Source organism: Pseudorhodoferax sp. Leaf265 (genome assembly GCF_001422365.1).
Classification (GTDB): Bacteria; Pseudomonadota; Gammaproteobacteria; order Burkholderiales; family Burkholderiaceae_C; genus Pseudorhodoferax.
The window spans coordinates 169,975-226,170 of the sequence record NZ_LMMT01000037.1; the positions used below are offsets into that span (position 1 = coordinate 169,975).

General features: G+C 69.9%; 51 protein-coding genes and 1 pseudogene (2 of these 52 cut by a window edge). 36 read left to right on the forward strand and 16 right to left on the reverse strand.

The features are described from left to right. The 7 genes from mmsA to ASF45_RS26285 form a co-directional block, all read left to right on the forward strand. Positions 1-1,520 carry the 3' portion of a multiple monosaccharide ABC transporter ATP-binding protein gene (gene mmsA, locus ASF45_RS26255; protein WP_056670466.1) on the forward strand. 28 nt of this gene lie to the left of the window's left edge, so the window shows 1,520 of its 1,548 coding nt (coding positions 29-1,548); its start codon lies beyond the left edge, outside the window; its stop codon occupies positions 1,518-1,520. A 50-nt stretch (positions 1,521-1,570) separates the two neighbouring features. Beyond that, positions 1,571-2,740, forward strand: coding sequence for a multiple monosaccharide ABC transporter permease (gene mmsB / locus ASF45_RS26260; protein WP_304440573.1), 1,170 nt, complete (start codon positions 1,571-1,573; stop codon positions 2,738-2,740). Further along, a complete protein-coding gene (locus ASF45_RS26265) occupies positions 2,737-4,239 on the forward strand; it encodes a sugar ABC transporter ATP-binding protein (protein WP_056670469.1) in 1,503 nt (500 codons plus the stop codon). Before mmsB ends, ASF45_RS26265 begins: the two co-directional genes overlap by 4 nt. 358 nt (positions 4,240-4,597) lie before the next feature. Further along, positions 4,598-5,602 (forward strand): ABC transporter permease, encoded by a 1,005-nt coding sequence (locus ASF45_RS26270; RefSeq protein WP_235581043.1) that lies wholly within the window; start codon positions 4,598-4,600, stop codon positions 5,600-5,602. Then, on the forward strand, positions 5,599-6,606 hold the full coding sequence (gene yjfF, locus ASF45_RS26275) for a galactofuranose ABC transporter, permease protein YjfF (protein WP_056670479.1): 1,008 nt from the start codon (positions 5,599-5,601) through the stop codon (positions 6,604-6,606). Before ASF45_RS26270 ends, yjfF begins: the two co-directional genes overlap by 4 nt. A gap of 7 nt (positions 6,607-6,613) precedes the next feature. Next, positions 6,614-8,353 (forward strand): IlvD/Edd family dehydratase, encoded by a 1,740-nt coding sequence (locus ASF45_RS26280; RefSeq protein WP_369802171.1) that lies wholly within the window; start codon positions 6,614-6,616, stop codon positions 8,351-8,353. Positions 8,354-8,366: 13 nt separating this feature from the next. Beyond that, positions 8,367-9,287 carry a dihydrodipicolinate synthase family protein gene (locus ASF45_RS26285; protein ID WP_056670485.1) on the forward strand — a complete coding sequence of 307 codons (921 nt, stop codon included), beginning with the start codon at positions 8,367-8,369 and terminating at the stop codon, positions 9,285-9,287. Here ASF45_RS26285 and ASF45_RS26290 read toward each other — a convergent pair. The 8 genes from ASF45_RS26290 to andAc are packed head-to-tail and all read right to left on the reverse strand — an operon-like array spanning position 9,284 to position 16,030. Beyond that, on the reverse strand, positions 9,284-10,003 hold the full coding sequence (locus ASF45_RS26290; protein ID WP_056670488.1) for an ABC transporter ATP-binding protein: 720 nt from the start codon (positions 10,001-10,003) through the stop codon (positions 9,284-9,286). The genes ASF45_RS26285 and ASF45_RS26290 overlap by 4 nt on opposite strands. Next, positions 10,003-10,764, reverse strand: a complete 762-nt coding sequence (locus ASF45_RS26295; RefSeq protein ID WP_056670491.1) for an ABC transporter ATP-binding protein — start codon at positions 10,762-10,764, stop codon at positions 10,003-10,005. Before ASF45_RS26295 ends, ASF45_RS26290 begins: the two co-directional genes overlap by 1 nt. Beyond that, the gene (locus ASF45_RS26300) at positions 10,761-11,729 is read right to left on the reverse strand and encodes a branched-chain amino acid ABC transporter permease (protein ID WP_056670494.1); all 969 of its coding nucleotides are present in this window, start codon (positions 11,727-11,729) and stop codon (positions 10,761-10,763) included. The genes ASF45_RS26295 and ASF45_RS26300 overlap by 4 nt, the downstream gene beginning before the upstream one ends. Positions 11,730-11,736: 7 nt before the next feature. Further along, on the reverse strand, positions 11,737-12,630 hold the full coding sequence (locus tag ASF45_RS26305) for a branched-chain amino acid ABC transporter permease (RefSeq protein ID WP_056670932.1): 894 nt from the start codon (positions 12,628-12,630) through the stop codon (positions 11,737-11,739). 36 nt (positions 12,631-12,666) lie between these two features. Continuing rightward, positions 12,667-13,857 (reverse strand): ABC transporter substrate-binding protein, encoded by a 1,191-nt coding sequence (locus tag ASF45_RS26310; protein ID WP_156473187.1) that lies wholly within the window; start codon positions 13,855-13,857, stop codon positions 12,667-12,669. Positions 13,858-13,880: 23 nt separating this feature from the next. Next, positions 13,881-14,225 carry a non-heme iron oxygenase ferredoxin subunit gene (locus ASF45_RS26315; protein WP_056670500.1) on the reverse strand — a complete coding sequence of 115 codons (345 nt, stop codon included), beginning with the start codon at positions 14,223-14,225 and terminating at the stop codon, positions 13,881-13,883. 1 nt (position 14,226) lies between these two features. Beyond that, positions 14,227-14,733 carry an anthranilate 1,2-dioxygenase small subunit AndAd gene (gene andAd, locus ASF45_RS26320; RefSeq protein ID WP_056670934.1) on the reverse strand — a complete coding sequence of 169 codons (507 nt, stop codon included), beginning with the start codon at positions 14,731-14,733 and terminating at the stop codon, positions 14,227-14,229. 10 nt (positions 14,734-14,743) lie between these two features. Next, positions 14,744-16,030, reverse strand: a complete 1,287-nt coding sequence (gene andAc / locus ASF45_RS26325; protein WP_056670503.1) for an anthranilate 1,2-dioxygenase large subunit AndAc — start codon at positions 16,028-16,030, stop codon at positions 14,744-14,746. Positions 16,031-16,200: 170 nt separating this feature from the next. Between andAc and andR the strand changes: the two genes are divergently transcribed. Continuing rightward, positions 16,201-17,199: an anthranilate 1,2-dioxygenase regulatory protein AndR gene (gene andR, locus ASF45_RS26330; protein ID WP_063887788.1), complete on the forward strand. Its 999-nt coding sequence runs from the start codon at positions 16,201-16,203 to the stop codon at positions 17,197-17,199. Positions 17,200-17,208: 9 nt separating this feature from the next. On the opposite strand, the gene ASF45_RS26335 is transcribed toward andR, so the two are convergent. Continuing rightward, complete coding sequence (locus tag ASF45_RS26335) at positions 17,209-17,940, reverse strand: Crp/Fnr family transcriptional regulator (protein ID WP_063887789.1); 732 nt, start codon at positions 17,938-17,940, stop codon at positions 17,209-17,211. Between the two features lie 110 nt (positions 17,941-18,050). Between ASF45_RS26335 and ASF45_RS26340 the strand changes: the two genes are divergently transcribed. The 7 genes from ASF45_RS26340 to ASF45_RS26370 all read left to right on the forward strand — a co-directional run bounded on the left by ASF45_RS26340 (position 18,051) and on the right by ASF45_RS26370 (position 27,422). Then, complete coding sequence (locus ASF45_RS26340; RefSeq protein WP_056670507.1) at positions 18,051-19,106, forward strand: porin; 1,056 nt, start codon at positions 18,051-18,053, stop codon at positions 19,104-19,106. 15 nt (positions 19,107-19,121) lie between these two features. Then, positions 19,122-21,236 carry an acetate--CoA ligase family protein gene (locus tag ASF45_RS26345; RefSeq protein ID WP_056670512.1) on the forward strand — a complete coding sequence of 705 codons (2,115 nt, stop codon included), beginning with the start codon at positions 19,122-19,124 and terminating at the stop codon, positions 21,234-21,236. After that, complete coding sequence (locus tag ASF45_RS26350; protein ID WP_056670513.1) at positions 21,233-22,222, forward strand: tripartite tricarboxylate transporter substrate binding protein; 990 nt, start codon at positions 21,233-21,235, stop codon at positions 22,220-22,222. Before ASF45_RS26345 ends, ASF45_RS26350 begins: the two co-directional genes overlap by 4 nt. 25 nt (positions 22,223-22,247) lie before the next feature. Next, positions 22,248-23,627: a DUF1254 domain-containing protein gene (locus tag ASF45_RS26355; protein WP_056670518.1), complete on the forward strand. Its 1,380-nt coding sequence runs from the start codon at positions 22,248-22,250 to the stop codon at positions 23,625-23,627. Positions 23,628-23,821: 194 nt separating this feature from the next. Further along, a complete protein-coding gene (locus ASF45_RS26360) occupies positions 23,822-25,162 on the forward strand; it encodes a DUF1254 domain-containing protein (RefSeq protein ID WP_056670522.1) in 1,341 nt (446 codons plus the stop codon). After that, positions 25,159-26,412 (forward strand): alkyl sulfatase dimerization domain-containing protein, encoded by a 1,254-nt coding sequence (locus ASF45_RS26365; protein WP_056670524.1) that lies wholly within the window; start codon positions 25,159-25,161, stop codon positions 26,410-26,412. Before ASF45_RS26360 ends, ASF45_RS26365 begins: the two co-directional genes overlap by 4 nt. 23 nt (positions 26,413-26,435) lie before the next feature. After that, positions 26,436-27,422 (forward strand): tripartite tricarboxylate transporter substrate binding protein, encoded by a 987-nt coding sequence (locus ASF45_RS26370; RefSeq protein ID WP_156473188.1) that lies wholly within the window; start codon positions 26,436-26,438, stop codon positions 27,420-27,422. A 3-nt stretch (positions 27,423-27,425) separates the two neighbouring features. Here the strand turns inward: ASF45_RS26370 and ASF45_RS26375 are convergent, their stop codons facing one another. Continuing rightward, positions 27,426-28,382, reverse strand: a complete 957-nt coding sequence (locus ASF45_RS26375) for a PDR/VanB family oxidoreductase (protein WP_056670527.1) — start codon at positions 28,380-28,382, stop codon at positions 27,426-27,428. A 1-nt stretch (position 28,383) separates the two neighbouring features. Continuing rightward, complete coding sequence (locus tag ASF45_RS26380; RefSeq protein ID WP_056670530.1) at positions 28,384-29,436, reverse strand: aromatic ring-hydroxylating dioxygenase subunit alpha; 1,053 nt, start codon at positions 29,434-29,436, stop codon at positions 28,384-28,386. 94 nt (positions 29,437-29,530) lie between these two features. On the opposite strand from ASF45_RS26380, the gene ASF45_RS26385 reads away from it, so the two are divergent. The 10 genes from ASF45_RS26385 to ASF45_RS26430 all read left to right on the forward strand — a co-directional run bounded on the left by ASF45_RS26385 (position 29,531) and on the right by ASF45_RS26430 (position 39,669). After that, positions 29,531-30,373: a GntR family transcriptional regulator gene (locus ASF45_RS26385; RefSeq protein WP_063887791.1), complete on the forward strand. Its 843-nt coding sequence runs from the start codon at positions 29,531-29,533 to the stop codon at positions 30,371-30,373. Between the two features lie 72 nt (positions 30,374-30,445). Continuing rightward, positions 30,446-31,630, forward strand: coding sequence for an ABC transporter substrate-binding protein (locus ASF45_RS26390; RefSeq protein WP_056670942.1), 1,185 nt, complete (start codon positions 30,446-30,448; stop codon positions 31,628-31,630). Positions 31,631-31,687: 57 nt separating this feature from the next. Next, on the forward strand, positions 31,688-32,563 hold the full coding sequence (locus ASF45_RS26395) for a branched-chain amino acid ABC transporter permease (RefSeq protein WP_056670533.1): 876 nt from the start codon (positions 31,688-31,690) through the stop codon (positions 32,561-32,563). After that, positions 32,560-33,531 carry a branched-chain amino acid ABC transporter permease gene (locus ASF45_RS26400; protein WP_056670536.1) on the forward strand — a complete coding sequence of 324 codons (972 nt, stop codon included), beginning with the start codon at positions 32,560-32,562 and terminating at the stop codon, positions 33,529-33,531. Before ASF45_RS26395 ends, ASF45_RS26400 begins: the two co-directional genes overlap by 4 nt. Continuing rightward, positions 33,528-34,379: an ABC transporter ATP-binding protein gene (locus ASF45_RS26405; RefSeq protein ID WP_082551287.1), complete on the forward strand. Its 852-nt coding sequence runs from the start codon at positions 33,528-33,530 to the stop codon at positions 34,377-34,379. The genes ASF45_RS26400 and ASF45_RS26405 overlap by 4 nt, the downstream gene beginning before the upstream one ends. Beyond that, positions 34,372-35,097, forward strand: a complete 726-nt coding sequence (locus ASF45_RS26410; RefSeq protein ID WP_056670539.1) for an ABC transporter ATP-binding protein — start codon at positions 34,372-34,374, stop codon at positions 35,095-35,097. The genes ASF45_RS26405 and ASF45_RS26410 overlap by 8 nt, the downstream gene beginning before the upstream one ends. A 128-nt stretch (positions 35,098-35,225) precedes the next feature. Then, a complete protein-coding gene (locus ASF45_RS26415; RefSeq protein ID WP_056670542.1) occupies positions 35,226-37,013 on the forward strand; it encodes a tannase/feruloyl esterase family alpha/beta hydrolase in 1,788 nt (595 codons plus the stop codon). A 96-nt stretch (positions 37,014-37,109) separates the two neighbouring features. Then, a complete protein-coding gene (locus tag ASF45_RS26420) occupies positions 37,110-38,081 on the forward strand; it encodes a tripartite tricarboxylate transporter substrate binding protein (RefSeq protein ID WP_056670545.1) in 972 nt (323 codons plus the stop codon). Further along, positions 38,078-38,566: a GNAT family N-acetyltransferase gene (locus ASF45_RS26425; RefSeq protein ID WP_056670548.1), complete on the forward strand. Its 489-nt coding sequence runs from the start codon at positions 38,078-38,080 to the stop codon at positions 38,564-38,566. Before ASF45_RS26420 ends, ASF45_RS26425 begins: the two co-directional genes overlap by 4 nt. Beyond that, positions 38,563-39,669 (forward strand): DUF418 domain-containing protein, encoded by a 1,107-nt coding sequence (locus ASF45_RS26430; RefSeq protein WP_056670551.1) that lies wholly within the window; start codon positions 38,563-38,565, stop codon positions 39,667-39,669. Before ASF45_RS26425 ends, ASF45_RS26430 begins: the two co-directional genes overlap by 4 nt. Positions 39,670-39,675: 6 nt before the next feature. Here ASF45_RS26430 and ASF45_RS26435 read toward each other — a convergent pair whose 3' ends face one another. Together ASF45_RS26435 and ASF45_RS26440 are read right to left on the reverse strand one after the other, a co-directional pair. Beyond that, entirely contained in the window at positions 39,676-40,620 is a 945-nt protein-coding gene (locus ASF45_RS26435; RefSeq protein ID WP_056670555.1) for a 2-hydroxyacid dehydrogenase, read from the reverse strand. Positions 40,621-40,665: 45 nt separating this feature from the next. Continuing rightward, positions 40,666-41,586: a LysR family transcriptional regulator gene (locus tag ASF45_RS26440; RefSeq protein WP_056670558.1), complete on the reverse strand. Its 921-nt coding sequence runs from the start codon at positions 41,584-41,586 to the stop codon at positions 40,666-40,668. A gap of 152 nt (positions 41,587-41,738) precedes the next feature. On the opposite strand from ASF45_RS26440, the gene ASF45_RS26445 reads away from it, so the two are divergent. The 7 genes and pseudogenes from ASF45_RS26445 (at position 41,739) to ASF45_RS26470 (ending at position 47,728) form a co-directional block, all read left to right on the forward strand. After that, positions 41,739-42,767 (forward strand): amidohydrolase family protein, encoded by a 1,029-nt coding sequence (locus ASF45_RS26445; RefSeq protein ID WP_056670945.1) that lies wholly within the window; start codon positions 41,739-41,741, stop codon positions 42,765-42,767. A gap of 10 nt (positions 42,768-42,777) precedes the next feature. Continuing rightward, positions 42,778-43,461, forward strand: a complete 684-nt coding sequence (gene ligK / locus ASF45_RS26450) for a 4-carboxy-4-hydroxy-2-oxoadipate aldolase/oxaloacetate decarboxylase (protein ID WP_056670561.1) — start codon at positions 42,778-42,780, stop codon at positions 43,459-43,461. Between the two features lie 15 nt (positions 43,462-43,476). Then, a complete protein-coding gene (locus ASF45_RS26455; RefSeq protein WP_056670565.1) occupies positions 43,477-44,463 on the forward strand; it encodes a tripartite tricarboxylate transporter substrate binding protein in 987 nt (328 codons plus the stop codon). Between the two features lie 10 nt (positions 44,464-44,473). Further along, positions 44,474-45,406, forward strand: coding sequence for an amidohydrolase family protein (locus tag ASF45_RS26460; protein ID WP_056670568.1), 933 nt, complete (start codon positions 44,474-44,476; stop codon positions 45,404-45,406). Between the two features lies 1 nt (position 45,407). Next, positions 45,408-45,728, forward strand: a pseudogene (ligA, locus tag ASF45_RS36685) (protocatechuate 4,5-dioxygenase subunit alpha); the annotation flags it as partial. 147 nt (positions 45,729-45,875) lie between these two features. Next, positions 45,876-46,775: a class III extradiol dioxygenase subunit beta gene (locus ASF45_RS26465; RefSeq protein ID WP_056670947.1), complete on the forward strand. Its 900-nt coding sequence runs from the start codon at positions 45,876-45,878 to the stop codon at positions 46,773-46,775. Positions 46,776-46,777: 2 nt separating this feature from the next. Further along, positions 46,778-47,728: a Gfo/Idh/MocA family oxidoreductase gene (locus ASF45_RS26470; RefSeq protein ID WP_056670571.1), complete on the forward strand. Its 951-nt coding sequence runs from the start codon at positions 46,778-46,780 to the stop codon at positions 47,726-47,728. Between the two features lie 16 nt (positions 47,729-47,744). Here ASF45_RS26470 and ASF45_RS26475 read toward each other — a convergent pair whose 3' ends face one another. Continuing rightward, complete coding sequence (locus tag ASF45_RS26475) at positions 47,745-48,191, reverse strand: helix-turn-helix domain-containing protein (RefSeq protein WP_056670575.1); 447 nt, start codon at positions 48,189-48,191, stop codon at positions 47,745-47,747. 163 nt (positions 48,192-48,354) lie between these two features. On the opposite strand from ASF45_RS26475, the gene ASF45_RS26480 reads away from it, so the two are divergent. The 4 genes from ASF45_RS26480 (at position 48,355) to ASF45_RS26495 (ending at position 52,156) form a co-directional block, all read left to right on the forward strand. Beyond that, positions 48,355-49,359: an aldo/keto reductase gene (locus tag ASF45_RS26480; protein ID WP_056670951.1), complete on the forward strand. Its 1,005-nt coding sequence runs from the start codon at positions 48,355-48,357 to the stop codon at positions 49,357-49,359. A 230-nt stretch (positions 49,360-49,589) separates the two neighbouring features. Next, a complete protein-coding gene (locus ASF45_RS26485) occupies positions 49,590-50,054 on the forward strand; it encodes a Spy/CpxP family protein refolding chaperone (RefSeq protein ID WP_056670578.1) in 465 nt (154 codons plus the stop codon). A gap of 94 nt (positions 50,055-50,148) precedes the next feature. After that, positions 50,149-50,841, forward strand: a complete 693-nt coding sequence (locus ASF45_RS26490) for a response regulator transcription factor (protein ID WP_056670582.1) — start codon at positions 50,149-50,151, stop codon at positions 50,839-50,841. Then, complete coding sequence (locus ASF45_RS26495; protein ID WP_056670585.1) at positions 50,804-52,156, forward strand: HAMP domain-containing sensor histidine kinase; 1,353 nt, start codon at positions 50,804-50,806, stop codon at positions 52,154-52,156. Before ASF45_RS26490 ends, ASF45_RS26495 begins: the two co-directional genes overlap by 38 nt. A gap of 27 nt (positions 52,157-52,183) precedes the next feature. Here the strand turns inward: ASF45_RS26495 and rpoD are convergent, their stop codons facing one another. Beyond that, entirely contained in the window at positions 52,184-54,532 is a 2,349-nt protein-coding gene (gene rpoD, locus ASF45_RS26500) for an RNA polymerase sigma factor RpoD (RefSeq protein WP_056670588.1), read from the reverse strand. Positions 54,533-54,781: 249 nt separating this feature from the next. Continuing rightward, positions 54,782-56,196, reverse strand: partial view of a DNA primase gene (gene dnaG, locus ASF45_RS26505; protein ID WP_056670591.1) — the 3' portion only. The gene runs 430 nt beyond the window's last position; only the last 1,415 of its 1,845 coding nucleotides appear in the window; its start codon lies beyond the right edge, outside the window; the stop codon is at positions 54,782-54,784.

Genomic DNA, 56,196 nt, shown 5'->3' on the forward strand with positions numbered 1-56,196 from the left:
TCCGCAAGACCTTCCCGGGCGTGGTCGCGCTGGACCGGGTCGACCTCGCCATCCGCGAAGGCGAGATCCACGCCATCGTGGGCGAGAACGGCGCGGGCAAGTCCACGCTCATGAAGGTGCTGTCGGGCGTCTACCCGCACGGCGAATACGAGGGCGACATCGTCTACGACGGCGCCGTGCAGCGCTTCGGCGGCATCCACGACAGCGAGGCCGCGGGCGTCATCATCATCCACCAGGAGCTGGCGCTGGTGCCCATGCTCTCGATCACCGAGAACATCTTTTTGGGCAACGAGGTCGCCACGCGCGGTGTGATCGACTGGGTGCAGGCCCATGGCCGCACCCAGGCGCTGCTGGACAAGGTGGGCCTGCGCGAATCGCCGCAGGTGCATGTGGGCGAGCTGGGCATGGGCAAGCAGCAGCTGGTGGAGATCGCCAAGGCGCTGTCCAAGAAGGTGCGCCTGTTGATCCTGGACGAACCCACCGCCAGCCTGAACGAGAACGACAGCGCGGCGCTGCTGGACCTCCTGATCGGCCTGCGCGCGCAGGGCATCACCTGCATCCTGATCTCGCACAAACTCAACGAGATCGCGCGCGTGGCCGATGCGGTCACCATCCTGCGCGACGGCAGCAGCGTGGAGACCATCGATTGCCAGGGCCAGCCCGTCAGCGAGGACCGCGTGATCCGCGGCATGGTGGGCCGCGCGATGGCCGACCGCTACCCGCCGCGCGTCCCGAAGATTGGCGCCATCGGGTTCGAGGTGCGTGGCTGGTCGGCACGCCATCCAGAGCATGCCGACCGCGACTTCCTGAAGGGCCTCCACCTGAACGTGCGCCACGGCGAGGTGGTCGGCATTGCCGGCCTCATGGGTTCGGGCCGCACCGAGTTCGCGATGAGCGTGTTCGGCCGCAGCTGGGGCCGGCAGATCCGCGGCGAGGTGCTGGTGGACGGTACGCCCGTCGACGTGGGCACGGTCGGCAAGGCCATCGCGCATGGCCTGGCCTATGTGACGGAAGACCGCAAGGGCGCGGGCCTGGTGCTGGACGAGAGCATCCAGTTCAACACCTCGCTGGCGAACCTGCCCGGTGTGTCGCGCGGCGGCGTGATCTCGCAGGAGCAGGAACATGCGGTGGCCGAGCGCTACCGAAAGTCCATGCGCATCCGCACCCCCAACGTGCTGCAGAAGACGCTCAACCTCTCGGGCGGCAACCAGCAGAAGGTGGTGCTGGGCAAGTGGCTGTTCACCGAGCCCAAGGTGCTGATCCTGGACGAGCCCACGCGCGGCATCGACGTGGGCGCCAAGTACGAAATCTACGCGCTGATCGCAGAACTGGCGGCGCAGGGCCGCTGCGTGGTCGTGATCTCGTCCGAGATGCCCGAGCTGCTGGGCATCTCCGACCGCATCTACGTGATGAACGAAGGCCGCTTCGTGGCCGAGATGCCCACCGCGCAAGCCTCGCAGGAACGCATCATGGCCGCGATCCTGAAAGCCCACGCGCCCCAACAAGAAGCCTTGACATGACAGAAGAGACATTGCCCGCGCGCGCCGCCCTGGCCGTGCCCCCGCCTTCCATGGGCAGCTTCCTGCGCCACAACTTCCGCGAATACGGCATGTTGCTGAGCCTGGTGGCGATCATGGTGTTCTTCCAGGTCATGACCGACGGCACGCTGATGCAGCCGTTGAACCTGACCAACCTGGTGCTGCAGAACAGCTACATCGTGATCATGGCGCTGGGCATGCTGCTGGTCATCGTGGCCGGCCACATCGACCTGTCGGTCGGCTCGGTCTGCGGCTTCGTCGGCGCCGTGGCGGCCGTGCTGATGGTGCAGTACGACTGGCCGGTGCTGCCGGCCGCGCTGGCCTGTCTGGTCTGCGGCGGACTGATCGGTGCGGCGCAGGGCTGGTTCGTGGCCTATGCGCGCATCCCGTCCTTCATCGTCACGCTGGCCGGCATGCTGGTGTTCAAGGGCCTGGCGCTGGCGGTGCTGGCAGGGCAGTCGGTCGGGCCGTTCCCGGAGGTGTTCCAGGGCCTGAGCAGCGGCTTCATTCCCGACCCGTTCGCCGCACCGCCCACGCCGGGCCAGCAGAGCCTGCGCCTGTTCACGCTGCTGCTGGGCATCGGCGCCGCACTGCTGTTCGCGTGGACCGGCTGGCGCGCACGCCAACGCCAGCGCGCACACGGCATCACGAGCGAGCCGGGTGGTTTCTTCGTGGCCAAGACCCTGGTGTTCGCCGCCATCCTGATCGGCTTCGCGTGGCTGCTGGCCTCGTACCGCGGCCTGCCCAACGTGCTGGTGGTGATGGCGCTGTTGATCCTGCTGTTCGACTTCGTCACGCGGCGCAGCACCATCGGCCGGCGCATCTATGCGCTGGGCGGCAACGAAAAGGCGGCGCGGCTGTCGGGCATCGACACCAGGCGCCTGTCGTTCCTGACCTTCGTGAACATGGGCGTGCTGGCGGCCCTGGCCGGCCTGGTGTTCGCGGCGCGGCTCAACACCGCCACGCCCAAGGCCGGCCTGGGCTTCGAGCTCGACGTGATCGCGGCCTGCTTCATCGGCGGTGCCTCGGCCTCGGGCGGCGTGGGCAAGGTCATGGGCGCCGTGATCGGCGCCTTCATCATGGGCGTGATGAACAACGGCATGTCCATCCTGGGCATCGGCATCGACTACCAGCAGGTCATCAAGGGGCTGGTGCTGCTGGCAGCGGTGTTCATCGACGTCTATCACAAGAACAAGGCATGACAACAAAGCCTGTTCTTGAGCTGTCGGGCATCGGCAAACGCTTCGGCGACGTTGCGGTGCTGGACGACGTGCAGCTGCGCCTGTACCCCGGCGAGATCCATGCGCTGATGGGGCAGAACGGCGCGGGCAAGTCCACGCTGATCAAGGTGCTCACCGGCGTCTTCCCGGCCAGCGCGGGCGAGATCCGGCTGGGCGGCGAACGGGTGCGGCCCGATTCGCCGATTGCCGCGCAGCGCCTGGGCATCAGCACGGTCTACCAGGACGTGAACCTGTGTCCCAACCTGTCGGTGGCCGAAAACATGTTCGCGGGGCGCTACCCGAAACGCGGCCTGCGCATCGATTGGGCAGCCGTGCACGCCCAGGCGCGTGAGCTGCTCGCGCGCATCGGTTTGTCCATCGACGTCACGCGCCTGCTGTCCAGCTACCCGGTGGCAGTGCAGCAGATGGTGGCGATCGCGCGTGCGCTGGGTGTGCAGGCGCGCGTGCTGATCCTCGACGAGCCCACCTCCAGCTTGGACGACGACGAGGTGCGCAAGCTGTTCACGGTGCTGCGCCAGCTGCGCGACGAAGGCCTGGCCATCGTCTTCGTCACACACTTCATGAACCAGGTCTACGCCGTGTCCGACCGCATCACGGTGCTGCGCAACGGGGGCTGGGTCGGTGAGTGGCCGGTGGCTGAGTTGCCGGCCCCGGCGCTGATCGCGGCCATGCTGGGGCGTGAACTGGCCGCCGCGCAAGCGCGCACCGAGCCGGCGCAGGCGAATGAAGTCGGAACTGCGCCGCTGCTGCGTGCCGATGGCCTGGGCCAGACGACCCAGCTGCACCCCATCGACCTGCAAGTGCGGGCAGGCGAAGTCGTCGGCTTGGCCGGCCTGCTGGGCGCGGGCCGAACCGAACTTGCGCGGCTGCTGTTCGGTCTGGAGACACCGGACCGCGGCACGCTGCAGATCGACGGCCAGGTCGTGCGTTTCGCCAGCCCGTCCGACGCGATCGCCGCGGGCCTGGCGTTGTGTCCCGAGGAGCGCAAGACCGACGGCATCGTCGCCGAACTGTCGGTGCGCGAGAACATCGCGCTGGCGCTGCAGGCGCGCATGGGCGTGGGCAAGTTCCTGTCGCGCGCCGAGCAGACGCGGCTGGCCGAGCGCTTCGTCACGATGCTGGGCATCAAGACCGCCAGCATCGAGACGCCCATCGGCCTGCTCTCGGGCGGCAACCAGCAGAAGGCCGTGATCGCGCGCTGGCTCGCCACTGCGCCGCGCCTGTTGATCCTGGACGAGCCCACGCGCGGCATCGACGTGGCGGCCAAGCAGGAAATCATGGAGCAGATCCTGCAGTTGGCCGAGGCCGGCATGGCCGTGGTCTTCATCTCGTCGGAGATCAGCGAGGTGGTGCGCGTGGCGCACCGCATCGTGGTGCTGCGCGACCGGCGCAAGGTGGGCGAGCTGCCGGCGGGCAGCACGGAGGACGACGTGTACGAGATGATTGCGGCGGCTGCATGACTGACCACCGGTTTTTGCGTTTGGCGGTGGACCACGCCGACGGTGTACTCCACTCCGCGAATGTCACCCGCCCCGGGCCGCAGGCGGCCCGCGGCTCCTTCTTTATTTCGCTGCGTGGAGCACACCATCGTCGTGGTCTGGACGCCTCGTGCTTGATCGGCCGGCACGACGCGACGTCTCCAGGGACGAGGGCATCGGGTGGCCCCTGCAGCGAAATCAAGGAGGAGCCTGGGCCGCCTGCGGCCCTGGCGGGGGACATTCGCGGAAGGGGCCACCCGGTGGCCTCGGCCCGCGCGCAACCCAGTCACAGCGCGCAAGCGAGCGCCAAGCGTTGCGGGTGCATGACATGACCCGCTGGATGCACCACCGCCTTGCCTGGCCCCTGGTCACGCTGGCCATCCTGCTGATCGTCAACGCCGCTTTCAACCCGGGCTTCCTGCGCATCGAATGGCGCGAGGGCCACCTCTACGGCAGCCTCATCGACATCCTGAACCGCGCCGCCCCGCTGATCCTGGTCTCGCTGGGCATGACGCTGGTGATCGCCACGCGCGGCATCGACATCTCGGTCGGCGCGGTGGTGGCCATCAGCGCGGCCGTGGCGGCCTGGGCCATCGGCGGCAACGTGGACGGCACGGCGCGCTTCGGCCTGCCGCTGGCCATCGTGGCGGCCCTGGGTGTGGCGCTCGCCTGCGGGCTGTGGAACGGCGTGCTCGTGGCCGGCGTGGGCATGCAGCCCATCATTGCCACGCTGGTCCTGATGGTGGCCGGGCGCGGCATCGCGCAGCTCATCACCGACGGGCAGATCCTCACGGTCTACCACAAGCCCTTCTTCTTGCTGGGCGGCGGCTACCTGCTGGGCCTGCCGTTCTCGGTGTTCGTGGTGGCTGCCGTGTTCGGCCTGTTGTACCTGGCCGCCACGCGCACCGCGCTGGGCCTGTTCATCCAGTCGGTGGGCATCAACCCCACGGCTGCCCGCGTGGCGGGCGTGCGGGCGAAGCGGCTCGTCCTGGGTGCCTACGCGGTCTGCGGTCTGTGCGCGGGCATGGCGGGGCTGTTGATCAGCTCCAACATCAAGAGCGCGGACGCCAACAATGCGGGCCAGCTGCTGGAACTCGATGCCATCCTCGCCGTGACCCTGGGCGGAACCCTGCTCACCGGCGGGCGCTTCAGCCTGGTCGGCAGCGCGATCGGCGCGCTGATCATCCAGACGCTGACCTACGCCATCTACTCGCTGGGCGTGCCACCCGAGATCAACCTCGTGGTCAAGGCCGTGGTGGTGTTCGCCGTGATGCTGCTGCAATCGTCCGAGTTCCGCGCCACGCTGCGCGTGCTGGCCGTGCGGCCGGCCGGAGGCATGCGATGAGCAGCGTGCCCGCACCGCACATGCCGCCCGCGGCCAGCCCCCCGCGGCTGGACCCCAAGTACCTGCCGCTGGCCGCCACCATCTCGCTGTTCTTCGCCGTGGCCACGCTGGGCAGCCTGCGCTACGACGGCTTCTTCTCGGCCCAGGTGTTCCTGAACCTGCTGATCGACAACGCCTTCGTGCTGGTGGTGGCCGTCGGCATGAGCTTCGTGATCCTCACCGGCGGCATCGACCTGTCGGTGGGCTCCGTCATCGCGCTGACCACCATGGTCTCGGCCGCGCTGGTCGAGCGGCATGGCTGGAGCCCCGCAGCCACCATCCCGCTGGTGCTCGTGATGGGCACGCTGTTCGGTGGTTTCATGGGGCTCTTGATCGAGCGCTTCCGGCTGCAACCCTTCATCGTCACGCTGGCCGGCATGTTTCTCGCGCGCGGGCTGTGCTACCTCATCAGCATCGACTCCATCAGCATCACGAGCGAGGCGTACTCGGACCTCGCGCAGATCCGTGTTCCGCTGCCGGGCGAAACCTCCTTGTCGCTCTCGGCCGTGATCGCGCTGGTGGTGCTGGCACTGGCCATCTACGTGGCGCACTGGACGCCTTTCGGCCGCACGGTCTACGCCATCGGCGGCAACGAGCAGTCGGCGCGGCTCATGGGCCTGCCGGTGCGGCGCACGCTGGTGGGGGTCTACGCCCTGTCTGGGCTGTGCTCTGCGCTGGCCGGCGTGCTGTTCACCTTCTACATGCTGTCGGGCTATGGTCTGCACGCGCTCGGGCTGGAACTGGACGCGATCGCCGCCGTCGTCATCGGCGGCACGCTGCTCTCGGGCGGCGTGGGCTACCTGGCCGGCACGCTGTTCGGTGTGCTGATGCTCGGGATCATCCAGACGCTGATTTCCTTCGACGGCACGCTGAGCTCGTGGTGGACGCGCATCGTCGTGGGCGCGCTGCTGTTCGTGTTCTGTCTGCTGCAGCGCTTCATCACGGCGCGCGGCCCCCACCGGTGAGATCTCCATGACCCAGAAGAAACTGCGCTCCAGCGAATGGTTCGGCACGGCCGACAAGAACGGCTTCATGTACCGCAGCTGGATGAAGAACCAAGGCATTCCCGACCACGAGTTCGACGGCCGGCCCATCGTCGGCATTTGCAACACCTGGTCGGAGCTGACGCCGTGCAACGCGCACTTCCGCAAGATCGCCGAGCACGTCAAGCGCGGCATCTCCGAGGCGGGCGGTTTCCCGGTGGAGTTCCCGGTGTTCTCCAACGGCGAGTCCAATCTGCGGCCGACTGCCATGCTCACGCGCAACCTGGCCAGCATGGACGTGGAGGAGGCCATCCGCGGCAACCCCATCGATGCGGTGGTGCTGCTGACCGGCTGCGACAAGACGACGCCCGCGCTGCTGATGGGCGCGGCCAGCTGCGACATCCCGGCCATCGTGGTCACGGGCGGGCCCATGCTCAACGGCAAGCTCGAGGGCCGCAACATCGGCTCGGGCACGGCCGTGTGGCAGCTGCACGAGTCGTTCAAGGCCGGCGAGATCAACCTGCACCAGTTCCTGGCGGCCGAAGGCGGCATGTCGCGCTCGGCCGGCACCTGCAACACCATGGGCACGGCCTCCACCATGGCCTGCATGGCCGAGGCGCTGGGCACCTCGCTGCCGCACAACGCGGCGATTCCCGCCGTGGATGCGCGGCGCTACGTGCTGGCGCAGATGTCGGGCGCGCGCGCCGTGGCGATGGCGCGCGAGGGGCTGAGCCTGTCGAAGATCCTCACGCGCCAGGCCTTCGAGAACGCGATCCGCGTGAACGCGGCCATCGGCGGCTCCACCAACGCCGTGATCCACCTGAAGGCCATCGCCGGCCGCATCGGCGTGCCACTGGAGCTGGAGGACTGGACACGCATCGGCGCCGGCACGCCCACGCTGGTCGACCTGATGCCCTCGGGCCGCTTCCTGATGGAGGAGTTCTACTACGCGGGCGGCCTGCCGGCCGTGCTGCGGCGCCTGGGCGAGCACGGCCTGCTGCCGCATCCCGAGGCGCTGACCGTGAACGGCCACACGCTGTGGGACAACGTGAAGGACGCGCCCAGCTACGACGACGAGGTGATCCGCCCGCTGGACAAGCCGCTGCTGCCCGACGGCGGCATGCGCATCCTGCGCGGCAACCTGGCGCCGCGCGGCGCCGTGCTCAAGCCCTCGGCCGCCACGCCCGCGCTGCTGCAGCACCGCGGCCGCGCCGTGGTCTTCGAGAACCTGGAGCACTACAAGGAGCGCATCGTCGACGAATCGCTGGAGGTGGACGCCGACTCGGTGCTGGTGCTCAAGAACTGCGGCCCGCGCGGCTACCCCGGCATGGCCGAGGTCGGCAACATGGGCCTGCCGCCCAAGCTGCTGCGGCGCGGCATCAAGGACATGGTGCGCATCTCGGACGCGCGCATGAGCGGCACGGCCTACGGCACCGTGGTGCTGCACGTGGCGCCCGAGGCCGGCGCGGGCGGCCCGCTGTTGGCCGTGCAGGACGGCGACTGGATCGAGCTGGACTGCGCGGGCGGCCGGCTGCACCTGGACATCTCCGACGAAGAACTGGCACGCCGCCTGGCCGATCGCGCCGCGCAGGCCGCGCGTGGGGCCCCGGCTGTGCGCGGCGGCTACGCCGGGCTCTACGTGCAACACGTGCTGCAGGCCGACGAGGGCTGCGACTTCGACTTCCTGGTCGGCTGCCGCGGCGCCGACGTGCCACGCCACTCCCACTGAGCAAACCCACTCCATGACCAAACCCCGCTACCAAGGCGTCTTCCCCGTCGTCCCGACCACCTTCCACGAGGACGGCAGCCTGGACCTCGCCAGCCAGAAGCGCTGCGTCGACTTCATGATCGACGCGGGCTCGCACGGCCTGGCCATCCTGGCCAACTTCTCCGAGCAGTTCCTGATCGCCGACGACGAGCGCGAACTGCTCACCCGCACCGTGCTCGAGCACGTGGCCGGCCGCGTGCCCGTGATCGTGACGACCACGCACTTCTCCACCAGGGTCTGTGCCGAGCGCAGCCGCCGCGCGCAGGACATGGGCGCGGCCATGGTCATGGTGATGCCGCCCTACCACGGCGCCACCTTCCGCGTGGGCGAACCGCAGATCCACGGCTTCTATGCCGCGCTGTCGGACGCCATCGACATTCCCATCATGGTGCAGGACGCGCCGGCCGCCGGCACGCCGATGTCGGCGGCCTTCCTCGCGCGCATGGCGCAAGAGATCGAGCACCTGAGCTACTTCAAGATCGAGACGGCGGGCGCCGCGGGCAAGCTGCGCGAGCTGATCCGGCTGGGCGGAGACGCCATCGAAGGCCCCTGGGACGGCGAGGAGGCGATCACGCTGATCCCCGACCTGGACGCTGGCGCGACCGGCGCGATGACGGGCGGCGGCTACCCCGACGGCATCCGCCAGATCATGGACCCGTTTGTCGCCGGCAACCGGGAGGAATCCATCGCGCAATACACGCGCTGGCTGCCGCTGATCAACTACGAAAACCGCCAGGCCGGCTTCCTGGCGGCCAAGGCGCTGATGCTGGAGGGCGGCGTGATCGCCTGCGACGCACCGCGCGCGCCCTGGCCGGCCATGCACCCCGAGGTGCGCAAGGGGCTGCTTGAGACGGCTCGCCGGCTCGACCCGCTGGTGTTGCGCTGGGGACGTTAGACCCCCAGGTAGTGCGCCCACACGCCGCGGTCGCCGTCCAGCGCGGCCGAATCGCCCTGCCAGACCACGCGGCCGCGCTCCAGCACCACATGGTGGTCGGCCAGCGGCAGCAGACGCTCGATGTACTTGTCGACCACCAGCGTGGTCTGGCCATCGGCCTTGAGCCGCGCCAGGCAGCGCCAGATCTCCTCGCGGATGACGGGCGCCAGGCCCTCGGTGGCTTCGTCCAGGATCAGCAGCCGCGGATTGGTCGACAGCGCGCGCGCGATGGCCAGCATCTGCTGCTCGCCGCCCGAGAGCTGGTTGCCCATGTTGTTCTCCCGCTCCTTCAGGCGCGGGAACAGCGCGTAGAGCCGGGCCAGGTCCCAGCCGCCACGCTGGCCGTTGCGCTGGTCGGCGAAGGCCAGCAGGTGCTCGCGCACGGTGAGGTTGGGAAAGCATTGGCGGCCTTCGGGCACGATGGCGATGCCCAGCCGCGCGATGGCGTCGGCGCGCAGGCCCGCGAGCGGCTGGCCGCCGAAACGCACACTGCCGCCGCGCAGCGCCAGCGCGCCGATCAGCGTCTTGATCGTGGTGCTCTTGCCCATGCCGTTGCGGCCCAGCAGGGTCACCACCTGGCCCGCGGGAATGTCCAGATCCACGCCGAACAGCACCTGGCTCGCGCCGTAGCCGGCCTGCAGTTGGCGCGCCTGGAGGATGGGTTCCGGGGCGGCCATCAGGCGGGTGCTCCGGCCGGTTCTTCGGTGCCCAGGTAGACGGCCTGCACCTGCGGATTGCCGCGGATCGCGTCCACATCGCCCGACACCAGTACCTTGCCGTAGACCAGCACCGAGATGCGGTCTGCCAGCGCGAACACGGCCTTCATGTCGTGCTCGATCAGGAGGATGGCCATGTCGCGCTGGAGCTGGCGGATCAGTTCGGTCATGCGTTCGGAGTCTTCGGGGCCCATGCCGGCCATGGGCTCGTCGAGCAGCAGCAGCTTGGGCTTGGCGGCCAGGGCCAGCGCCACGTCGAGCTTGCGCTGGGCGCCGTGGGGCAGGGTGCCGGCCACGCGGTGCTGGTCGGAGGCCAGGCCCACGCGCTCGGCCAGGGCCTGCGCGGTGTCGGCCAGCGGGCGCTCGTGGCGCCGGTCGCGCAGCAGGCCGAAGCTGGAGCCCGCATGGGCCTGGGCCGCCAGCAGCAGGTTGTCGCGCACGGTGGCCTCGCGGAAGATGCTCGTGATCTGGAAGCAGCGCGACAGGCCGGCGCGCACGCGCGCGTGCATGGGCAGGCGCGTGAGGTCCTGGCCGTCGAGCAGCACGCGGCCCGCATCGGGCGGCATCAGGCCCGAGATCAGGTTCACGAGCGTGGACTTGCCGGCGCCGTTGGGGCCGATCAGTGCATGGATCTCGCCGGGTTGCACCGTGAAGGAGACATGGTCCGTGGCCAGCAGTGCGCCGAAGCGTTTGACGAGGCCTTCGACCTGGAAGAAGCTCATGGCAAGACCTCCTGCAGCGGCGTGCTCCGGGCAGGACGCCGTTCCAGCACGCTGGCCAGCCCCTTCGGCGCCAGGAACACGATGGCGATCAGCAGCACGCCCAGCGGCAGGTGCCAGTACTCGGTGTGCAGCTTGACCAGCTCTTCGAGCCCGATCCAGACCGCAGCGCCCACCGGCCCGCCCCAGCGCCGGCCCACGCCGCCGATGACCACCATCACGACCAGCGTGGCCGACTGCGTCCAGTGCATGAGCTGCGGGCTCACGAAGCTGTTGTGCGAGACCAGCAGCGCACCGGACAGGCCGGCCAGCGCGCCGGCCATGGCGAAGGCCGCCAGCCGCAGCCGGAACACCGGGAAGCCCATGGCCTGCATGCGCGTCTCGTTGTCGCGGATGCCCATCAAGGCATGGCCGAAGCGCGAGACGGTGGCGCGGTTGAGCATGGCCATCGCGGCCGCGAACAGCACCAGCACGACCCAGTAGAAGGTGGGCTCGTGCATGCTGTCCAGGCCCAGGCCGAACTGCGGGCGTTCCATGAGGTTGTAGCCGTCGTCGCCGCCGTAGGCGCGCAGCGCGACCGCGACGAAGTACAGCATCTGGGCGAAGGCCAGCGTGATCATGATGAAGTACACGCCGCGCGTGCGCAGCGCCACCAGCCCGATCAGCGCGGCCATGCCGCCCGCCACCGCCATCGCGGCCGGCCACAGCAGCCAGGCCGAGGTCTGCCCGGCATCGGCCAGCGCCACCAGCGTGTAGGCGCCCACGCCCACGAAGCCCATGTGGCCCAGCGCCACGAGGCCGCCGTAGCCCAGGATGAAGTTCAGGCTGGCCGCGGCCAGCGCGAAGACGAGCGCGCGGCGCACGAAGTTGATGTAGTAGTCCAGTCCCAGCAACGGGGCCAGCAGCGGAAAGGCCGCGAGCAGGGCGAACACGGCCCAGGGCAGCCAGCGGGACAGCGAGGAATGCATGGGATGGTCAGCCGCGGGCGGGGAACAGGCCGGTGGGTTTGAAGGCCAGCACGCCGGCCATCAGCGCATAGGTGGCCAGGCCTGCGACCAGCGGCGCGAGGTCGGACACCAGCGTAGGCGGCAGCACGCTGCGCAGCGCCATGGGCACGAAGGCGCGGCCGATGGTGTCGACCAGGCCGACCAGCATGGCCGCCACGAAGGCGCCGCGCACCGAGCCGATGCCGCCGATGACCAGCACCACGAGCGAAGGGATCAGGATCTCCTCGCCCATGCCCACCTGCACGGCCGTGAGCGGGCCCATCAGCGCGCCGGCCAGCGCCGCGAGCGCCGCGCCGAGCAGGAAGACGAGCGAGAACACGCGGTCCACGCGCACGCCCATCCACTCGGCCATGGCACGGTTCGATGCGCCGGCGCGCACCAGCATGCCCACGCGTGTGTGGTTCACGAGCCCGTACAGGCCCAGCGCCACGAGCACGCCGGCCGCCAGGATCACGAAGCGGTACGCCGGATAGGGCAGGCCGGGGATCAGCTCCACCGGGCCGGCCAGCGCGGCCGGCGCAGAGGCCATGATGGGCGAGGGACCCCAGGCCATCTTCACGAGATCGTCGGCGATCAGGATGATGCCGAAGGTGGCCAGCACCTGCGACAGATGGTCGCGGCCGTAGAGCCGGCGCACCAGCAGGGCCTCCAGCGCCAGCGCCACCAGCACCACCACGGCCAGCGCCGCGAGCAGCGCGCCGATGAAGGAGCCGGTCTGCGTGTGCACGCTGGCCGCCACATAGGCCCCGCCCATGAACAGCGAGCCGTGCGCCAGGTTCATGACGTCCATGATGCCGAACACCAGCGTGAGCCCGGCGGCCAGCAGGAACAGCATCAGGCCGTAGCCGATGCCGTTGAGCATCTGTTCGATGAAGAGGGTGGCCGTCACGTCAGTGGGTCACTTCATTTTGCAGAGCTGGTGGTAGGCGTCCTGGTAGCCCTTCAATGGGGTGGACAGCGTCTTGTTCGTGATGTTGCCGTCGGCGTCCTTGCCGATCACGCGCAGGTAGTAGTCCTGGATCGGGAAGTTGTTGTTGCCGTACTTGAACGGCCCGCGGATGGACTGGAAGTTGGCGGCCTTGAGGGCCTTGAGCACGGCGGCGCGGTCCTGCACATGGCCCTTCACGTCGCGCACGGCGGCGTCCATCGCGAGGATGGCGTCGTAGGCCTGGGCCGCATAGAAGGTCGGGTAGCGCTTGTAGGCCTTGCGGAACTCGGCGACGAACTTCTGGTTGGCCGCGTTCGGCACGTCGTGCGAGTACTGCGAGGTGGAGAACAGGCCCAGCATGGGCTCGCCCACGGCGGCGATGGTGTCCTCGTCGGCCGAGGCCGGGCCGGTCACGAGCTGGATGTCGCGCGACAGGCCGGCCGCCACGAACTGCTTGATGAAGTTGATGCCCATGGCGCCGGGCAGGAAGAAGTACACGGCCTGCGGCTTGGCCGCGCGGATCTGCGCCAGTTCGGCCGCGTAGTCGAGCTGGCCGACCTTGGTGTAGACCTCGGCCACCACCTCGCCCTTGTACAAACGCTTGTAGCCGGTCAGGTGGTCGCGACCGGCTGGGTAGTTGGGCGCGACGATGAACGAGGTCTTCAGGCCCTTGTCGGTGGCCCACTGGCCTGCCGCTTCGTCCCAGGTGTCGTTCTGGTAGCTCTGGCCGAAGAAGAAGGGGTTGCACTGCGCGCCCGCGTACTGGCTGGGGCCGGGGTTGCTCGTGATGAAGGGCACCTTGGCCGCGAACAGCGCCGGGCCCACGGCCAGCGCCACATTGGACGGCGTGGGACCGGTGAAGAAGTCGATCTTGTCACGCTGGAGGAAGCGGTCCACGACCTGCTTGGCCTGGTCGGGGCTGCCTGCCGTGTCGGCCTGCAGGAACTCGGCCGGGTAGCCGCCGAGCTTGCCGTCCAGCAGCTTGATGGCCAGGTTGATGGCGTCGCGCGTCTCGGCGCCGCCGGCCGCGAAGGGGCCCGAGATGTCCAGCGCCAGGCCGACCTTGATCGGGTCGGCGGCCAGGGCGGCATGGGCACTCAGCGCCAGCGCCAGGACGGCACCAGCGTGGCGCGGATGGAAAAAACTCTTCGATGCGGGCATGGACACTCCGTGGGGTGGACAGATCAGGGGAGCAGCGGCGTGGCGACCTCGACGCGGCCGTCGCGCACGCGGACCGGATAGCTGCGCACGTCCTCGGTCACCGGGCCGCCGCAGGCTGCACCGGTGCAGATGTCGAACAGGCCCTGGTGCAGCGGGCATTCGATGCGGCCGTCCTCGACGTAGCCGTCGGACAGCCGGGCGTTGCCGTGCGTGCACAGGTCGTGCAGCGCATGCAGCGACTCCCCTTGCCGGAACATAGCAATCGGCATGCCACCGGCCACGACGGGCCAGACCGCGCCGTCGGGAAAGTCGTCGGGTTCGCCCACGTCGGTCCAGGCGGCGGGCTGCAGGATGGTGGTGGTGTCCATGTCAGATCGGGGTGGCGAGGAGGGTGATGACGCGCGAGGTGTCGTAGATCACGCGGCGCTGGGCGTAGCGCCAGCCAGCCGGCGTGCGCACGATGCGGTCCAGGTAGCGGCCGGCCTGGTAGACGAAGCTCTCGCCGTTGGTGCGGGTCTGGATGACCACGTAGCTGGATTCAGCCTGCACGCTGCCGTCAGCCTGCTGCTGCAGCACCAGGCCGCTGCTCATGTGGCGGCAGCTGTGGTCCTCGTAGATGCTGGCGTGGCGCAGCGAGACCACACGGTCGCGCAGCATGCGCTGGTTGTTGCAGTGGATGAGGCCGATGGGCAGGCCCAGGTCGGCGTTCTCCTTGGGCACGATCTCGTAGAGGCAGTCCTCGGTGAACAGCGTGGCCCATTCCTCGAGCCGGTCGTTGTCCAGCGCGGCGCAGTAGCGCTCGTTGAGCTGGTGGATCTCGAACCAGAGCAGCAGGCTGTCGAGCGATGCGGTGGTGGTGGGGCGTTCTGCCAGCATCGTGTCCATTTCAGTAGCCCATCAGTTGTTGGTAGCCCGTCCAGAACTTGCGGATCAGGTTCTCGGTGACCATCGTGTCTTCGCGGTTGGGGTCCGAGCGGCCCAGCTCGATGACCGAGGTGGCGCCGGCATCGCGGGCCGTGCCGCGCTGCACCAGTTCGGTGGCCTCGGTGTCTTCCATCGAGATGTAGCCGGCCGGGCCGACCAGGTTGGCCTGCTTGATGCGCAGCGCGCGCAGCTCGGGCGTGTCGTCTGCGTAGCCGAAGAAGTGGAAGACCAGTTCGAACTCGCCGGGCCCCTTGGGCAGCACCTGGCGCGCCACCAGCGTGTTGTGGATCTGCTGCAGCACGAGCTGCGGAAAGATCGTCTGGATGTGGTTGGTGCAGTCTTCGGCGAACTCCGAGACGAAGCCCAGCACCGAGTCGTCCTCGAGGTGGAAGCCTTCGTCCATGGAGCGGATGGCCTGCTGCTTGTAGGCCGAGGCGGTGTCGCTCTCGTCGGCCTTGGTGGCCGTGATGATGCTGTGCAGGCCGTGCCGCGCGTCGGCGATGGAGCGCGCCTTCATGCCCACGCGGAAGATGTTGAAGGTGGTGTGGAACAGGTGCAGCAGGCTGGCGTGGTAGGGGTCCTTGACGTTCTCGTAGTAGAGCTTCCAGTTCGAGCGGGCGTACTGGCGCGTGCAACCGAGGTAGACCACCGGCTTGTGCATGACGCGGTCGACCCAGGGCGCCATCTGCGGGCCGATGTACTCGGCCAGGGGCGGCGCGGCGTCGCTGAAGCTCGCGAACACCAGGCCGCGGTAGCTTTCGGCGCGCAGCTGGCGCAGGCCGTGGTTCTTGGGATCGAAGTCGGCCGGCATGCCGGGTGCGCCGTCCTTGCCGCGCCGGAACGGCACACCCTGCAGGTTGCCGCGCGTGTCGAAGCTCCATTGGTGGTAGACGCAGGTGTGCGTCCTGGCGTTGCCACGCGCGTTGCGACAGACCATGGCGCCGCGGTGCGCGCAGCGGTTGACCCAGGCGGCCACGCCGCCGTCGTCCAGGCGCGTGACGACGACCGGGGTGTCGCCCACGAACGTGCTCTTGTAGTCGCCGGCGGTGGGAATCTCCGCGTCCAGCGCGACGAAGCTCCAGGTCGGGCCGCGGTAGATGCGGTCCTGCTCGCGCTCGAACACCTCCTGCGAACTGAAGACGGCGTAGGGCACGCGCGAGCCATCGGGCTGCGGAAAGTGCACCAGGGCGGCCGCCTCGGCCGTGGCCTTGATCGATTTCAGTGCACTGATGTCGACGGGATGGTTCATGCTGGGGTCCTGTGGCGGTGCGCTGCACGGTGGCAGCGCGTGCCATCCATTGTTCGAAGACCGGTGGCGTCTGGCGATCCGCTTTGCGCAAGGGGGAGCGGCGCTTGTCCGCTTTGCGCAGCGATCTGCCGCCACCGCGTGCTGGCGCGCTTCTTGCGCCAGACCACGCCGTGTTGACCAGCCAGACATCCCGTCCAGCCACCTCTGCCGTGTTCGAGCCCGCGCTGCTGCGCGCGCGTCGCCTGTTCGAGTCCGACGACCTGGAGGACACGCGCACACGCATCTCGCGCGTGATGCAGCCGCACGGCCTGCAACCCATCGCGCGGCCGCGCGGCGGCCGGGCCCACATGGACTACCTCAGCGTGGGCGGCATCGGCATCGGCACCATCGCCTTCGGCGAGGCCATGCGCGTGGACGTGGCGCATGTGGAGGACTACCACCTGCTGATGTTCTGCCTGCGCGGCCAGGCCGACACGCTGGTCGGCGGCCAGGCACTGCAGACGCGGGGGCTGCAGGGCTTGGCCTGCGCGCCCGGCGAGCGCTTCCTGGCCGCGCTGTCGGCCGATGCCGAGCAACTGGTGTTGCGGCTGGACCGCCGCATGCTGGAGGCGCACGCGGGCCGGGCCATCCGCTTCGACACCGCCTTCGACCTGCGCCGCCCGGCCTTGCAGGCCTGGCTGCAGCAACTGCAGCTGCTGCTCAATGCCGAGCCCATGCTGGGGGCGGTGCATGCGCACCCGCTGGTGGCGCTGGAGATGGAGCGCTTGCTGGTGCAGCTGCTGCTGGCCGGCCAGCCCTGGGAGGAGCTTGCGTCCGCGCCCATGCTGCGCCCGGGGCAGGGCGGCCGCGCCTGCGTGCGCCGCGCCGAGGCCTACATGCGCGAGCACGCCGACGCGCCGCTGCGCATGCCCGACATCGCCGAGGCCGCCGGTGTGCCCGTGCGCACGCTGCAGGACGCCTTCCAGCGCGAGCGCGACTGCAGTCCCATGCAGTACCTGCGCTCGCTGCGGCTCGATGTGGCGCACCGCCGGCTGCGCGAGCCGCAGGCTGGCACCACGGTGGCCACGGTGGCGCTGGACTGCGGCTTCACGCACCTGGGCCGCTTCGCCCAGGCCTACGCGCAGCGCTTCGGCGAGGCGCCCTCGGCCACGCTGCGCCAGCGGGCTTGAGCCCGCGCCTCAGGGCGTGGCCGCGATCCGGCGCAGGGCCTGGGCGTCGAGGATGCTGATGCGCTTGTAGCTGAGTTCGATCACGCCCTGCGCGACCAGGCGCCCCAGTTCCTTGTTGATGGTCTGGCGCGACAGCGTCAGCATGGAGGCCAGGTCGTTCTGCGACAGCCGCACGCGCAGATCCAGCCCGCCCTGGTCCTGCTGGGCACCGTAGATCTCCGCCAGGCTCAGCAGCGTGGCCGCCACGCGGCCGGGCACGGGCGCCAGCATCTGGTTCTGCAGCAGCGCGACGCTCTGGCGCTGGCGCCGCAGGCCCAGCCTGGCCACGCCGCGCCACAGCACCGGTTCGGCGTCCAGCACGGCGACCACGGCGTCGCAAGGCAGGTGCACGATCACCGAGTCCTCGTGGGCGTGGTAGTCGTAGGGCAGCGGCACGTCCTCCAGCAGGCGCACCAGCGGCGCCACCTGGCCGGGCCCCAGCAGTGCGTTGACGTACTTGCGGCCGTGCCGGCTGCTGCTGCTGATCTCCAGGCAGCCCGAGACCACGGCCATCAGTTCGCGCTTGAGCGGGTCTTGCGACAGCAGCTGCGTGCGCCGCGTGTAGCGCTCCAGCCGCGCCGAGCGCATGAGCTCGTCCAGCCGCTGGTCGGGCCAGCTGCTGAAGAGCTCGATCAGGCGCAGCGCACGGGCGATCAGCGCGCGGCTGTCGGTGGCTTCGTCGTGGGTGGGCAAGGGCGGCATCACAGGGTTCTCCCGGGCGCGATGTTCGCAAATCTGTCAATGCGTTGACAGATTCGTTCGGCAGGCATTTCTATCGTTGGGCGCACTGCACACCAACGGAGACAAGACGGATGAACAAGACAGCCGGCGCGGTCCTCGCGCTCGCGGCCTGTGGCTGCGCCTGGGCACAAGGCAACGTGGCGATCTACGGCACGGTCGATCTGGCCCTGACGCGGGCGAGTTCTGGCGGCGTCGCGACCACGGGCCTCAAGGAGGGCGGCCACACCGCATCGCGCATCGGTTTTCGCGGCACCGAGGACCTGGGCGGCGGCCTGGACGCGCACTTCCTGCTGGAGGCCGGCTACGACCCCGAGACCGGTGCCGGCACGCTGCCCGGCCCCGCCCTGGCGTTCTCGCGCCAGGCCTTCGTGGGCATCTCCGGCCCCTGGGGCCAGATCGACGCCGGCCGCATGTACACGCCGATGTTCTACACGCTGTTCAGGGCCGATCCCTACGGCGTGAACGCCGTCTTCTCGCCGTTGAACCTGGTGTCGGCCACCGATGCGCAGCCCGGCATCACGCCGTTCGCGGCGCGCGCCAGCGGCATGCTGCGCTACCGCACACCAGCCAGCAGCCCCTTCCTCGCGGACATCGCCTACGCACCCAGCAAGGCGGCGGAGCCGAGCCGGCGCAGCGGCGAGTTCAAGGGCGCCACCTTCGGCTGGTCGCGCAAGCCCTGGTATGTGGCCTATGGCTTCCAGCGCGCGCGTTCCGGTACCGCCGCCGCGCCGGTGGCCGTGCCGGCGGTGACCACCTACCACGCACTCAGCGCGAGCTACCAGTTTGCCGAGCTGACGCTCTACGCCCACGCCATGCGCACCACGGCCCGCCATGCGGCGGCGCCCGATGCGCGCCTGTTCAGCCTCGGCGCCTCCTACCCCGTGACGCCCTTCTCCAGCCTCATCCTCGAAGGCGCCCAGCGCAAGGTCAGCGGCAGCGACCGCGCGCAGTTGGCCTGGACGCTGGGCTACGACCACCACCTGAGCAAGCGCACGGCGCTGTACGCCCGCTGGCTGGGACTGGACAACCGCGGCGGCGCCTCGGCCACGCTGGCCGGCGTGCCGGTCGTGGCCGACAGCGGAAACGGCGTGCGCGTGCTGGCCGCCGGCATCCGCCACAACTTCTGACCCGGAGCCCATCGCATGGACCTCTTCGCATCCCAGCACGCCGGGCTGTCGGCCCTGTTCGCACCGCGTTCGATCGCGGTGGTCGGCGCGTCGAGCAGCGCGCAGAAGATCGGCGGCATCCCGGTCGACTACCAGCGCCGCTTCGGCTTCGGCGGCGCCGTGTACCCCGTCAACCCGCATGCCGAGCGCATCCAGGACCTGCCGGCCTGGCCCAGCGTGCAGGCCATCGGCCTGCCGGTGGACCTGGCCATCCTGGCCGTGCCCGCGCCGCTCGTGGACAGTGCCCTCGACGACGCCGTGCAGGCCGGCGCCAAGGGCGTGGTGCTGTTCTCCTCGGGCTTCGCCGAGGTCGGCGCCGAGGGCGCGGCGGCGCAAGAGCGCCTGGGTGCCAGGGCGCGCGCGGCCGGCGTGCGGCTGATCGGGCCGAACTGCCTGGGGTTCATGAACGTGGCGCGCCATGTGTACGCCACCTTCTCGCCCGCGCCCAACGTGGGCCGCGTGCAGCCCGGGCGCATTGGGCTGGTCAGCCAGTCGGGCGCGTTCGGCGCCTACGCCTATGCCATGGCGCGCGCGCGCGGCGTCGGCCTGTCGCTGTGGGCCACCACCGGCAACGAGGCCGACGTGCAGCTGGCCGACTGCCTGGCCTGGCTGGCGCAGGACCCCGGCACCGACGTGATCATGGGCTACATCGAGGGCTGCCGCGACGGCCCACGGCTGCGCGCCGCGCTGGCGCTGGCGCAGGCCGCGGGCAAGCCGGTGGTCATGGTCAAGGTCGGCAGCACCGCGCTCGGCGCGCAAGCCGCGGCCTCGCACACGGCCGCGCTGGCCGGCGACGACGCCGTCTACGACGCGGTGTTCCGCCGCTACGGCGTGCTGCGCGCCCGCACGCTGACCGAGTTCTTCGACCTGGCCCACAGCGCGGCCGTGGCCGGGCGCCCGCGCGACCGCTCGATCGGCCTGTTCACGCTGTCGGGCGGCGTCGGCGCGCTCATGGCCGACGATGCCTCGGCCCGGGGCCTGGACGTGCGCCCGCTCGGCGAGGCCGCGCAGAACCGCCTGCGCGACTGGGTGCCGTTCGCGGCGCCGCGCAATCCGGTGGACATCACGGGCCAGGTCACGAACGACCTGTCGCTCATGGAGCGTGCCGCGCGCCTGATGCTGGACGACCAGCGCTTCGCCACCTGGATGGGCTTCCTCGCGGCGGCCGGCGCATCGGATGCGTTCTGGCCCGTGCTGCGCTCGCTGGTCGCCGCGCTGCGCGAGGCCTATCCCGACACGCTGCTGGCCGTCAGCACGCTGCTGGCACCCGAGCGCCGCGCCGAGCTGGAGGCCATGCGCTGCCTGGTGTTCGCGGACCCGTCGGACGGCATCCGCACGGTCGCGGCGCTGGCCAGCCTGCCCGAGCGCGGCGCGGTGGCGCCGGCCGCGGCGGCCACCGGCCCGGCGGTGGCACTGGCGCCCGGCGCGCTGTCCGAGCCGGCTGCACTCGCGCTGCTGGCCGAGGCCGGCGTGCCCGTGGTGGCCCACCGCGTGGTGCACGACGCCGATGCCGCCGTGGCGGCGGCCGAGGCCCTGGGCGGCGCGGTGGCCTTGAAGGTGGTCAGTGCCGACATCGCGCACAAGTCCGACGTGGGCGGCGTGGCGCTGCGGCTCCAGGGCGCGGCGCAGGTGCGTGCCGCGTTCGAACGCACGCGCGCCAGTGCCCAGGCCGCGTTGCCCGCAGCGCGGTTGGAGGGTGCGCTCGTGGCCTGCATGGTGGACGGCCGTGGCGTGGAGTGCATCGCCGGCGTGCACCGCGACCCGGTGTTCGGCCCCATCCTGATGTTCGGCCTGGGCGGCATCCATGTGGAGACGCTGCGCGACGTGGTGCTGCGCCCGCTGCCGCTGGCGCCCGGCGATGCACAGGCCATGCTCGGCGAGCTGCGCGGCGCCGCCATCCTGGACGGCGCGCGCGGCCGCCCGCCGGTGGACCGGGATGCCCTGGCCGCCGCGCTGCAGGCGCTCGCGGACTTCGCGCTGCGCGCCGGCGACACGCTGGCCAGCGCCGAGATCAATCCGCTGATCGCGCGGCCGGCGGGCGAGGGCGGCTGCGTGGCGGTGGACGCACTGGTCGTCGGGAGCGCTGCATGATGCGCCGCCGCCACCTGCTGCGCGGTGCGCTGGCGCTGCTGCCCCTGGGCGGGCTCGGCACGGCGGGCGCAGCCGAGGCCGACTACCCGTCCAAGCCGGTCCGCATCGTCGTGCAGTACCAGCCCGGCGGCTCGACCGACACGCTGGCGCGGCTGCTGGCCGAAGGCCTGGCCAGGAAGCTGGGCCAGCCCGTGGTGGTGGAGAACCGCAGCGGCGCGGGCGGCATCATCGGCACCGACCATGTGGCCAAGAGCGTGCCCGACGGCCACACGCTGCTGCTGACCACGCCGGCGCCCGTGGCCGCCAACCTCGCGCTGTACAGCAAGCTGCCCTACGACCCGCGCACCGACCTGCGCATGGTCTCGGACATCGCGACCATGCGCACCGTGCTGGCGGTCCACCCCTCGCTGCCGGCGCAGGATGTGAAAAGCCTGCTGGCCGTGCTGCGTCAGGCCCCGGGGCGCTATGCCATGGGGTCCTGGGGCCCCGGCACGCAGCCGCACCAGATCCAGGTCTACATGGACAGGACCTACGGCCTGCAGACCCTGCACGTGCCCTACAAGGGCGAGGGGCCGATGGCGATCGACCTGATCGCCGGCACCATCCAGATGACCGTGGGCTCCGTCACCACGCTGCAGCCCTACATCGCCGCCGGCAAGCTGCGCGCGCTGGCCGTGGCCGGCCCGCGGCGCGCGCGGGCGCTGCCCGCGGTGCCGACCTTCGCCGAGCAGGGCTATCCCGACGAGGTCTACGCCCAGACCGGGCCGACCTCGCTGATGGTGCCGGCCCGCACGCCCGACGCGGTGGTGGCCAGGCTGGGCCGCGCCGTGGCCGAGCTCGTGCACCAGCCCGAGACCAGCCGCCGCATCGAGGCGCTCGGTGCCGAGCCGGTCGGCAACACGCCCGAAGAAGCCACTGCCGCCTACCGCCAGTCGCTGCCCGTCACGCTGCGGCTGATCCAGGCCACCGGCGTGAAGCTGGACTGAACACCCCACACCAGGAGACACCCCCATGAGCACCACACCATCCTCCGCCGCGCTGGCCGCGGCGCGCCAGGCCCAGGCCCGCGCCATCGGCCTGTCGGCCTTCGTCTACGGCTACCCGCTGGTCGAGTCCTTCCGTACCTGCCGGTTGCAGACCTCGGCGGCCGCGGCCGGTCCCGACCAGGGCTCGGACGCGCGCATGCCGATCGACCAGTTGCACCACAGCCCGCGGCCCTCCACCGACCAGGACCGCGACATCGTCACGCCGGCCAACGACCTGCTCTACAGCACGGGCTGGATCCACCTGGGCGACGGGCCACGCCTGCTGCAGGTGCCGTCCTCGGCCGCGCACCCGGGCCGCTACTTCGTGCTGGCGCTGTACGACGCCTATACCGAGAACTTCGAGAACCTCGGCCCGCGCAACTGCGCGGCCGCGGGCGAGACGGTGGTGCTGGTCGGCCCGGGCGACCCCGTGCCCGAGGCGCTGGCCGGCCACCGCGTGGTGCGCTGCCCGACCACGCTGGTCTGGCTGATCGGCCGCATTCTGGCCGGCGACGAGGCCGACTGGCCGGCCGCGCGGGCGCTGCAGGCCGAGATCCGGCTCGCACCCGCGCCGGGCACGCCCACCGGGCGGCGACCAGGTGCCGTCGAAGCCTGGGAGGGCGCGCCGGTCGACGCCATGGCCGCCTGTTCCGAGCAGGGCCAGCCGGCCGCGCAGGTGGCGCCGCTGTTCTTCGCCAACCTGTGCCGCGCGCTCGCCGACGCACCGGGCCGCACCGAGGACCAGGGCCTGCTGGCCTGGTTCGGCCAGGCCGCTCTGGTGGCCGGCTCCCACCTGGCCTGGGACGGCATCGACCCGCCGCTGCGCGCCGGCCTGGTCGAGGGCTTTGCCGAGGGCGTGGCGCTGGTCGCGGCCGCCGCGCGCAGCCGGCGTGCTCGGCCCTGGGTGCTGGCCTCGCGCGCGGGCCGCTACGGCAGCGACTACCTCACGCGCGCGCTGACCGCCTACATCGGGCTGGGCGCGCTGGCCACCGACGAGGCGCTGTACGGCGCCGGCCACTTCGACGCCGAGCATGCGCCGCTGGACGGGCGGCGGCGCTACAGTCTGCGCTTCGCGGCCGACGAGATGCCGCCGGCCGATGCGTTCTGGTCGGTCACGCTGTACGACGCCGACCGCTTCCTGTACCGCAACGCGGCGCGCCGGCATTCCATCGGCGACCGCACGCCCGGCCTGCAGCGCGAGCCCGACGGCAGCCTGCAGATCGACTTCTCCCACGCGCCACCGGCGCGCACCACCAACTGGCTGCCCACGCCGGCCGGCCCGTTCTACCTGATCCTGCGGCTGTACCACCCGCGCGAGGGCGTGCGCAGCTGGCGCATCCCGGCACTGCAGGTGCAGGAGGCCTGAAATGAACCACCCCCGTTTGGATTTCTCACTGCGTGTAGAAATCCCATCCCCCCTCCAGGGGGCGCCGCGGGCGGCCGGGCAGAGCCCGTTCCGCCGCGTCTGCTGGCATGGCCTGCTCCGCGGCCTTCGGAGCATCGGCTTGCGTGCCGGTTTCGTGTCCTGCGGGTGGCGCGCCAGCGCCGTGGAAAACTGAGATGGCAGTCACCGATCTGGACCATGCGCTGGCCGACGAGGCCGTGCTCGCCACCTACCCGCTGTACGAGATGTGCCGCATGCGGGGCGCCACCTCGCCGCGCCGCACCGAAGCGGCCGGCGCTGCGCCCGAGGGCCGGCGCTGGTGCAACGTGTTCACGCATGCGCGCGAGCTGCTGCGCGCCGGCAAGAGCCGCGTGGTCACGCCCAACAACGACACGCTCTACACCAACGCCTGGCTCGACCTTGGTGCGGGCCCGCTGGTGCTCGAGGTGCCCGACACCGCCGGGCGCTACTACGTGCTGGGCCTGCTGGACTTCTACACCGAGCCCTTCGCCCACATCGGCCAGCGCTGCACGGGCACGCAGGCGCGTGCCTTCCTGATTACGCCGCCGGGCTGGACCGGTGTTCTGCCGGCCGGCTTCGACGCGCCCGGCGCGCACATCGCGGCGCCCACGCGCTGGCTCTGGGTCATCGGCCGCATCCTGGTCGACGGTCCGCAGGACCTGCCCGCCGTGCATGCGCTGCAGGACGGCTTCACGGTGCGGCCGCTGGCCGACTGGCGGGCCGGCATGGGCGGTGCCACGCCGCGGCCGCTGGCCTTCGACCCGGCCTGCGACCCCAAGGCGCCGCTGGATGCCGACGGCTTCGCCGCGCAGGTCGGCCAGGCGCTGCGCGAGAACCCGCCGCCCGCGCACGAGGCCGCGCGCTTCGCACGCTACGCGGCGCTGGGCATCGCCGCGGACGCCGGACCGCTCGATGCACCGCAGCGCGCCGCGTTGCAGGCCGCGCTGGACCGCGTGCTGCCGGCCCTGCGCGCCCGGCAGGCCGGCCAGGTGAGCGCGAGCGGCTGGACGTGGATGCCGGTGGTCGAGGGCGGCTTCGGCGGCGACCACCTGTTGCGCGCGCTGGTCGCGCTCAAGTACATCGGCATGCTGGAGAGCCGCGAGGCGACCTACCCGATCGCCTGGCGCGACGGCGCGGGCCAGGCGCTGGACGGCAGCCGGCGCTACCGCCTGCACTTCGCGCCCGGCGCGCTGCCGCCGGTCGACGCGTTCTGGTCGATCACGCTGTACGACAGCCGCGACTACATGCTGGTCGACAACCCGATCGACCGCTACGCCATCGGCGACCGCACGCCCGGCCTGCAGCGCGACGCCGATGGCGGCCTCACGCTGCACATCGCGCACGCGCCGCCGGCCGCCGCCGCCGCCCGCGCCAACTGGCTGCCGGCGCCGCCGGGAGGCTTCTACCTTTGCCTGCGCGCCTACCTGCCGCGTGCCGAGCTGCTGGACGGGCGCTATGCGCTGCCGCCCGTCACCCCCGTGGAGGAGAACGCATGAACACCGAGACCGCCGAAAAGCCCTTCCTGATCGTCGGCAGCGGCACCGAGACCGTGGCGCCGGGCCTGCACATCCTGCGCGGCCAGGGCCAGTCCTTCGTGGCCGAGACCGACGCCGGCCTGGTCGTCGTCGACACCGGGCCGGGCGGCGCGGTCACGCAGGGCATGGTGGAGGCCGTGCGGCAGCTGTCCGACGCGCCGCTGCACGCGCTGTGCTTCAGCCATGGCCACATCGGCTACAACGCCGGCCTGCCGCAGTGGCTGGCCCATGCGGCCGCGCGCGGCGAACCGCCGCCGCGCGTGATCGCGCACCGCAACGTGCGCCGCCGCCTGGCGCGCTACCGCGAGACGCATGCGCTGCAGCAGCGCATGGCCGAGATCCAGTTCAGGCGGCGGCCGGGCTTCTTCGAGCACCGCATGCCGATGCACGAGCCGACCGAGACCTTCGACGAGCTGCTGGTGGTGGGCCAGGGCGCGCAGCGCGTGGAGCTGCGCTGGGCGCCCTCGGAGACCGACGACGCGATCGCGCTGTGGAGCCCGGCGCAGCGCGTGCTGTACGGCGGCGCGGCGCTGATCGACTCGATCCCCAACATCGGCACGCCGTTCCGCACGCTGCGCGACACGGTACGCTGGGCCGACACGCTGGAGGCGCTGGCCGGCCTGGGCGCGCGGCTGGCGGTGCGCGAATTCGGCCCCAGCATCGACGGCGAGGCTCAGGTGCGGCAGGTGCTCTTGCACACCGCGAAGGCGCTGCGCTGGCTGCGCGCCGAGGTCGTGCGCGGCATGAACGAGGGCCTGGGCGAGCGCGAGCTGCTGGCGCGCATCCGCTTTCCCGACGAGCTGTTCGGCGTGCCCTGGATGAAGCCTTCCTACGGCGACCCCAGCTACATCGTGCGCGACATCTACCGCTCGGAGAACGGCTGGTGGGACCGCAATCCGACCTCGCTGCACCCCGAGCCGCCCGAGGCCGTGGGCCAGGCCGTGGCCGATGCGATCGCCGACAAGGGCGCCGTGGTCCGCCAGGCCCGCGCGCTGGCCGCGCAGGGCCGCACCCAGCTGGCATTGCACGTGATCGACCTGCTGGCCACGGCCGGCGGCGATGCGCCCGAGATCGCCGAGGCGCGCACGCTCAAGGCCGGCTGGCTGCGCGCGCGCGCGGCCCAGGTGGAGAGCTATGTGTCGCGCAACCTGTACCAGGTCAGCGCCGACATGCTCGAGCAAGGCACACAAGCGAGGTTCAGCATCCGATGAAGACGAACACGAGGAGACAGGCCATGCGCCGTTGGTTCATGCGCTGCACGCCACTGGTGGTGGCCGCCTGCGGCGCGCTGCTGCCGCCAGCCTGGGCCGCCGCGGCCGAGGCCTACCCCGACAAGCCCGTCACGCTGGTGGTGCCGACCGCCGCGGCTGGCGGCACCGACACCATCGCGCGCGTGATGGCCGACGCGCTGGGCCGGCGGCTGGGCCAGAGCTTCGTGGTCGACAACCGGCCCGGCGCCAACGGCATCCTGGGTGTGGAGGCCGGCGCGCGCGCCGCGCCCGACGGCTACCGGCTGCTGTTCACCTACGCGGCCTCGGTGGCCGTCAACCCCAGCCTGTACCGCAAGCTGCCGTTCGACCCGCAGAAGGACCTGGTGCCCATCGCCCAGGTCGGGCGCGGCGGCAACCTGCTGCTGGTGCGCAAGGACCTGCCGGTGAAGACACTGCAGGAGTTCGTCGACTACGCGAAGGCACGGCCCGACAAGCTCAGCTACTGCTCCTGGGGCGCGGGCTCGGGCGGCCACCTGGCGATGGAAAGCCTCAAGAAACAGGCCGGCATCGTGATGGTCCACGTGCCCTACAAGGGCAGCAGCCCCTGCGTGAACGACCTGATGGGCGGGCAGGTGGACGCGGCGTTCGCGGATACGTCGTCGACGGTGGAGATCGTGCGCGCGGGCCGGTTGAAGGCGTTGGCCAACAGCGGCCCCTCGCGCCTGCCCATGCTGCCGGACGTGCCGACCATGACCGAGGCCGGCTTTCCGTTCCGCAACTACGCCTGGTACGGGCTCTTCGCACCGGCGAAGACGCCGGCCGCGGTCGTGGCCAAGCTCAACGAGGCCGTGAACGCGGCGCTGCAGGAACCGGCCGTGGTCCAGCGCCTGCGCGAGCTGAACTTCACCGACCTGCCGCAGACCACGCCCGAGCAGTTCGCCGCCACCATCGCGCAGGACCTGCGCGACTGGGCCGCGCTCGTGAAGTCCATCGGCCTGCAGCTGGAATGAGGGCTACAGATCCAGCACCAGCACTGCGCTCTTCGCGCGCGAGCAGCAGGGCGTGAACTGGTCGTTCGCGGCCTTCTCCTCGTCGGTGAAGTACAGGTCGCGGTGCTCGCACTCGCCTTCGAGCACACGCGTGACGCAGGTGCCGCAGACGCCCTGCTCGCAGGAGGTCATGATCTCGATGCCGTGGGCGAGCAGGGCCTGCACCACGCTCTGGTCCTTGGCCACGGTGATGTTCTGGCCGCTGCTGGCGATGCGCACGGCGAAGCTGCCGTCGCCGCTGGTGTCCTGCGGCGCGGCGCCGAAGTATTCGAGATGGACGTTGGCCGCGTCCCAACTCTGGGCCTTGGCCGTGCCGACCACATGGTCGATGAAGCCGGCCGGGCCGCAGACGTAGAGGTGCGTGCCGGCCGCGGGCTGGGCCAGCAGGCGTGCGGCATCCAGCTTCTGCGCGGCGTCGCCGTCGTCGAAGTGGAGGTGCACACGGTCGGCCCAGGGCGCGGCCGCGATCTCGGCACGGAAGGCCGTGCGTTCGGCCGAACGCGCGCAGTAATGCAGTTCGAAATCGGCACCCAGCGTGGCCAGGCGCTGCGCCATGCAGAGCAGGGGCGTCACGCCGATGCCGCCGGCCAGCAGCAGCGTGCGCTCGGCGCGCACCAGCGGGAAGTGGTTGCGCGGCGTGCTGATGGTCAGCACGTCGCCCTCGCGCACGCTGTCGTGCATGCCTTGCGAGCCGCCGCGCGAGGCCGCGTCGCGCAGCACGGCGATGCGGTAGCGGTGCGATTCCTGGTCGTCGTTGCACAGCGAGTACTGGCGGGTCAGTCCGCCGGGGATCTGCACGTCGATGTGCGAGCCCGCGCTGAAGGCCGGCAGCGGGCCGCCGTCCACGCGCGCGAGTTCGAAGCTGGCGATGTCCTGCGCCTCCTGCGTCTTGCGCAGGACCTTGACGGTGAGCTGGTCCATCTCAGGCTGCCTGCGCGACCGGGGTTGCCGCCTGCTCGGCCGCGATCATCTTGTCGAGCAGCTTGCGCGACTGCACGCCGCCCGCGTCGATGTTGAGCATCAGCAGCCGGCGCCCGGGGTGCAGCAGCATGTTGGCCTGCTGCGCTTCGAGCACGGCCATGTCCTCGGCGAAGACCTTGGCCTGGCCTTCGCGGATCTGCGCGGTGAGCGCCTTGTCCTTCACGTTGAAGTTGCGCGCCATGCCCCAGAAGTACCAGTGCGAGGTCTCGGTCTCGGGCGTGATGAAGTCCACCACGATGCTGTAGACCTTCTGGTCCGCGGGCGCGTGGTAGCCGCCCTGGCCGGCCAGCGCCACGCCGACCTCGATCATGATGTGGCTGGGCGGCGTGAAGCGGCAGACCTGCCAGCGGTCCACGGGCTGGTCGTCGGGGAGGTGGTTGCCGCGCAGGTTGGCGCGCCAGAAGGGCGGGGCCATCACGTTGTCCATGAACCGGCTCGTGACGACCTGGCCGTTCTCCACCTTGGTCGTGACCGGCGTCTCGTCGATTTCCTTCTGGCCGATGCTGGTGGCGTGCACGTAGGTCTCGTGCGTGAGGTCCATCAGGTTGTCGACCATGAGCCGGTAGTCGGCCTGGATGTGGTACAGCCCGCCGCCGTAGGCCCAGTCGGGGCTGTCGGCCCATTCCAGGTGGTGGATGGCGGCCGGGTCGGCCAACGCGGCGTCGCCGGGCCAGACCCAGATGAAGCCGTAGCGCTCGACCACGGGGAAGGCGCGGATCTTGGGGAAGCCCGCCGTGCGCTGGCCCGGCATGGAGACGGTCTTGCCGTCGCAGCCCATCACGAGGCCGTGGTAGCCGCAGACCAGCTGGCCTTCGCAGACGCTGCCCAACGAGAGTCTGGCGCCGCGGTGCGGGCAGAAATCCTCCAGCGCGGCGACCTGGCCGTCGGCACCGCGGTAGAACACGATGTGCTCGCCGCAGATCTGGCGGCCCAGGGGTTTGGCGTCGATCTCGTCGGGCGTGCAGGCGACGTACCAGGTGTTGCGCGGGAACATGCGGTCTCCGTGGGTGGCAAGTAATTAGGGTTCCAATGTATACCGACTTCGGGGAAATTGGGTAAGAATGGCTGAATTGAAGAGAAATACTCGGATGAATGTATACATCGACCCGGAGGATCGCGAAGGCGCAGACCAAGGTGGCTCGCAGTCGCTGCGCGCCCAGCGGCAGCTGCGCGAGCTGATCCTGGCGGGCGAGCTGGCGCCTGGCGCGCGCATCGCAGAGGTGGCGCTGGTCGAGCGCGTCGGTGTCTCGCGCACGCCGATCCGCGCTGCGCTGCTGCGCCTCGAGCAGGAAGGGCTGTTGCAGGCCTTGCCGGGCGGCGGCTATGCGGTCCGAGTGTTCTCTGAACGCGAGGTGGCCGACGCCATCGAGCTGCGCGGCACGCTGGAGGGCCTGTCGGCCCGGCTGGCGGCCGAGCGCGGCGCGCCGCCCGAGGCGCTGGCGCAGGCCGGCGCGGCCCTGGACACCATCGACGCGGTGCTGCGCCACAGCGCACTCGACGACGCGCAGTGGCAGGACTACGTGGCGGCCAACGAGCTGTTCCACCACGTGTTGCACGGCATGTCCGGCAGCGCGGTGCTGGCGCGCGAGCTCGAGCGCGTGGTGCGGCTGCCGTTCGCCTCGCCTTCGGCCTTCGTCGTGCAGCAGGCCCATGCGCCGCAGGCGCGCGACATGCTGATCGTGGCGCAGGACCAGCACCGCCAGGTGCTGGACGCCATCGCGCGGCGCGAGGGTGCACGCGCCGAGGCCATCCTGCGCGAGCACGCGCGCATCGCCCAGCGCAACCTGCGCGAGGCCATGGCCGCACCGCTGCCGGGCCGCGCGCCGGGCGTGCGGCTGGTGGTGCCCGAGGCGGCGCCGTCCGATCCCCTCGGCGAGCCCCCCGCGCCACGCCGCCGCGGCAGGCCGCGCAAAGACGCTGCCGCGCATTGAAGCTATCGCACAATGCGCGACCAAAAAGCGGCGCTGGAACCGTTCGATTTCGAGACCAATGAAGGAGATGACATGCAAGCACCCACGACCCGGCGCCACGCGCTGACCCTGGCCGCGGCCACGCTGGCCGGGCTGGCCGCTCCGGCTATGGCCCAGGACAACGTGTTCAAGATCGGCCTGATCCTCCCCATGACCGGTCAGCAGGCCACGACGGGCCGGCAGATCGAGGCCGCGGCGCGCCTGTACATGGCGCAGAACGGCGACACCGTGGCCGGCAAGAAGGTGCAGCTCATCGTCAAGGACGACACCAGCCTGCCAGACCAGACGCGCCGGCTCGCGCAGGAGCTGATCGTGGGCGAGAAGGTCAACGTGCTTGCCGGCATGGGCATCACGCCCTCGGCCATGGCCGTGGCGCCGCTGGCCACGCAGAGCAAGACGCCGCTGGTGGTGATGGCCGCTGCCACCTCCAGCATCACCGAGGCCTCGCCCTTCGTGGTGCGCACCAGCTTCACGCTGCCGCAGGCTTCCGTCGCGCTGGCCGACTGGGCGCCGGCGAACGGCGTGAAGACCGTGGTCTCGCTGGTCTCGGACTACGGCCCCGGCATCGACGCCGAGAAGTTCTTCAACGCGCGCATGGTCAACAACGGCGCCAAGGTGATCGAGTCGCTGCGCGTGCCCATGCGCAACCCCGACTTCGCGCCGTTCCTGCAGAAGGTGCGCGACCTGAAGCCCGACGCGCTGTTCGTGTTCGTGCCCTCGGGCGCGGGCGCGGCCGTCATGAAGCAGTTCGCCGAGCGCGGCATGGACAAGGCCGGCATCCGCCTGATCGCCACCGGCGACGTGACCGACGACGACCAGCTCAACGACATGGGCGACGTGGCCCTGGGCGTGGTCACCTCGCACCACTACTCGGCCGCGCACCCGTCCGACATGAACAAGAAGTTCGTCGACGCCTTCCAGAAAGCCAACAAGGGCCTGCGCCCGAACTTCATGGCCGTGGGCGGCTACGACGGCATGCGCGTGATCTACGAGGCGCTCAAGTCCACCAAGGGCGCCGGCGGCGGCGAGACGCTGCTCAATGCCATGAAGGGCCAGATCTTCGAGAGCCCGCGCGGCAAGATCTACATCGACGCGCAGACGCGCGACATCGTGCAGGACGTGTACCTGCGCAAGGTCGAGCGCAAGGACGGCCAGCTGTGGAACGTCGAGTTCGACGCGGTCAAAGAGGTCAAGGACCCGGGCAAAACCAAGAAGTGAGGCCCTTGCGGGCGATCCGGTGGCCGGCGCGTCCGGCCGCCATTTCCTGAGCGTTCCATGCTGACCATCCTCTTCGACGGCATCGCCTACGGCATGCTGCTGTTCATCCTGGCAGTGGGCCTGGCCGTGACCATGGGGTTGATGAACTTCATCAACCTCGCGCACGGCGCGTTCGCCATGGTCGGGGGCTACACGACGGTGCTGCTGATGCAGCGCGCGGGCTGGCCCTTCCTGGCCTGCCTGCCGCTGGCCTTCCTGGTGCCGGCGCTGCTGGGCGCCGTGCTCGAGCGCACGCTGTACCGCCCGCTCTACCGCCGCCCGCACCTGGACCAGGTGCTGTTCTCCATCGGCCTGGTGTTCATGGCCGTGGCGGGGGTGGACTACTTCATGGGCTCGACCCAGCAGTTCATCCACCTGCCCGAGTGGCTCAAGGGCCGCACCGAGATCGGCTCGGGCGCGTTCGCGCTGGGCATGGGGCACTACCGGCTGTTCATCATCGCCATCTGCGCGGTGCTGACGCTGGCACTGCAGTACGTGCTGTCGTCCACGCGCTTCGGCAGCCGGCTGCGCGCCAGCGTGGACGACCAGCGCGTGGCCGCCGGCATGGGCATCAACGTGAACCAGGTGTTCCTGCTCACCTTCGCGGTCGGCTCGGGCCTCGCAGGGCTGGGCGGTGCGCTCGGCGCCGAGGTGCTGGGCCTGGACCCGCAGTTTCCTCTCAAGTTCATGGTTTATTTCCTGATCGTCGTGGCCGTGGGCGGCACCGCCTCCATCACCGGCCCGCTGCTGGCGGCGCTGCTGCTGGGCGTGGCCGACGTGGCCGGCAAGTACTACATCCCGAAGATGGGCGCCTTCATCGTCTACAGCCTGATGATCGCGATCCTGATCTGGCGGCCGCAGGGGCTGTTCGTGCGCAAGGGGGCTTCGAAATGAACCACGACACGCGTGCCTCCATCCTCAACCTGAGCCGCATGCGGCCCTGGGAGCCTGTGCTGTGGCTGCTGGCCTTCGCCGCGCCGCTGCTGCTGCCCGGCCATGCGCTGATCGTCAACGAGATCGCCATCGTGGCGCTGTTCGCGATCTCGCTGGACCTGGTGCTGGGTTACACCGGCATCGTCTCACTGGGCCATGCGGCCTTCTTCGGCATGGGCGCCTACGCGGCTGCGCTGTTCTCCAAGCACGCGATGCCCGACCCGCTGCTGGGCATGGCCGTGAGCGTGGCCTGCGCCACGCTGCTGGGCGCGGTCGCCTCGCTGACGGTGATGCGCGGCACCGACCTGACGCGGCTGATGGTCACGCTCGGCGCGGGCCTGATCATGATGGAGCTGGCCAACCGCATGGACTGGCTGACCGGCGGTGCCGACGGCTTGCAGGGCGTGGTCATGGGCCCGGTGCTCGGCCTGTTCGAGTTCGATCTGTACGGCCGCACGGCCGCCTGGTACTCGTTGTCGGTGCTGCTGGTCGGCTTCCTGCTGGCACGCCGGCTGGTGTACTCGCCGCTGGGCGCCAGCTTCAAGGCGATCCGCGACAACCGGCTGCGTGCCGGCGCCATCGGCATCCCGGTGAACCGGCGCATTGCCGTGGCCTACACCATCGCCGCGGCGCTGGCCGGTGCCGCCGGTGCGCTGCTGGCGCAGACCACGGCCTTCGCCTCGCTGGAGGTGTTCGACTTCCACCGCTCGGCCGACGTGATGCTGATCCTGATCGTGGGCGGCACCGGCTGGCTGTACGGCGGCGTGGCCGGGGCGATCGTGTTCAAGCTGCTGCACGACCTGCTGTCGTCGATCACGCCGCAGTACTGGACGTTCTGGCTCGGCCTGTTCCTGGTGGTGCTGGTGCTGGTCGGCCGCGACCGGCTGCTCAAGCCCTGGACCTGGTTCGGCAAGGGCAGGGAGGCATGATGGGCAGCGACATCGTTCTGTCCGCCGAACACCTGGTCAAGCGCTTCGGCGGCATCATCGCCACGCAGGACGTCACGCTGCACCTGGCGCGCGGCGCGCGCCATGCGCTGATCGGCCCCAACGGCGCCGGCAAGACCACCCTGATCAACCTGCTGACCGGCGTGCTGGAGCCGTCGGAGGGCCGCATCGTGCTGCAGGGCGAGGACATCACCCAGCTGCCGCCGCATGCGCGCGTGCAGCGCGGCATGGTGCGCACCTTCCAGATCAACCAGCTGTTCCAGGGCATGACGCCGCTGGAGACGCTGGCCATGGTCGTGTCGCAGCAGCGCGGCATCGGTGCGCGCTGGTGGCAGCGGCTGGGCCGCGAGGACGGCGTGGCCGAGCGCTGCCAGGAGTTGCTGGAGCGCTTCCACCTGGCCGACGTGATGAACCAGCCTACCTCCCATCTGGCGTACGGCAAGCGCCGCCTGCTGGAGATTGCCATCGCGCTGGCCTGCGAGCCGCGTGTGCTGCTGCTGGACGAGCCCGTGGCCGGCGTGCCGCCCGGCGAGCGCGAGGAGCTGCTGCAGACCGTGGCCGCGCTGCCGGCCGACGTCTCGGTGCTGCTGATCGAGCACGACATGGACCTGGTGTTCGAGTTCGCAAAGCGCATCACGGTGCTGGTGAACGGCGCGCTGCTGACCGAGGGCACGCCGGACGAGATTGCCAACGACCCGCAGGTCAAGGCGGTGTACCTGGGCCATGGAGAGGAGCCGAGCGGCGACGGGCCGCCCCGAGCCGCGAGCGCCCCCTCGGGGGGCAGCGTCGCGGCGTCAGCCGCAAGCGTGGGGGGAGAAATCAATGGCTGAACTGTTGCAGGTGGAGGGTCTGTCCGCGGGCTACGGCGAGGCCGTGGTGCTGAACGGCGTGAGCCTGGCGCTGCCCGAGGGCCAGACGCTGGCGCTGCTGGGCCGCAACGGCACTGGCAAGACCACCTTCATGAACACGATCGCCGGTGCCACGCGCCGGCACGCCGGCAGCATCACCTTGGCCGGCACGGCGCTGCACAAGCTGGCCGCGCACGAGCGCGCCGGGGCCGGCATCGGCTGGGTGCCGCAGGAGCGCAACATCTTCAAGTCGCTGACGGTGCACGAGAACCTGACGGCCGTGGCGCGGCCCGCGCGGGCCGGGCAGACGGGCGCGCAGTGGACGCCCGAGCGCGTGTACCAGATGTTCCCGCGGCTGGCCGAACGCAAGGGCAACCTGGGCACCCAGCTGTCCGGCGGCGAGCAGCAGATGCTGGCCGTGGGCCGCGCGCTGGTGCTGAACCCACGCCTGCTGCTGCTGGACGAGCCGCTGGAAGGGCTGGCGCCCATCATCTGCGAGGAGCTGCTGCGCGCGATCCGCCGCATCACGCGCGAGGAGGGACTGTCGGCCATCATCGTCGAACAGCATCCCCAGGCCATCCTGGCCATCTCCGACCTGGCGGCCGTGCTGGACCGAGGCACCGTGGTGCACCGGGGCACGGCGGCCGAGCTGCGCGCCCAGCCGGCGCTGCTCGACCAACTGCTCGGCGTGGTCCGCTGAGCATCGCGCCCCAGGGCGCTCACCAAACCACAACATCGGAGACCTGCGGTGCCGGTCTCCAGAAATGCGATGCCATGCCTGTGCATCGTGCCCCGCTGCGCCTGCAGCAATTTGATCCGGAGACACACATGCAACCTCGATTCCCTGTCCGGCTGCGTCCGGCACTGCCGCTGACGGCACTGGCCTGCGCCGCGGCCCTGGTGGCCTGCGGCGGCAGCGGCGACGACGATCCTGGCGCCACCGTGGCCAACGCGGCCGCGGCCTGCAGCGCGCTGGCAGGCCGCACGGTCGCCGCGGCACAGATCGGCGAGCCGACCTCGGGCGCCGTCGTGAAGACGGCGACCTACAAGACCGCGGTCGCCGACGCCCCCAACGGCAACGGCACGGCCATCGTGCAGGGTCTGCCCGACTACTGCGAGCTGCAGGTCGAGATCAAGCCGGTCGACCCGGGCGCGCCGCTGGTCAATTCGCAGGTCAACCTGCCGCGCGTCTGGAACGGCAAGAAGCTGCAGTTCGGGGGATCCGGCTACAACGGTTCGCTGTCCGCCGGGGTCAACGGCCTGGGCCCTGCACGCGTGGCCGGGCCCGACGTGGCGCTGCCGCTGACGCAGGGCTACATGACGGCCGGCACGGACTCCGGCCACCAGAACGATGCGCCGCTGGGTGCCTTCGCGCTGAACGCCGAGGCGCTGGCCAACTTCGGCTACGCCGCGTACAAGAAGACGCACGACGTCGCGCTGCGTCTGGGCGACGCCTTCTATGGCAAGGGCCCGGCGCGCAGCTACTACATGGGTGGCTCGGAGGGCGGGCGCGAGGCCATGATGATGGCCCAGCGCTACCCGGCCGACTACGACGGCATCATCTCGGTCGACCCGGTCATGAACTGGACCGGGCTGCAGACCTTCGGCAACCATGTCGGCGGCACGCTGCAGGTGGCGCCGGACGCCTGGCTGGGCCAGAACAACAAGTGGCAACTGGTGCACGACACGGTGCGCGCAGCCTGCGACGCGCTGGACGGCCTGGCCGACAACGTGGTCAGCAACTACCGCGCCTGCAAGCCGGTGGCGCTGCCGGCACTGCAGGCCAAGCGCTGCGCCTCGGGCGCCGACGAAGGCGCTGCCTGTTTCTCGGACGCCCAGCTCACCGTGGTGCGGGCGGCTTACGATGGCTTCGCCTTCGGCTTCCCGCGGGCCAACGGCCTGATGTCGTACGCAGGCTTCGGCTTCGGCGGCGAGGGGCTGCCCGGCAACTGGGACCGCTGGATGGCCGGCACGGCGCACCCGAGCACGGGCCCCATCGGCAACGGCGCCACCGGCACCAACCCGATCTCCATCAGCCGGCTGTACGAGTACGGCAACGTGGCGGTGCGCTACTTCTTCGCCCAGGACAAGGACTTCAATCCGCTGGGCTTCGACCCGTCCGCCTACAGCGCGCGCATCCTCGCGGTGTCCAACATCATGGATGCGACCAACCCGGACCTCAGCGCCTTCCATGCGCGCGGCGGCAAGCTGATCCTGCGCGAGGACCTGTCGGACACCGCCCAGAGTGGCTTCACCGGCCTGAACTACTGGGACGCCGTGGTCGAGAAGATGGGCCGCGAGCGCGTGGAACAGTTCTTCGTCGCCTACGCGGCGACCGGCCTGCCGCACACCTCCGGCGGCATCGCGGCCGGCGTGGCCAACGCGCCGGCCCATGGCATTCCCGGCCGCGTGGACCTGCTGTCGGAGCTGGACGCCTGGGTCGAGAAGGGCACCAAGCCGGCCGACCAACTGACGCTGGCGAACCGCGCTGCGTTGCCGCCGTACGCCGTGTTGACGGCCAAGCCGATGTGCCGCTACCCGATGTTCCCGCGCTACACGGCAGGCGCTTCGGGTGATCCGAAACTGGTGGCGTCCTACGCCTGCGTGGCGAGCTGACGCGCGGGTCCTGCGGCCGCGCTGCGGCGCGGCCGTGGTACACATCGGTCACGCGGCCCCGGCCGCGTGACCCTGAGCCGCGACAAGGAGTTGTGCATGTGGACCCGACGTGAATGCCTGGCGGCTGGCGCCATGGCCCTGTTGCCCTGGGAGGTGAATGCCCAGGCTTTCCCGAGCAAGCCGTTGAAGCTCGTTGTGCCCAATGCCGCCGGCGGTGCGGCCGATCTCACGGCGCGCACCGTGGGCCAGAAGCTGGCCGACGCGCTGGGCCAGCCCGTGGTCATCGACAACCGGCCCAGCGCGGGCGGCATCGTGGCCGGCGAGGCGGTCGCGCGCGCGCCGGCCGACGGCCACACATTGCTGCTGGTGTCCAGCGGCACGGCCGTCAGCGCGGCGCTGTTCAAGTCGCTGCCGTTCGACACGCAGAAGGACTTCGCGCCCGTGTCCATGCTGGCGACCTTCGACCTCGGCATCGTGGTCGCGCAGGACAGCCGCTTCAGGACGTTGGCCGAACTGGTGGCCTACGCCAAGGCCAACCCGGGCAAGCTCAACATCGGCACGCCGCAGATCGGCACCACGCAGAACCTGGCGGCCGAGCTGTTCAAGAGCACGGCTGGCATCGATGCGCAGATCGTGCCCTTCAACGGCACGCCGCCCGTGATCACGGCCGTGCGCGGCGGCCAGCTCGACGCCATGCTGGACATCCTGGGGCCGCTGATGTCGCAGATCAACGGCAAGACGCTGCGGCCGCTGGCCGTGCTGGGCGCCAGGCGCACGTCGCTGCTGCCGGACACGCCGGCCGCGCGCGAGACCGGCGGCGACCTGGCGAACTTCGACGTCGCGTCCTGGAACGGCCTGGCGGTGCCGGCCGCCACGCCCAAGGCCGTGGTGGCGCGGCTCAGCAAGGAGACCAACGCCGCGCTGGCGCTTCCCGACGTGAAGCAAAAGCTGCTGGCCCTGAGCCTGATCGCCCAGGGCAGCACGCCCGAGCAACTGGCTGGTCAGCTGGACCGCGAGATCAAGCGCTGGAGCGAAGTCATCGCGCGCGCCAACATTCCCAAGCAATGAGCATCACCATCCGCGATTCCAGCCGCGACGACACCGCGCTGATCCTGCACTTCATCCGCGAACTGGCGATCTACGAGAAGGCCGAGGACCAGGTGGAGGCCACGCCCGAGACCCTGGCCGCGAGCCTGTTCGGTCCCGACAGCCCCTCGCGCGCACTCATCTGCGAGCAGGACGGCCAGGCCATCGGCTTCGCCGTGTACTTCTTCAACTACTCGACCTGGCAGGCCAGGAAGGGCCTGTACCTGGAAGACCTGTTCGTGCTGCCTTCGGCGCGCGGGCAGGGCGCCGGCAAGCGGCTGCTGCAGCACCTGGCCGGCATCGCCGTGGCCGAAGGCTGCGGCCGCTTCGAGTGGAGCGTGCTGGACTGGAACCAGCCGGCCATCGACTTCTACCAATCCATCGGCGCCCGACCGCAGAGCGAATGGGTGCGCTACCGCCTGCACGGGCAGGCGCTGCGCGACTTCGCGGCCAGCGCCTCCCCGTGAGCGCCGCACGCGGCCGCGAACAGCTCCCCGACACACTGCGCGCCGTCGCCATGCTGTCCGTGCTGGTGGTCAACGCCATCGGCTACGGCGTGGCGCCCTGGGGGCCAATGCTCGGTACGCGCCAGCCTGCCGACAGCGCCTGGGCCGCCATGGTCCAGGGCCTGGTGGGCGCGCTGCTGCAGGGCAAGGGCGTGGCGATGCTGAGCTTCGTGTTCGGCATGTCGTTGTGGCTGGSGGCCCGGCGGCGCAGCCGGGCCGAGGCGCTGCAGCGGGGCCTGGCGCGCAACCGCCGCCTGCTGGGGCTGGGCATCGCGCACGGCGTCTTCATTTACTTCGGCGACATCCTGACGCTCTATGCGGTGGTCGGCCGGCAGCTGCTGCGCCGGCTGCACATGCCCTGGCGCAGCCTGCGCCGGCATTTATGGCGCGCGCTGGCCTGGGCGCTGCTGGCCAAGCTCGCCTGGCTGCTGGTCCTGGTGGGCTTCGGCGCCGATCCCGACACGCGCGATGTGCCCTCGTTCGCGACCGTCCGTGGCGCCTGGCCATTCCTGCAACTCAACGCGAGCAGCTATCTGTTCGGGCTGGGCGCAAGCCTGGTGATGGCGGGGACCGTGACCTACCTGTGCATGCTGTGCGGCGTCGCGGCGGCACGCCTGCGGCTGTTGACCCACCGCCGCTGGCGCGCGGCGCTGCGCCGCTGCCTGTGGTGCTGCGGCCCGCCGTTGCTCGCGCTGAGCGCTGTCTACGGCTGGGGCTGTGCCGCACTGGCGCCGACGCACGTTTGGCGGTCCTGGATCGACGCGCTCGGCGACTTCATCGCCATCCCTGTGGCGGCCTGTTACCTGGCCGGGCTGGCGCTGGCCTCGGGCGGTGGCAGCGCGCGCTGGTGCGGCTGGTTCAGCCCGCTCGGACGGCGCACGCTGAGCCTGTACATGGCCCACAGCCTGCTGTGCGTGGCGCTGTTCTCCGGGCTGGGATGGGCGGTCGCGGCGAGCACGCTGCAGACCGTGCTGTTCTGCCTGGGCCTGTGGCTGGTGGCGCTGGCCGCGGCCCGGCACAGCCATGGCCCCTGGCCGCTCGAAGCCTGGATGGCGCGGCGCTGAGGCGGCTCAGAGCAACGTGGACATCGGCCTGCCCGCGAAGAAGGCCTCCAGGTTGTCCAGCACCAGCGTGACCGAGGCCTGGATCGCCTCGGGCGAGCGGCCGGCGATGTGCGGCGTGATGACCACGTTGGCGATGTCCAGCAGCTCGGCAGGCGGTGCCGGCTCGCTCTCGTAGACGTCGATGCCGGCCGAGGCGATGTGCCCTGCGCGCAGGGCCGCGGCCAGTGCGGCCGTGTCGACCACGCTGCCGCGCGCGATGTTGACCAGCGTGCCCTTGGGCCCGAGCGCCTGCAGCACCTCGGCGTTGACCAGGTGTCTGGTCTCTGCGCCGCCCGGCGTGGCCACGACCAGGTAGTCGGCCCATTCGGCCAGCGCGCGCACGCTTTCGAAGTAACGGTGCGGCAGTGCGGGCTTGGCGCTGCGGCTGTGGTAGCCCACGGCCATGTCGAAGCCGGCCGCGCGTTTGGCGATCTGCTGGCCGATGTCGCCCATGCCCAGCAGGCCCAGGCGCTTGCCGCTCACGGTGGGCGTGTAGGCGCTGAGCTGGTCGCGCCACAGGCCGCGGCGCACGCCCACGTCCATCTGCACGATGCCGCGCACGGCCGCCAGCAGCAGGCCGAAAGCATGGTCGGCCACGCAGGTGGCGTTGCTGCCCGCGGCGTTGGCCACGGCGATGCTGCGCGACTTGGCCGCCGCGACGTCGACAAGTTCGTAGCCCACGCCCAGCGTGTGCACGACTTCCAGCGCCGGCAGCGCGGCGATCTCCAGCGCCGTGAGGCCGATGGTGCCGATGGTCAGCACGGCGCGGATGCGCGGGCCGTGGTCGGCGATGGCCTGGGCGCGGCGTGCATCGTCACCGGCCTCGATCACGTCGAAGCGGTCGCGGAACTGTTGCATGTACTCGGCTTGCAGCGGGCACAGCACGAGCAGGGTGGGGCGGGAAGTCGTCATGGCGGAGGAAGCGGACAGCGAAAGCGCCGCAGTCTAGTCTCGGCCTCAGTTCGCGTAGGGGGCGATGGCCTGCAAAACCACATCCTGCAGCAGGGCGCGCGCCACCTTCTGCGTCTCGGTCGAGGGCCGGCGCGAGGAGCGCACAAGCGTGAGCTGGCTGGTCGGTCGCGGCGCCTGCAGCCGGCGCACCACGAGCGCGCCGCCATGGTCGATGTTGGCCAGCGTGTAGGCCGGCAGCACGGCGTGGCCGAAGCCCTCGCGCACCAGGCTCAGGATGGCGTTGAGTCCGTCGACCTCCATCGCAATGCGCAACGCGCAGCCCAGGCGCATGGTCTCGGCCTCCAGCAGCAAGCGGAAGGCGTTGGGGCGGCTGGGCAGGATCAGGGGCAGGGCGGCCGCGTCGCGCAGCGCCACCGCGGCGCGGGCCTTGCCTTTGCCCTCGGGCACCTCGGCACGCGGCGAGATCAGCACGAGCTCTTCCTCGTGCAGCAGGGTCTGCTCCATGTCGGGCGAGCGCTCGGGGTTGTAGAGCAGGGCCATGTCCAGGTTGCCCATGCGCAGGCTGTCGATCATGACCAGCGAGAAGCCCTCGGTCAGCGTGAGCTGGGCCTGCGGCAGCTTGGCGCGGAAGGCCTGGGTCAGCGGCACCGTGATGAGCCGCGACAGGCTGGGCGGCAGCCCGATGGACACGCGCCCGGCCAGCGCACCGCGCGCCACGCCGAGCTCCTCGCGCGCCACCGCCACCTGGTGCAGGATGCCGCGACCATGCTCGAGCAGCAGCTTGCCGGCTTCGGTGGGCGTGGCGCCGCGGCCGTTGCGGGCCAGCAGGTTCTGGCGCAGCTCCACCTCGAGCAGGCGGATCTGGCGCGACAGCGCGGGCTGGGCCACATCCAGTGCAATGGCCGCGCGCGTGAAGCTGCCGAGCTCGGCCACGCGGACGAAGTACTCCAGTTGCTTCAAATCCATGCTGTGAGTGTATGGAATATCGCTGACATAGCTATGCCATTTCGTTCTAGCTGATAGCAGGCTTGCAAGCTAGGCGGGTATGCGGCGCGCGCGCAGAATCCGCGCACACCGCAGAGCCCAACACGAGGAGCAACATGAGCCGCGAGACCCCCTTGATCATCGACTGCCACGGCCACTACACCACGGCACCCAAGGCGCTGGAGAACTGGCGCAACCAGCAGATCGCCGGCATCAAGGACCCGGCCGTTCGCCCCAAGGTCGCCGACCTGAAGATCAGCGACGACGAACTGCGCGAGTCCATCGAGACCAACCAGCTGCGTCTCATGAAGGAGCGCGGCAGCGACATCACCCTCTTCAGCCCGCGCGCCAGCTTCATGGCCCACCACATCGGCGACTTCGATGTCTCCAGCACCTGGGCCGCCATCTGCAACGAGTTGTGCTACCGCGTCTCCACGCTGTTCCCCGACCACTTCGTGCCGGTGGCCATGCTGCCGCAGTCGCCTGGCGTGGACCCGGCCACCTGCATCCCCGAGCTCGAGAAGTGCGTCAAGGAGTACGGCGCGGTCGGCATCAACCTGAACCCGGACCCCTCCGGCGGCCACTGGAACAGCCCGCCGCTGACCGACCGCCACTGGTATCCCATCTACGAGAAGATGGCCGAGTACGAGCTGCCGGCCATGATCCACGTCAGCACCAGCTGCAACCCCTGCTTCCACACCACGGGCGCGCACTACCTGAACGCCGACACCACGGCCTTCATGCAGCTGATCCAGGGCGACCTGTTCAAGGACTTCCCGACGCTGAAGTTCCTGATCCCCCACGGCGGCGGCGCCGTGCCCTACCACTGGGGCCGCTTCCGCGGTCTGGCGCAGGAGATGAAGAAGCCGCTCTTGAGCGAGCACCTGCTGAACAATGTGTTCTTCGACACCTGCGTGTACCACCAGCCAGGCATCGACCTGCTCAACACCGTGATCCCGGTCAAGAACGTGCTGTTCGCCTCCGAGATGATCGGCGCCGTGCGCGGCATCGACCCCACCACCGGCCATTACTACGACGACACCAAGCGCTACATCGCGGCGTCGACGATCCTCAGTGACGAGGACAAGCACCAGATCTACGAAGGCAACGTGCGCCGCGTGTTCCCGCGCCTGGACGCACGCCTCACCGCCAAAGGCCAATAAGGAGAACCGCATGTACGAACTCGGAGTCGTCTACCGCAACATCCAGCGCACGGACGCCGCGACCGCCGACGCGCTCGCCGCGCTGGGCTCGGCCACCGTGCACGAGGCCATGGGCCGCGTGGGCCTGCTCAAGCCCTACATGCGCCCGATCTTCCCGGGCGCGCAGGTGTCCGGCACCGCCGTCACGGTGCTGCTGCACCCGGGCGACAACTGGATGATGCACGTCGTCGCGGAGCAGATTCAGCCCGGCGACATCGTCGTGGCCGCGATCACGGCCGAGTGCACCGACGGCTACTTCGGCGACCTCTTGGCCACGAGCTTCCAGGCGCGCGGCGCGCGCGCCCTGGTCATCGACGCGGGCGTGCGCGATGTGAAGACGCTCAAGGAAATGAACTTCCCGGTCTGGAGCAAGGCCATCAGCAGCAAGGGCACGATCAAGGCCACCATCGGCTCGGTCAACATCCCCGTGGTCTGTGCCGGCATGCTGGTCACGCCGGGCGACGTGGTCGTGGCCGACGACGACGGCGTGGTCTGCGTGCCACGCGAGAAGGCCGCCGCCACGCTGGAAGCGGCGCGCAAGCGCGAGGCCAACGAAGGCGACAAGCGCGACAAGCTGGCCTCCGGCGTGCTGGGGCTGGACATGTACAAGATGCGCGAGCCGCTGGCCGCGGCCGGACTGAAATACATCGACTGAACGAAGAGACAAGCCATGACCAACACCCTTCGCCGCGCGCTGCTGCGCGCCGGCCTCGCCACCTGCGCCCTGGCCGCTGCCTTCGGTGCCGCTGCCCAGCAGTTCCCGACCAAGCCCGTGCGCATCATCACGCCGTTCCCGGTCGGCGGCGGCCCGGACGGCGTGGCCCGCCTGGCGGCCGACAAGCTCGCGCGCCTGTGGGGCCAGCCCGTGGTGGTGGAGAACCGCCCGGGCGGCAACGGCTTCATCGCCATCGACGCCTGGAAGCGCGGCGCCAAGGACGGCACCGACCTGCTGGTGCTGGACAACGTGCACCTGGCCGCTTACCCGGCGCTGTTCAAGAAGCTGCCCTACGACCCGCAGAAGGACTTCGACATCGCGCTGCCGCTGTTCAAGACGCACTTCTTCTTCACGGTGCCGACCAACAGCAAGTACAAGACCGTGGGCGACATCATTGCCGACGCCAAGGCGCACCCGGGCAAGCTGAACTACGGTTCCTGGTCCGTGGGCAACCCCGTGCACCTGGGCTCCGAGCTGTTCGAGAGCGTGACCGGCACGCAGATGGAGCACGTGATCTTCAAGGAGACCACGCAGCTCTACACCTCGGTTGCCACGGGCGACATCGACTTCGCGCTGGGCAGCGCCGGCACGGCCGGGCCGCTGTACCGCGCCGGCAAGCTGCGCCTGGTGGCCTTCGCCGCCAACAAGCGCTCGGCCGATTTCCCGGACATCCCGACGGTGGCCGAATCGGGTGGCCCCAAGGACTTCGAGGTCACGGGCTGGAACGTGATCGCCGTGCCGCCGGGCCTGCCTGCCGCCACGGTGGACAAGATCCGCAAGGACCTGGCCGAGATCCTCAAGGACAAGGATTTCGTCGAGCGCTTCAAGACCTTCGGCTACGAGCCCTTCCCGACCACGCCCGAGCAGTTCCAGGCCACCGTCAAGGCCGAGACGCAGCGCTTCGGCGATGTGATCCGCAAGGCCAACATCACCCTGGATTGAGGACACCCCCATGAGCAAACCCACCACAGGCCCTTTCGAGAAGACCGCCGGCTGGCTGGACTGGTACGCCGGCCCGAGCCAACCGCGTTTTGCGCTGCCGGCCGGTGCCGTCGACGCGCACTGCCATGTGTTCGGCCCGGGCGCCGAGTTCCCCTACGCGCCCGAACGCAAGTACACGCCCTGCGATGCCAGCAAGGCGCAGCTCTACGCTCTGCGCGACCACCTGGGTTTCGCGCGCAACGTGGTGGTGCAGGCCACCTGCCACGGCGCCGACAACCGCGCCATGGTCGATGCCTGCAAGTCTTCGGGCGGCAAGGCGCGCGGCGTGGCCACGGTCAAGCGCAGCATCAGCGACGCCGAACTGCAGGAGTTGCATGACGCCGGCGTGCGCGGCGTGCGCTTCAACTTCGTCAAGCGCCTGGTGGATTTCACACCCAAGGACGAGCTCATGGAGATCGCCGGCCGCATCGCCAAGCTGGGCTGGCATGTGGTGATCTACTTCGAGGCCGTGGACCTGCCCGAGCTGTGGGACTTCTTCACGGCGCTGCCGACCACCGTGGTGGTGGACCACATGGGCCGGCCCGACGTGACCAAGTCCGTGGACGGGCCGGAGTTCGCGCTGTTCGAGAAGTTCATGCGCGAGCACACCAACGTGTGGAGCAAGGTCAGCTGCCCGGAGCGTCTGTCGGTCGCCGGACCGAAGGCCCTGAACGGCGAACAGAACGCCTACCAGGACGTGATCCCGTTCGCGCGCCGCATCGTGGAGCAGTTCCCCGACCGCGTGCTGTGGGGCACCGACTGGCCGCACCCCAACCTCAAGGATCACATGCCCGACGACGGCCTGCTGGTGGACTTCATCCCGCACATCGCGCCCACGGCCGAGCTGCAGAAGAGGCTGCTGGTCGACAACCCGATGCGGCTCTATTGGCCGGAGGAGGTCTGACATGGCCCTGAACAAGCCGTACCTGGACGTGCCCGGCACGACCATCTTCGACGCCGACCAGTCGCGCAAGGGCTACTGGCTCAACCAGTTCTGCATGAGCCTCATGAAGGCAGAGAACCGCGCGCGCTTCAAGGCCGACGAGGACGCCTACCTGGCCGAGTGGCCGATGACCGACGAGCAGAAAGCCGCGGTGCGCGCACGCGACCTGAACTGGGCCATGCGCACGGGCGGCAACATCTACTTCCTGGCCAAGCTGGGGGCCACCGACGGGCTGTCGTTCCAGCAGATGGCCGGCAGCATGACGGGCATGACCGAGCACGCCTACCGCGACATGATGATCGGCGGTGGCCGCAGTGCCGAGGGCAACCGTGTGGTGGGAGAGGGCGGCAACGCGCAGGGTGCGCCCGCGCAATCGCAGGCCTGGAAGGATTGGGAGCTGACGCACCAGCAGGCCCTGGCCGCACAGATCATGGGCGAGCACGCTGCGCGCCAGACCGGCGCCGATGCACCGGCCGCCCATGCGCAGATCACGGCTTCGGTCTACACCTCGCACGTGCCGGCCATCGGCGCGGCGATCGACCATGGCAAGACCGAGGAGGCCTACTGGAAGCCGCTGTTCGCGGGCTACGAGCCGTCCAAGCAATGGATGCGCGAGAACCGGCCGGACGTGGTGTTCCTGGTCTACAACGACCATGCGACCAGCTTCGACCTGGGCGTGATCCCGACCTTCGCGATCGGCACGGCGGCCGAGTTCGAGCCCGGTGACGAGGGCTACGGCCCGCGGCCCGTGCCCAAGGTCATCGGCCATCCCGACCTGGCCTCGCACATCGCGCAGTCGGTGATCCAGCAGGACTTCGACCTGACCATCGTGAACGAGCTCAAGGTGGACCACGGCCTCTCGGTGCCCATGAACCTGATGTTCGGCTCGCCCGAGGCCTGGCCGGTCAAGGTGATTCCGTTCCATGTGAACGTGGTGCAGTACCCCGTGCCCTCGGGCGCACGCTGCTTCGCGCTGGGGCAGGCGATCCGCCGCGCCATCGAGTCCTACGACGAGCCGCTCAAGGTGCAGATCTGGGGCACGGGCGGCATGAGCCACCAGCTGCAGGGCCCGCGCGCCGGCCTGATCAACAAGGAATGGGACAACAAGTTCCTGGACCGTTTGATCGCCGAGCCGGCCGAGTTGGCCAAGGTGCCGCACATCGAGTACGTGCGCGAGGCCGGCAGCGAGGGCATCGAGCTCGTGATGTGGCTGATCGCCCGCGGCGCGATGGCCGACGTGGCCGGTGGCCCGGCGCCCAAGCTCAAGCACCGCTTCTTCCATGTCCCGGCGTCCAACACCGCCGTGGGCCACCTCATCCTGGAGAACTGAACATGACGATCAAAGTAGCCCTCGCCGGTGCCGGCGCCTTCGGCATCAAACACCTGGACGGCATCAAGAACATCGATGGCGTCGAAGTCGTCTCGCTGATCAGCCGCGACCTCGACAAGACCAAGGAAGTCGCCGACAAGTACGGCATCGGGCATGTCACCACGAACCTGGAAGACAGCCTGGCGCTCAAGGAAGTGGACGCCGTGATCCTGTGCACGCCCACGCAGATGCACGCCTCGCAGACGCTGGCCTGCCTGAAGGCCGGCAAGCATGTGCAGGTGGAGATTCCGCTGTGCGACGTGCTGAAGGACGGTGAGGAAGTGGTCAACGTGGCCAAGACCAGCGGCCTGGTGGCCATGTGCGGCCACACGCGCCGCTTCAACCCCAGCCACCAGTACGTGCACAAGAAGATCGTGGCCGGCGAGTTCAACATCCAGCAGATGGATGTGCAGACCTACTTCTTCCGCCGCACCAACATGAACGCGCTGGGCCAGGCCCGCAGCTGGACCGACCATTTGCTGTGGCACCACGCGGCCCACACGGTGGATCTGTTCGCCTACCAGGCCGGCAGCCCCATCGTGAAGGCCAATGCGATCCAGGGCCCGATCCACAAGGACCTGGGCATCGCGATGGACATGAGCATCCAGCTCAAGGCCGCCAACGGCGCGATCTGCACGCTCAGCCTGTCGTTCAACAACGACGGTCCGCTCGGCACCTTCTTCCGCTACATCGGCGACACGGCGACTTACATCGCGCGCTACGACGACCTGGTCAACGGCAAGGAAGAGAAGATCGACGTGTCCAAGGTCGACGTGTCGATGAACGGCATCGAGCTGCAGGACCGCGAGTTCTTCGCTGCGATCCGCGAAGGCCGCGAGCCCAACAGCAGCGTGGCCCAGGTGCTGCCCTGCTACCAGGTGCTGCACCAGCTGGAGCAGCAGCTGAACGGCTGAGCGCCGCGCGGCGGCCTCAGCTGGCCGCCGCCGTACCGGTCCCGGTTCTCTTGAGGATGCGCCGCACCGTCTCACGGCTCACCGAACCCAGTCCGAATTGCTGGCGTGCTGCACGTTCCAGCTCGAGCAAGGTCCAGCGCTGGCGGCCTTCCGGTGGGTCGGAACTGGCCAGCGCCATCACGCGTGCCTCGGCGTCCGCGCCGTAGCGGCGCGGACGGCCCGAGCGGGCCAGATCGAAGACAGCGCGCTCCACGCCCCCTTGCAGGTAGGCGGCCCGCGTGCGCCACAGGGCCGTGCGGCCGACCCCTAGCACCTCCAGGATCTGCGCCTCGGGAATACCGCGGTCCAGGCACCACAGCACATGGGCCCGGTTGACCTCGCGCGCGTGGTGCACGCCCTTGCTGCGAATTTCTTCGACCGTGCGCCGATCTTCTGCCGTCAGTTGCAGCTCGACCTGCCTCATGAGTACATCTCGTGTGCTGTTGGAAGGATTGTTTTAATGTATTCAAAGCACTGCGAATTCCATCCCTGCATGAATGAAACAGATTGTTATTGCGTGTCGGCGTGGGATGGCGGCATCGTTGCGGTCGGGCGCGGATGCCTGGGGTGGCGGTAAGCTCGCGCGCATGCAAATACGCTCCATCGGACCCTTCACCGTCTCGGCCATCGGCCTGGGCTGCATGAACCTGAGCCACGCCTATGGCGTGCCGCCGTCGCCCGAGCAGGCCGAGCGCCTGCTGCTGGCCGCACTGGACGCAGGCGTCACGCTGTTCGACACGGCCGCGCTGTACGGTTTCGGCGCCAACGAGGAACTGGTCGGCCGGGTGCTGAAGGACCACCGCAGCCGCTTCACGCTGGCCAGCAAGGGCGGCATGGCCGGCGTGCGCGGCGACGATGGTGTCGTGCGCCGCGTGATCGATGGCCGGCCCGAAGCCCTGCGCCGCAACTGCGAGGACAGCCTGCGCCGCCTGAACACGGACGTCATCGACCTGTACTACCTGCACCGATGGCACAAGGAGGTGCCGATCGAGGACAGCGTGGGTGCGCTGGCCGACCTCGTGCGGGCCGGCAAGGTGCGCACCATCGGCCTGTCGGAAGTGTCGGCCGCGACCATCCGCAAGGCGCACGCGGTGCACCCCATCACGGCCGTGCAGACCGAGTTCTCGCTGTGGACACGCAACCCCGAGATCGCCGTGCTCGAGGCCTGCCGCGCCATCGGCGCCGCCTTCGTGGCCTTCAGCCCCTTGGCCCGTGCCTACCTGACCGACACGCTGCACGACGTGGCCACGCTGGACGCCAAGGACATCCGCCGGCCCATGCCGCGCTTCGCGCCGCAGAACTACGCGGCCAATCTGCAGTTGCTGCCGCCCTACGTGGCCTTCGCGCGCGAGCTGGGCTGCACGCCGGCCCAGCTGGCGCTGGCCTGGCTGCTGCACAAGGCGCCGCACATCGTGCCGATCCCGGGCACCACGAACCTGGCGCACCTGCAGGAAGACCTGGACGCCGCCAGGGTGCAGCTGACGCCCGCGCAGATGGCGCGCGCCGAGGCGCTGATCGGCCAGCACAACGTGGTGGGCCCGCGCTACGCGCCACAGGCCACGGGCGAGGTCGACACCGAGAACTTCGCATGAGAGCTTGAGAGGCAATCGCTTGAGCTCACGCAAGACCCCGGCAAGTGCCGGCTGGCGGGCGCATGGTGGTGTTCGGGACCTTGCCCTGCGGGCACCACGTCGTGCGCCCAATCAACTGCCTCCCAAGCTCTGAGATAAACCGAAACAAAGCGAAACCGCCCCGAGACCCCCGTGGGGCGGTGCGGCGGCACCATCGCTGCCATGTTCACTTCTCTTCAAGAGGCATGGCGATGAAATCCTGGATCAAGCGCAGTCTGGCGGGCCTGTTCGGTGCCGCCGTGGTGGTCGGCAGCCTGTCGGCCTGCGGCCACCGGCCGCACGATGGCGGCTGGAACGCCAGCGCCGAGCAGATGGCCGAGCGCCGCGCCAAGATGGTGGCGCGCGTGGCCGACAAGCTCGACCTGGATGCCGCGCAGAAGGCCAAGCTCGAGGTGCTGGCCGGCAAGCTGTCCGAGCAGCGCAGCGCGCTGATGGCCGGCGCCCATCCGCGCGAGCAAGCCCAGGCCCTGGTGGCGGGCGAGAAGTTCGACCGTGCCGGCGCGCAGGCGCTGGTGGACCAGAAGACCGATGCACTGAAGGCCAAGGCGCCCGAGGTCGTGACTGCGCTGGGCGACTTCTACGACAGCCTCACGCCGGCCCAGCAGCAGAAGGTGCGCGACTTCATGCAGCGCCGCGGCGGCTGGCATCGCGGATGACAATGCGGTTCATGCGGCCCCCACGCTCATCGCTTCGCGTATCGCAGCCCCCCGAGGGGGCGCATCAAGGCCTTCGGGCGGCCGGGCGGCGTTGATGCCCCGCATCCTGCTGATCGACGACGACGCCGACCTGGGCGCTCCACTGGCCGCGTACTTCGCGCGCTTCGAGCTGGAGCTGCTCCAGGCCCTGCACCCGGACGAGGGGCTGGCGCGTTTGCGCGCGGGTGGCTTCGACGCCGCCATCCTGGACGTGATGCTGCCCGGCATGGACGGCTTCGCGCTGTGCCGCGCGATCCGCAAGGACAGCGACCTGCCCGTGCTCATGCTGACCGCGCGCGGCGAGGTCATGGACCGCGTGGTCGGCCTGGAACTCGGCGCCGACGACTACATCCCCAAACCCTTCGAGCCGCGCGAACTGGTGGCGCGCGTGCAGACCGTGCTGCGCCGGCGTGTGGCGCCGGCAGCGCCTGCCGACGATGCGCGCCTGCGCTTCGAGGGCCTGGAGATCGACCCCGTCACGCGCAGCGTCTGGCGCGGCGGCCAGGCGCTGGAGCTGACCGGCACCGAGTTCGAGCTGCTGCAGCTGCTGGCGCGCGAGCCCGGCCGCGTCTGGAGCCGCGACGACATCCTGAACCAGCTGCGCGGCCACGAGGCCGAGCTCTACACGCGCGCGGTGGACATCGTCATCAGCCGGCTGCGCAAGAAGCTCGAACCGCTGGACGCGATCAAGACGCTGCGCAACGCCGGCTATGCGCTGGCGCTGGCGCCGCGGCCGGGCCGTGGCTGAAGCGCGCGTGCGGGGCTGGCACCGGCGCGCGCACCGTGCCATGCGGCATTCGCTGCGGCTGCGGCTTGTCACGCTGTTCCTGCTGCTGGCGCTGGCCATGTCGGCCAGCTTCCTGTTCGGCATGCAGCGGGCGATCTCCATGGGCTGGCGCGACGCCGTGCGTCCGCTGGCGGCCGACTACGTGGACCGGCTGGTCGCCGAGATCGGCAGCCCGCCCAGCGTGGCACGCGCGCAGGCGCTGACGGCACGCTTGCCGGTCAGCGTGAGCATCTCCGGCCCATCCATCAACTGGAAGAGCGAGCCCGATGGCGGCCGTGAGCGCTACCGCGACCGCGACGGGCGTGAACATGAATTCCTGCGCCGCACCACAGCCGATGGCCACGTGGTGGAACTGGGCCTGTCGGTCGCGACCTGGCAGGAAAAGCCGCGCCGCGTCGGCTGGATGACGTTGTCGGTGCTGCTGGTGCTGACGATGCTGGCCTGGATCTACGTGCACCGCCTGCTGCGGCCGCTGCGCGACATCGGCGCAGGCGCGCTGCGCTTCGGCGCCGGAGACTTCGCCGAGCCGATCCCGGTACGCCGGCATGACGAGCTCGGCCAGCTGGCTGAAGGCGTCAACACCATGGCGCAGGACATCCACGGCATGCTGGAGGCCAAGCGCGGCCTGCTGCTGGCCATCAGCCACGAGCTGCGCAGCCCGCTCACGCGCGCGCGCCTGCACACCGAACTGCTGCCTGAAACGGCCGAACTCGCGCCCACGCGCGAGGCGCTGCTGCGCGACCTGGCCGTGATGCGCGACCTCGTCACCGACCTGCTGGAGAGCGAGCGCCTGGCCGTGCGCCACGCCGCGCTGCAGTTGGAGCCGACCGACCTCGCCGCGCTGGCGCGCGAGGTGCTCGATGGCATGGGCGGAGAGGGCGGCCAGATGCCGCGCCTGCAGGTGGCAGGTGGCTTGCCGCAGCTGCCGCTGGACCGTGCCCGCATGCGCCTGCTGCTGCGCAACCTGCTCGGCAACGCGCAGCGCCACAGCGGCGGTGCGCCGCAGCCGCCCGAACTGCATCTGCAGCCCGAGAACGGCGGCATCCGCCTGCGCGTGCGCGACCACGGCCCGGGCGTGGACGCTTCCGTGCTGCCGCACCTGGCCGAACCCTTCTACCGGCCCGCTGCCGCGCGCGAGCGCAGCAGCGGTGGCGTGGGGCTGGGGCTGTACCTGTGCCGCCTGGTGGCACAGGCCCATGGCGCGACCTGGCAGGTGGCCAATGCCCACCCGGGACTGGTGGTGCAGGTGGACCTGCCGGCACCCGGCCAGACTTGAAAAAGCCCGCTGGCGCGGGCTTTTTTCTTACAGCGTGTCGATGAAGCTGCGCAGCTTGTCGCTGCGGCTCGGGTGCTTGAGCTTGCGCAGCGCCTTGGCCTCGATCTGGCGGATGCGTTCGCGCGTCACGTCGAACTGCTTGCCGACTTCTTCCAACGTGTGGTCGGTCGACATCTCGATGCCGAAGCGCATGCGCAGCACCTTGGCTTCGCGCGGGGTCAGCGAGTCCAGGATGTCCTTGACCACGTCGCGCAGGCCGGCCTGCATGGCGGCATCGATGGGTGCGGTGTTGGCGCTGTCCTCGATGAAATCGCCCAGGTGGCTGTCGTCGTCGTCGCCGATCGGCGTTTCCATGGAGATCGGCTCCTTGGCGATCTTCATGATCTTGCGGATCTTGTCTTCCGGGATCTCCATGCGCTCGGCCAGGATGGACGCATCGGGCTCGAAGCCGAACTCCTGCAAGTGCTGGCGGCTGATGCGGTTCATCTTGTTGATGGTCTCGATCATGTGCACCGGGATCCGGATGGTGCGCGCCTGGTCCGCGATGGACCGGGTGATCGCCTGGCGGATCCACCACGTGGCGTAGGTCGAGAATTTGTAGCCGCGGCGGTACTCGAACTTGTCCACGGCCTTCATGAGGCCGATGTTGCCTTCCTGGATCAGGTCCAGGAACTGCAGACCGCGGTTGGTGTACTTCTTGGCGATGGAGATCACGAGGCGCAGGTTGGCCTCGATCATTTCCTTCTTGGCATCGCGCGACGAGGCCTCGCCTTCGTTCATGCGCTTGTTGATGTCCTTGAGCTCGTCCAGCGGCACGACGACCTGGGACTGGATGTCCATCAGCTTTTGCTGCAGGTCCTGCACCGGCGGGATGTTGCGGCCCATGATCGCGGCCCAGGGCTTGTTCGAGGCGGCCTGCTTCTCGATCCACTTCAAGTCCAGCAGGTGCGAGGCGACCTTGTGGCCCATCTTGTCGCGGCCGCTGAACTCGGCGATGAACTGCTCCTGCGGATAGCCGCACTTGTCCACGATGATGCGGCGCAGCTCGCGCTCCTTCTTGCGCACGTCATCGACCTGGCCGCGCAGCAGGTCGCACAGCTTCTCGATGGTCTTGGCCGTGAAGCGGATGGTCATCAGCTCCTCGCTGACGGCCGCCTGGGCCTTCAGGTAGTTGGCCGAGCCGTAGCCCTCCTTGTCGTAGATCTTGTGGACCTTCTCGAACAGCTCGCGCAGGCGGTCGAAGCGCGACAGGGCCTCGTTCTTGAGTTCCTCCAGCTTCTTGGTCAGCGCCTTGGAGCCGCCCTTGCCGTCGTCGTCGTCGGCCGCGTCGAACTCGTCGAAGTCTTCCTCGGCCACATAGTCGTCGGCCTCGTTGGGGTTGGAGAAACCGTCGACGATGGTCGAGATGACGACCTTGCCTTCACGGATCTCCTCGCCCAGACGGAACACCTCGGCCAGCGTGGCGGGGCTGGCGCTGATGGCTTCCATCATGCGCATGAGGCCGCCTTCGATGCGCTTGGCGATCTCGATTTCGCCTTCGCGCGTGAGCAGCTCGACCGTGCCCATCTCGCGCATGTACATGCGCACCGGGTCGGTGGTGCGGCCGAATTCGCTGTCCACGGTGGACAGGGCGGCTTCGGCGGCTTCCTCGGCTTCCTCTTCGGTCGAGCCGGTCGGCGCGTTGTCGGTGATGATCATCGACTCGGCGTCCGGCGTCTGCTCGTAGACGGCCACGCCCAGGTCGTTCAGCGTGGCGATCACGACTTCCAGCGTCTCGGCGTCGACCAGCTTGTCGGGCAGGTGGTCGGAGATCTCGCCGTGCGTGAGGTAGCCGCGCGTCTTGCCCAGCTTGATCAGGGCCTTCAGGCGCTGGCGGCGCTTGGCCATGTCCTCTTCGGACAGCACCGTCTCGTCCAGACCGAATTCCTTCATCAAGGCCCGTTCCTTGGCCTTGCTGATCTTCATGCGCAGCGGCTTGACCTTCTCGACCGGTGCGTCGGCGGCGGCCACGGGCGCCGCGGGCTCTTCCGCGAACTCTTCCTCGATGTCGGACAGGTCGTCTGCGACATCGTCCTCGTCCATGCTCTTGGGCGCGGCCTTCTTGGCAGCGGCAGGCTTCTTGGCCGCAGCGGCGCCGGCAGCCTTGGGCGGCCGGCCGGGCTTCTTCTTGGTCACGGTCTCATCGGCCGTGGCCGCAGCTGCGGCGGCGGTCTTGGGGGTCTTTTCCGAGGCGGGTGTCTTGGATGCGGGCACAGTCAGAGCTTTCGTAGGGGACTTGGCGGCGGCCTTCGCTTTGGGCGTCGGCTTGGCAGCAGCCTTTGCGGCAGGTGGGGACACGGACTTCTTGACCGGCTTCTCGGACTTCTGGCTTGGCATGGATACACCTCGACACACGAAAAACGCAAAGGGCAAGCGCCGCGGGAAACCCGGCGCGGGGGCGATGGGACCGGCCTTTCCGTCAGGACAGAACGGCCCATGGGCAAGATGTGGGGGCGATCATTTGGAATGCAGCCCTTGCGATGAGATTGGCCGGTCGTGCGCGTGTTGGCATCGGTTGGCCGGGCTCGGAGGTACTGCTGTCGCTCTTGCCGCGAGAACCCTAGATTATAGCCGACGCGGCGGATTTCAAGCCGCCAGAGATTTCTTGAGCGCCAGTTGCTGCAGGATGAGCTCGCGTTCGCGGCCGATGCGCTCCGGGTCGGAGGCTGGCAGCGTCTGCAGGTACTTGAGTTCTTCGGCGATCACGTCGCGGTGCAGCCGGGTCAATGTGGCCCGCACATCGGCCAGCGGCACGTCCTCGATGTCGAAGACCTTGCCCAGGGGCTGCATGTTGTCCTGCGCGACCAGCTTGCGCGCTTCGGGCTCGAAGGACTGGCCCTGCACGCCGACGTCCAGTGCCGCCCAGGGCTGGGCGCCGTGCTCGTGCACCTGCTGGTCGACCCAGCGGAACAGCTCGCCATAGGGGCCTTCGAGCGCGCAGAGCAGGTCGTGGTCTGCATGCGTGAGGCTGTCCCAGAGCAGCGTGTTGCGCAGCAGCAGCATGGCGACATGGCTGGCATGGGCCTGCAGCGCGGGGCGGCTGGCGCTGCGGCCGCGGCTGGGGCGGGGCCGCGATGCTTCGTCCCTGCTGGCCGGGCGGCGGCGCGGCTTGGGCGCATCGGGCGCGGCCCGGGGTTCCCAGAGTTCGGAGAGTTCGCGCGCGTCCAGTTGCACGAGGTCGGCCAGGTCGCCGAGCAGCTGGCGCTTGAGCGCACCGTCGGGCAACTGCGCCCAGAGCGGCTTGGCGTTGCTGGCCAGGTGGGCGCGGCCCTCGGCGCTGCCCAGGTCGCAGCCTTCGCGCGCCACGTCCACGAGGAAGCGCGACAGCGGCACGGCCTCGCCCACACTGAGCGAGAAGGCCTCGGTGCCGTGCGCGCGGATGTAGCTGTCCGGGTCGTGCTCGGCCGGCAGGAACAGGAATTTCACGCTGCGCACGTCGCTGGCATAGGGCAGGGCGCCTTCGAGCGCCTTGCGCGCGGCGCGCCGGCCGGCGGCGTCACCGTCGAAGCTGAACACCACGGCGTCAGTGAAGCGGAACAGCTTTTGCACATGGTCGGGCGTGCAGGCCGTACCCAGCGTGGCCACGGCGTTCGGAAAGCCGTGCTGGGCCAGCGCCACCACGTCCATGTAGCCCTCGGTCACGAGCACGTAGCCCATGTCGCGCAGGGCCTCGCGCGCCTCGTACAGGCCATAGAGCTCGCGGCCCTTGCTGAACACCGGGGTTTCGGGCGAGTTCAGGTACTTGGGCTTCTCGTCGCCGAGCACGCGGCCGCCGAAGGCGATGCATTCGCCCTTGACGTTGCGGATCGGGAACATGAGCCGGTCGCGGAAGCGGTCGTAGCGCTTGCCGTCCTCGCTGTCCTCGTGGTGGATCACGAGGCCGCTGTCCACCAGCAGCGCGTCGTCGTAGTGCGGGAACACGCTGGCCAGATTGCGCCAGCCCTCGGGCGCATAGCCCAGGCCGAAGCGCTTGGCGATCTGGCCCGACAGGCCACGCCCCT

Bases quoted from the DNA above. Each gene is read 5' to 3' on its own strand.
- ASF45_RS26340 (WP_056670507.1), top strand. From the start codon at position 18,051: ATGAACAAGACAGCCGGCGCGGTCCTCGCGCTCGCGGCCTGTGGCTGC.
- ASF45_RS26435 (WP_056670555.1), bottom strand. From the start codon at position 40,620: ATGACGACTTCCCGCCCCACCCTGCTCGTGCTGTGCCCGCTGCAAGCC.
- mmsB (WP_304440573.1), top strand. From the start codon at position 1,571: ATGGGCAGCTTCCTGCGCCACAACTTCCGCGAATACGGCATGTTGCTG.
- ASF45_RS26465 (WP_056670947.1), top strand. From the start codon at position 45,876: ATGGGCGAGCACGCTGCGCGCCAGACCGGCGCCGATGCACCGGCCGCC.
- ligK (WP_056670561.1), top strand. From the start codon at position 42,778: ATGTACGAACTCGGAGTCGTCTACCGCAACATCCAGCGCACGGACGCC.
- ASF45_RS26440 (WP_056670558.1), bottom strand. From the start codon at position 41,586: ATGGATTTGAAGCAACTGGAGTACTTCGTCCGCGTGGCCGAGCTCGGC.
- ASF45_RS26485 (WP_056670578.1), top strand. From the start codon at position 49,590: ATGAAATCCTGGATCAAGCGCAGTCTGGCGGGCCTGTTCGGTGCCGCC.
- ASF45_RS26300 (WP_056670494.1), bottom strand. From the start codon at position 11,729: ATGCATTCCTCGCTGTCCCGCTGGCTGCCCTGGGCCGTGTTCGCCCTG.
- ASF45_RS26395 (WP_056670533.1), top strand. From the start codon at position 31,688: ATGCTGACCATCCTCTTCGACGGCATCGCCTACGGCATGCTGCTGTTC.
- ASF45_RS26285 (WP_056670485.1), top strand. From the start codon at position 8,367: ATGACCAAACCCCGCTACCAAGGCGTCTTCCCCGTCGTCCCGACCACC.
- yjfF (WP_056670479.1), top strand. From the start codon at position 5,599: ATGAGCAGCGTGCCCGCACCGCACATGCCGCCCGCGGCCAGCCCCCCG.
- ASF45_RS26410 (WP_056670539.1), top strand. From the start codon at position 34,372: ATGGCTGAACTGTTGCAGGTGGAGGGTCTGTCCGCGGGCTACGGCGAG.
- ASF45_RS26460 (WP_056670568.1), top strand. From the start codon at position 44,474: ATGAGCAAACCCACCACAGGCCCTTTCGAGAAGACCGCCGGCTGGCTG.
- ASF45_RS26310 (WP_156473187.1), bottom strand. From the start codon at position 13,857: ATGCCCGCATCGAAGAGTTTTTTCCATCCGCGCCACGCTGGTGCCGTC.
- rpoD (WP_056670588.1), bottom strand. From the start codon at position 54,532: ATGCCAAGCCAGAAGTCCGAGAAGCCGGTCAAGAAGTCCGTGTCCCCA.
- ASF45_RS26400 (WP_056670536.1), top strand. From the start codon at position 32,560: ATGAACCACGACACGCGTGCCTCCATCCTCAACCTGAGCCGCATGCGG.
- ASF45_RS26455 (WP_056670565.1), top strand. From the start codon at position 43,477: ATGACCAACACCCTTCGCCGCGCGCTGCTGCGCGCCGGCCTCGCCACC.
- ASF45_RS26290 (WP_056670488.1), bottom strand. From the start codon at position 10,003: ATGGCCGCCCCGGAACCCATCCTCCAGGCGCGCCAACTGCAGGCCGGC.
- ASF45_RS26425 (WP_056670548.1), top strand. From the start codon at position 38,078: ATGAGCATCACCATCCGCGATTCCAGCCGCGACGACACCGCGCTGATC.
- ASF45_RS26280 (WP_369802171.1), top strand. From the start codon at position 6,614: ATGACCCAGAAGAAACTGCGCTCCAGCGAATGGTTCGGCACGGCCGAC.
- ASF45_RS26385 (WP_063887791.1), top strand. From the start codon at position 29,531: ATGAATGTATACATCGACCCGGAGGATCGCGAAGGCGCAGACCAAGGT.
- ASF45_RS26480 (WP_056670951.1), top strand. From the start codon at position 48,355: ATGCAAATACGCTCCATCGGACCCTTCACCGTCTCGGCCATCGGCCTG.
- ASF45_RS26405 (WP_082551287.1), top strand. From the start codon at position 33,528: ATGATGGGCAGCGACATCGTTCTGTCCGCCGAACACCTGGTCAAGCGC.
- andAc (WP_056670503.1), bottom strand. From the start codon at position 16,030: ATGAACCATCCCGTCGACATCAGTGCACTGAAATCGATCAAGGCCACG.
- ASF45_RS26265 (WP_056670469.1), top strand. From the start codon at position 2,737: ATGACAACAAAGCCTGTTCTTGAGCTGTCGGGCATCGGCAAACGCTTC.
- ASF45_RS26270 (WP_235581043.1), top strand. From the start codon at position 4,598: ATGCACCACCGCCTTGCCTGGCCCCTGGTCACGCTGGCCATCCTGCTG.
- ASF45_RS26335 (WP_063887789.1), bottom strand. From the start codon at position 17,940: ATGCCGCCCTTGCCCACCCACGACGAAGCCACCGACAGCCGCGCGCTG.
- ASF45_RS26370 (WP_156473188.1), top strand. From the start codon at position 26,436: ATGCGCCGTTGGTTCATGCGCTGCACGCCACTGGTGGTGGCCGCCTGC.
- ASF45_RS26350 (WP_056670513.1), top strand. From the start codon at position 21,233: ATGATGCGCCGCCGCCACCTGCTGCGCGGTGCGCTGGCGCTGCTGCCC.
- andAd (WP_056670934.1), bottom strand. From the start codon at position 14,733: ATGCTGGCAGAACGCCCCACCACCACCGCATCGCTCGACAGCCTGCTG.
- ASF45_RS26380 (WP_056670530.1), bottom strand. From the start codon at position 29,436: ATGTTCCCGCGCAACACCTGGTACGTCGCCTGCACGCCCGACGAGATC.
- ASF45_RS26360 (WP_056670522.1), top strand. From the start codon at position 23,822: ATGGCAGTCACCGATCTGGACCATGCGCTGGCCGACGAGGCCGTGCTC.
- ASF45_RS26315 (WP_056670500.1), bottom strand. From the start codon at position 14,225: ATGGACACCACCACCATCCTGCAGCCCGCCGCCTGGACCGACGTGGGC.
- ASF45_RS26375 (WP_056670527.1), bottom strand. From the start codon at position 28,382: ATGGACCAGCTCACCGTCAAGGTCCTGCGCAAGACGCAGGAGGCGCAG.
- ASF45_RS26345 (WP_056670512.1), top strand. From the start codon at position 19,122: ATGGACCTCTTCGCATCCCAGCACGCCGGGCTGTCGGCCCTGTTCGCA.
- ASF45_RS26490 (WP_056670582.1), top strand. From the start codon at position 50,149: ATGCCCCGCATCCTGCTGATCGACGACGACGCCGACCTGGGCGCTCCA.
- ASF45_RS26420 (WP_056670545.1), top strand. From the start codon at position 37,110: ATGTGGACCCGACGTGAATGCCTGGCGGCTGGCGCCATGGCCCTGTTG.
- ASF45_RS26470 (WP_056670571.1), top strand. From the start codon at position 46,778: ATGACGATCAAAGTAGCCCTCGCCGGTGCCGGCGCCTTCGGCATCAAA.
- ASF45_RS26390 (WP_056670942.1), top strand. From the start codon at position 30,446: ATGCAAGCACCCACGACCCGGCGCCACGCGCTGACCCTGGCCGCGGCC.
- ASF45_RS26415 (WP_056670542.1), top strand. From the start codon at position 35,226: ATGCAACCTCGATTCCCTGTCCGGCTGCGTCCGGCACTGCCGCTGACG.
- ASF45_RS26305 (WP_056670932.1), bottom strand. From the start codon at position 12,630: ATGCTCAACGGCATCGGCTACGGCCTGATGCTGTTCCTGCTGGCCGCC.
- ASF45_RS26295 (WP_056670491.1), bottom strand. From the start codon at position 10,764: ATGAGCTTCTTCCAGGTCGAAGGCCTCGTCAAACGCTTCGGCGCACTG.
- ASF45_RS26365 (WP_056670524.1), top strand. From the start codon at position 25,159: ATGAACACCGAGACCGCCGAAAAGCCCTTCCTGATCGTCGGCAGCGGC.
- ASF45_RS26495 (WP_056670585.1), top strand. From the start codon at position 50,804: ATGCGCTGGCGCTGGCGCCGCGGCCGGGCCGTGGCTGAAGCGCGCGTG.
- ASF45_RS26475 (WP_056670575.1), bottom strand. From the start codon at position 48,191: ATGAGGCAGGTCGAGCTGCAACTGACGGCAGAAGATCGGCGCACGGTC.
- ASF45_RS26355 (WP_056670518.1), top strand. From the start codon at position 22,248: ATGAGCACCACACCATCCTCCGCCGCGCTGGCCGCGGCGCGCCAGGCC.